Source organism: Kitasatospora sp. NPDC088160 (assembly GCF_044741445.1).
Classification (GTDB): domain Bacteria; phylum Actinomycetota; class Actinomycetes; order Streptomycetales; family Streptomycetaceae; genus Kitasatospora.
On the sequence record NZ_JBIUSS010000018.1, the window covers coordinates 57,672 to 113,994 of the forward strand.

General features: G+C 71.8%; 50 protein-coding genes and 1 pseudogene (2 of these 51 only partly in view). 27 read left to right on the top strand and 24 right to left on the bottom strand.

All coding sequences use genetic code 11. The features are described from left to right. Window positions 1–249 carry the end of a GAP family protein gene (locus ACIOGZ_RS26495; RefSeq protein ID WP_363620737.1) on the top strand. It extends 429 nt beyond the left edge of the window, so only the last 249 of its 678 coding nucleotides appear in the window; its start codon lies beyond the left edge, outside the window; it ends in the stop codon at window positions 247–249. 88 nt (window positions 250–337) lie between these two features. Here ACIOGZ_RS26495 and ACIOGZ_RS26500 read toward each other — a convergent pair whose 3' ends face one another. After that, window positions 338–805: a MarR family winged helix-turn-helix transcriptional regulator gene (locus ACIOGZ_RS26500; RefSeq protein ID WP_400987611.1), complete on the bottom strand. Its 468-nt coding sequence runs from the start codon at window positions 803–805 to the stop codon at window positions 338–340. A 239-nt stretch (window positions 806–1,044) separates the two neighbouring features. Here ACIOGZ_RS26500 and ACIOGZ_RS26505 point away from each other — a divergent pair, with 239 nt between their 5' ends. The 3 genes from ACIOGZ_RS26505 to ACIOGZ_RS26515 all read left to right on the top strand — a co-directional run bounded on the left by ACIOGZ_RS26505 (window position 1,045) and on the right by ACIOGZ_RS26515 (window position 2,572). Further along, a complete protein-coding gene (locus tag ACIOGZ_RS26505) occupies window positions 1,045–1,674 on the top strand; it encodes an isochorismatase family protein (RefSeq protein WP_400987613.1) in 630 nt (209 codons plus the stop codon). A gap of 143 nt (window positions 1,675–1,817) precedes the next feature. After that, window positions 1,818–2,186 carry a hypothetical protein gene (locus ACIOGZ_RS26510; RefSeq protein ID WP_400987615.1) on the top strand — a complete coding sequence of 123 codons (369 nt, stop codon included), beginning with the start codon at window positions 1,818–1,820 and terminating at the stop codon, window positions 2,184–2,186. 23 nt (window positions 2,187–2,209) lie between these two features. Beyond that, window positions 2,210–2,572, top strand: coding sequence for a DUF4240 domain-containing protein (locus tag ACIOGZ_RS26515; RefSeq protein ID WP_400987756.1), 363 nt, complete (start codon window positions 2,210–2,212; stop codon window positions 2,570–2,572). 182 nt (window positions 2,573–2,754) lie between these two features. Here the strand turns inward: ACIOGZ_RS26515 and ACIOGZ_RS26520 are convergent, their stop codons facing one another. After that, window positions 2,755–3,636, bottom strand: coding sequence for an SDR family oxidoreductase (locus tag ACIOGZ_RS26520; protein WP_400987617.1), 882 nt, complete (start codon window positions 3,634–3,636; stop codon window positions 2,755–2,757). A gap of 84 nt (window positions 3,637–3,720) precedes the next feature. On the opposite strand from ACIOGZ_RS26520, the gene ACIOGZ_RS26525 reads away from it, so the two are divergent. Then, on the top strand, window positions 3,721–4,302 hold the full coding sequence (locus tag ACIOGZ_RS26525) for a helix-turn-helix domain-containing protein (RefSeq protein ID WP_363586637.1): 582 nt from the start codon (window positions 3,721–3,723) through the stop codon (window positions 4,300–4,302). A gap of 272 nt (window positions 4,303–4,574) precedes the next feature. After that, entirely contained in the window at window positions 4,575–5,138 is a 564-nt protein-coding gene (locus ACIOGZ_RS26530) for a DoxX family protein (protein WP_400987619.1), read from the top strand. A gap of 145 nt (window positions 5,139–5,283) precedes the next feature. Here ACIOGZ_RS26530 and ACIOGZ_RS26535 read toward each other — a convergent pair whose 3' ends face one another. Next, a complete protein-coding gene (locus ACIOGZ_RS26535; protein ID WP_400987758.1) occupies window positions 5,284–6,510 on the bottom strand; it encodes an FAD-dependent monooxygenase in 1,227 nt (408 codons plus the stop codon). 128 nt (window positions 6,511–6,638) lie between these two features. Between ACIOGZ_RS26535 and ACIOGZ_RS26540 the strand changes: the two genes are divergently transcribed. Together ACIOGZ_RS26540 and ACIOGZ_RS26545 are read left to right on the top strand one after the other, a co-directional pair. After that, window positions 6,639–7,163 (top strand): MarR family transcriptional regulator, encoded by a 525-nt coding sequence (locus ACIOGZ_RS26540; protein WP_363586635.1) that lies wholly within the window; start codon window positions 6,639–6,641, stop codon window positions 7,161–7,163. A 213-nt stretch (window positions 7,164–7,376) separates the two neighbouring features. Further along, a complete protein-coding gene (locus ACIOGZ_RS26545) occupies window positions 7,377–7,823 on the top strand; it encodes a nitroreductase family deazaflavin-dependent oxidoreductase (protein WP_363586634.1) in 447 nt (148 codons plus the stop codon). 395 nt (window positions 7,824–8,218) lie between these two features. Here the strand turns inward: ACIOGZ_RS26545 and ACIOGZ_RS26550 are convergent, their stop codons facing one another. Continuing rightward, on the bottom strand, window positions 8,219–8,446 hold the full coding sequence (locus ACIOGZ_RS26550) for a CU044_2847 family protein (protein WP_363632203.1): 228 nt from the start codon (window positions 8,444–8,446) through the stop codon (window positions 8,219–8,221). 897 nt (window positions 8,447–9,343) lie between these two features. Between ACIOGZ_RS26550 and ACIOGZ_RS26555 the strand changes: the two genes are divergently transcribed. Both ACIOGZ_RS26555 and ACIOGZ_RS26560 read left to right on the top strand, forming a co-directional pair. Beyond that, a complete protein-coding gene (locus ACIOGZ_RS26555) occupies window positions 9,344–10,690 on the top strand; it encodes an FG-GAP repeat domain-containing protein (RefSeq protein WP_400987622.1) in 1,347 nt (448 codons plus the stop codon). 56 nt (window positions 10,691–10,746) lie between these two features. Further along, window positions 10,747–12,087, top strand: a complete 1,341-nt coding sequence (locus ACIOGZ_RS26560) for an FG-GAP-like repeat-containing protein (RefSeq protein WP_400987623.1) — start codon at window positions 10,747–10,749, stop codon at window positions 12,085–12,087. Between the two features lie 77 nt (window positions 12,088–12,164). Here the strand turns inward: ACIOGZ_RS26560 and ACIOGZ_RS26565 are convergent, their stop codons facing one another. From ACIOGZ_RS26565 to ACIOGZ_RS26575, 3 genes are all read right to left on the bottom strand, one after another. Continuing rightward, window positions 12,165–12,776 (bottom strand): hypothetical protein, encoded by a 612-nt coding sequence (locus tag ACIOGZ_RS26565; RefSeq protein WP_363586631.1) that lies wholly within the window; start codon window positions 12,774–12,776, stop codon window positions 12,165–12,167. 315 nt (window positions 12,777–13,091) lie between these two features. Continuing rightward, window positions 13,092–14,522, bottom strand: a complete 1,431-nt coding sequence (locus ACIOGZ_RS26570; protein WP_400987625.1) for an alpha/beta hydrolase — start codon at window positions 14,520–14,522, stop codon at window positions 13,092–13,094. Further along, complete coding sequence (locus ACIOGZ_RS26575) at window positions 14,512–15,147, bottom strand: PadR family transcriptional regulator (protein WP_400987627.1); 636 nt, start codon at window positions 15,145–15,147, stop codon at window positions 14,512–14,514. The genes ACIOGZ_RS26570 and ACIOGZ_RS26575 overlap by 11 nt, the downstream gene beginning before the upstream one ends. A 179-nt stretch (window positions 15,148–15,326) precedes the next feature. Between ACIOGZ_RS26575 and ACIOGZ_RS26580 the strand changes: the two genes are divergently transcribed. From ACIOGZ_RS26580 to ACIOGZ_RS26625, 10 genes are all read left to right on the top strand, one after another. Then, complete coding sequence (locus ACIOGZ_RS26580; protein WP_400987629.1) at window positions 15,327–18,272, top strand: type 2 lanthipeptide synthetase LanM family protein; 2,946 nt, start codon at window positions 15,327–15,329, stop codon at window positions 18,270–18,272. Then, window positions 18,269–18,475 carry a hypothetical protein gene (locus tag ACIOGZ_RS26585; RefSeq protein WP_363586627.1) on the top strand — a complete coding sequence of 69 codons (207 nt, stop codon included), beginning with the start codon at window positions 18,269–18,271 and terminating at the stop codon, window positions 18,473–18,475. The genes ACIOGZ_RS26580 and ACIOGZ_RS26585 overlap by 4 nt, the downstream gene beginning before the upstream one ends. A 120-nt stretch (window positions 18,476–18,595) precedes the next feature. Next, the gene (locus tag ACIOGZ_RS26590; RefSeq protein WP_363586626.1) at window positions 18,596–21,505 is read left to right on the top strand and encodes an AAA family ATPase; all 2,910 of its coding nucleotides are present in this window, start codon (window positions 18,596–18,598) and stop codon (window positions 21,503–21,505) included. Window positions 21,506–21,756: 251 nt separating this feature from the next. Then, window positions 21,757–24,540, top strand: a complete 2,784-nt coding sequence (gene lanL, locus ACIOGZ_RS26595; protein WP_363586625.1) for a class IV lanthionine synthetase LanL — start codon at window positions 21,757–21,759, stop codon at window positions 24,538–24,540. Next, a complete protein-coding gene (locus ACIOGZ_RS26600; RefSeq protein WP_400987632.1) occupies window positions 24,534–26,333 on the top strand; it encodes an alpha/beta hydrolase family protein in 1,800 nt (599 codons plus the stop codon). Before lanL ends, ACIOGZ_RS26600 begins: the two co-directional genes overlap by 7 nt. Before the next feature lie 106 nt (window positions 26,334–26,439). Further along, complete coding sequence (locus ACIOGZ_RS26605; protein WP_363586623.1) at window positions 26,440–26,550, top strand: ALQxL family class IV lanthipeptide; 111 nt, start codon at window positions 26,440–26,442, stop codon at window positions 26,548–26,550. A gap of 50 nt (window positions 26,551–26,600) precedes the next feature. Then, on the top strand, window positions 26,601–26,711 hold the full coding sequence (locus ACIOGZ_RS26610; protein WP_363586623.1) for an ALQxL family class IV lanthipeptide: 111 nt from the start codon (window positions 26,601–26,603) through the stop codon (window positions 26,709–26,711). A 66-nt stretch (window positions 26,712–26,777) separates the two neighbouring features. After that, window positions 26,778–28,511: an ABC transporter ATP-binding protein gene (locus tag ACIOGZ_RS26615; protein WP_363632212.1), complete on the top strand. Its 1,734-nt coding sequence runs from the start codon at window positions 26,778–26,780 to the stop codon at window positions 28,509–28,511. Then, a complete protein-coding gene (locus tag ACIOGZ_RS26620) occupies window positions 28,496–30,295 on the top strand; it encodes an ABC transporter ATP-binding protein (RefSeq protein WP_400987634.1) in 1,800 nt (599 codons plus the stop codon). Before ACIOGZ_RS26615 ends, ACIOGZ_RS26620 begins: the two co-directional genes overlap by 16 nt. A 341-nt stretch (window positions 30,296–30,636) precedes the next feature. Further along, entirely contained in the window at window positions 30,637–33,525 is a 2,889-nt protein-coding gene (locus ACIOGZ_RS26625; RefSeq protein ID WP_400987636.1) for a trypsin-like serine protease, read from the top strand. 99 nt (window positions 33,526–33,624) lie between these two features. Here the strand turns inward: ACIOGZ_RS26625 and ACIOGZ_RS26630 are convergent, their stop codons facing one another. From ACIOGZ_RS26630 to ACIOGZ_RS26640, 3 genes are all read right to left on the bottom strand, one after another. Next, a complete protein-coding gene (locus ACIOGZ_RS26630) occupies window positions 33,625–34,536 on the bottom strand; it encodes an MBL fold metallo-hydrolase (RefSeq protein WP_400987638.1) in 912 nt (303 codons plus the stop codon). A 205-nt stretch (window positions 34,537–34,741) separates the two neighbouring features. Beyond that, on the bottom strand, window positions 34,742–35,668 hold the full coding sequence (locus ACIOGZ_RS26635) for a LysR family transcriptional regulator (RefSeq protein WP_363587900.1): 927 nt from the start codon (window positions 35,666–35,668) through the stop codon (window positions 34,742–34,744). 92 nt (window positions 35,669–35,760) lie between these two features. Next, window positions 35,761–36,492 carry an SDR family oxidoreductase gene (locus ACIOGZ_RS26640; RefSeq protein WP_363587902.1) on the bottom strand — a complete coding sequence of 244 codons (732 nt, stop codon included), beginning with the start codon at window positions 36,490–36,492 and terminating at the stop codon, window positions 35,761–35,763. 181 nt (window positions 36,493–36,673) lie between these two features. Here ACIOGZ_RS26640 and ACIOGZ_RS26645 point away from each other — a divergent pair, with 181 nt between their 5' ends. Continuing rightward, entirely contained in the window at window positions 36,674–37,264 is a 591-nt protein-coding gene (locus tag ACIOGZ_RS26645; RefSeq protein ID WP_400987640.1) for a TetR/AcrR family transcriptional regulator, read from the top strand. A gap of 145 nt (window positions 37,265–37,409) precedes the next feature. Here ACIOGZ_RS26645 and ACIOGZ_RS26650 read toward each other — a convergent pair whose 3' ends face one another. From ACIOGZ_RS26650 to ACIOGZ_RS26660, 3 genes are all read right to left on the bottom strand, one after another. After that, on the bottom strand, window positions 37,410–38,888 hold the full coding sequence (locus tag ACIOGZ_RS26650) for a cytosine permease (protein ID WP_363587906.1): 1,479 nt from the start codon (window positions 38,886–38,888) through the stop codon (window positions 37,410–37,412). A 387-nt stretch (window positions 38,889–39,275) separates the two neighbouring features. Next, window positions 39,276–40,103, bottom strand: coding sequence for a hypothetical protein (locus ACIOGZ_RS26655; RefSeq protein ID WP_363587908.1), 828 nt, complete (start codon window positions 40,101–40,103; stop codon window positions 39,276–39,278). Continuing rightward, window positions 40,100–40,732, bottom strand: coding sequence for an RNA polymerase sigma factor (locus tag ACIOGZ_RS26660; protein ID WP_400987643.1), 633 nt, complete (start codon window positions 40,730–40,732; stop codon window positions 40,100–40,102). The genes ACIOGZ_RS26655 and ACIOGZ_RS26660 overlap by 4 nt, the downstream gene beginning before the upstream one ends. Window positions 40,733–41,328: 596 nt before the next feature. Between ACIOGZ_RS26660 and ACIOGZ_RS26665 the strand changes: the two genes are divergently transcribed. Beyond that, window positions 41,329–41,745, top strand: a complete 417-nt coding sequence (locus ACIOGZ_RS26665; protein ID WP_363587912.1) for an ML domain-containing protein — start codon at window positions 41,329–41,331, stop codon at window positions 41,743–41,745. Window positions 41,746–41,992: 247 nt separating this feature from the next. On the opposite strand, the gene ACIOGZ_RS26670 is transcribed toward ACIOGZ_RS26665, so the two are convergent. Then, complete coding sequence (locus tag ACIOGZ_RS26670) at window positions 41,993–42,247, bottom strand: hypothetical protein (RefSeq protein ID WP_400808602.1); 255 nt, start codon at window positions 42,245–42,247, stop codon at window positions 41,993–41,995. Between the two features lie 70 nt (window positions 42,248–42,317). Continuing rightward, a complete protein-coding gene (locus tag ACIOGZ_RS26675; RefSeq protein WP_363587916.1) occupies window positions 42,318–42,863 on the bottom strand; it encodes an NUDIX hydrolase in 546 nt (181 codons plus the stop codon). Between the two features lie 187 nt (window positions 42,864–43,050). Here ACIOGZ_RS26675 and ACIOGZ_RS26680 point away from each other — a divergent pair, with 187 nt between their 5' ends. Together ACIOGZ_RS26680 and ACIOGZ_RS26685 are read left to right on the top strand one after the other, a co-directional pair. Continuing rightward, the gene (locus ACIOGZ_RS26680; RefSeq protein ID WP_363587918.1) at window positions 43,051–43,317 is read left to right on the top strand and encodes a helix-turn-helix transcriptional regulator; all 267 of its coding nucleotides are present in this window, start codon (window positions 43,051–43,053) and stop codon (window positions 43,315–43,317) included. Between the two features lies 1 nt (window position 43,318). Next, window positions 43,319–43,552: a hypothetical protein gene (locus tag ACIOGZ_RS26685; RefSeq protein ID WP_363587920.1), complete on the top strand. Its 234-nt coding sequence runs from the start codon at window positions 43,319–43,321 to the stop codon at window positions 43,550–43,552. A 461-nt stretch (window positions 43,553–44,013) separates the two neighbouring features. On the opposite strand, the gene ACIOGZ_RS26690 is transcribed toward ACIOGZ_RS26685, so the two are convergent. Next, the gene (locus tag ACIOGZ_RS26690) at window positions 44,014–44,682 is read right to left on the bottom strand and encodes a TetR/AcrR family transcriptional regulator (RefSeq protein ID WP_363587922.1); all 669 of its coding nucleotides are present in this window, start codon (window positions 44,680–44,682) and stop codon (window positions 44,014–44,016) included. 89 nt (window positions 44,683–44,771) lie between these two features. On the opposite strand from ACIOGZ_RS26690, the gene ACIOGZ_RS26695 reads away from it, so the two are divergent. Next, the gene (locus ACIOGZ_RS26695; RefSeq protein WP_400987646.1) at window positions 44,772–47,054 is read left to right on the top strand and encodes a DPP IV N-terminal domain-containing protein; all 2,283 of its coding nucleotides are present in this window, start codon (window positions 44,772–44,774) and stop codon (window positions 47,052–47,054) included. 409 nt (window positions 47,055–47,463) lie between these two features. On the opposite strand, the gene ACIOGZ_RS26700 is transcribed toward ACIOGZ_RS26695, so the two are convergent. Together ACIOGZ_RS26700 and ACIOGZ_RS26705 are read right to left on the bottom strand one after the other, a co-directional pair. Continuing rightward, window positions 47,464–48,114, bottom strand: coding sequence for a response regulator transcription factor (locus ACIOGZ_RS26700; protein ID WP_363633514.1), 651 nt, complete (start codon window positions 48,112–48,114; stop codon window positions 47,464–47,466). Beyond that, window positions 48,102–49,349 (bottom strand): sensor histidine kinase, encoded by a 1,248-nt coding sequence (locus tag ACIOGZ_RS26705; protein ID WP_400987648.1) that lies wholly within the window; start codon window positions 49,347–49,349, stop codon window positions 48,102–48,104. Before ACIOGZ_RS26705 ends, ACIOGZ_RS26700 begins: the two co-directional genes overlap by 13 nt. Before the next feature lie 178 nt (window positions 49,350–49,527). Here ACIOGZ_RS26705 and ACIOGZ_RS26710 point away from each other — a divergent pair, with 178 nt between their 5' ends. Continuing rightward, on the top strand, window positions 49,528–49,680 hold the full coding sequence (locus ACIOGZ_RS26710; RefSeq protein ID WP_363587930.1) for a hypothetical protein: 153 nt from the start codon (window positions 49,528–49,530) through the stop codon (window positions 49,678–49,680). Between the two features lie 28 nt (window positions 49,681–49,708). Here the strand turns inward: ACIOGZ_RS26710 and ACIOGZ_RS26715 are convergent, their stop codons facing one another. The 5 genes and pseudogenes from ACIOGZ_RS26715 to ACIOGZ_RS26735 all read right to left on the bottom strand — a co-directional run bounded on the left by ACIOGZ_RS26715 (window position 49,709) and on the right by ACIOGZ_RS26735 (window position 54,108). Further along, window positions 49,709–50,926 carry an alpha/beta hydrolase gene (locus ACIOGZ_RS26715; RefSeq protein WP_363633516.1) on the bottom strand — a complete coding sequence of 406 codons (1,218 nt, stop codon included), beginning with the start codon at window positions 50,924–50,926 and terminating at the stop codon, window positions 49,709–49,711. Window positions 50,927–51,192: 266 nt separating this feature from the next. Continuing rightward, window positions 51,193–51,861: an ATP-binding protein gene (locus ACIOGZ_RS26720; RefSeq protein ID WP_400987760.1), complete on the bottom strand. Its 669-nt coding sequence runs from the start codon at window positions 51,859–51,861 to the stop codon at window positions 51,193–51,195. Then, window positions 51,747–52,400 (bottom strand): hypothetical protein, encoded by a 654-nt coding sequence (locus ACIOGZ_RS26725; protein ID WP_400987650.1) that lies wholly within the window; start codon window positions 52,398–52,400, stop codon window positions 51,747–51,749. The genes ACIOGZ_RS26720 and ACIOGZ_RS26725 overlap by 115 nt, the downstream gene beginning before the upstream one ends. Window positions 52,401–52,607: 207 nt before the next feature. After that, window positions 52,608–52,880: pseudogene (locus ACIOGZ_RS26730) on the bottom strand (ISL3 family transposase); the annotation flags it as partial. A 46-nt stretch (window positions 52,881–52,926) separates the two neighbouring features. Continuing rightward, window positions 52,927–54,108: an FAD-dependent monooxygenase gene (locus tag ACIOGZ_RS26735; RefSeq protein ID WP_400987652.1), complete on the bottom strand. Its 1,182-nt coding sequence runs from the start codon at window positions 54,106–54,108 to the stop codon at window positions 52,927–52,929. Window positions 54,109–54,246: 138 nt separating this feature from the next. On the opposite strand from ACIOGZ_RS26735, the gene ACIOGZ_RS26740 reads away from it, so the two are divergent. Further along, window positions 54,247–54,858 (top strand): TetR/AcrR family transcriptional regulator, encoded by a 612-nt coding sequence (locus tag ACIOGZ_RS26740; protein ID WP_400987654.1) that lies wholly within the window; start codon window positions 54,247–54,249, stop codon window positions 54,856–54,858. A 273-nt stretch (window positions 54,859–55,131) separates the two neighbouring features. Here the strand turns inward: ACIOGZ_RS26740 and ACIOGZ_RS26745 are convergent, their stop codons facing one another. Then, on the bottom strand, window positions 55,132–56,323 hold the 3' portion of the coding sequence (locus tag ACIOGZ_RS26745) for a cytochrome P450 (RefSeq protein ID WP_400987656.1). The gene runs 116 nt beyond the window's last position; only the last 1,192 of its 1,308 coding nucleotides appear in the window; the start codon falls outside the window, past its right edge; its stop codon occupies window positions 55,132–55,134.

Here is a 56,323-nt window from a genome sequence, read left to right on the forward strand (position 1 = left end):
GCCGCGATCGGCTCGGCCGGACTGCCGGTAGGGCAGCAGATCGCCTCACTGGCGGTCTTCGTCGTGATCGCCACCCTCGGCCTGTTGGCCCCCCTGGGAGTCTTCGTGCTCGGGGGAGAGCGAGCCCAGACCACGCTCGGTAACTGGAAGGACTGGGCAGCCCAGCACAACGTCGCCGTGATGGCGGTCCTGTTCTTCGTCCTCGGATTGAAACTGTTCGGAGACGGGATCTCCGTCCTCACCTCCTGACAGGCCGCTCCGTGAATCCCTTTCCTGGCGCGGAAGTCCGTGACCATAGAGGCGTCAGGTCGCGCCGATCGACAGGGCGCGGCACTGCCTAGTTTTCGCGCCGGGTCTCACGCCGGGTCTCGCGCTGGAGGTCGGCCACGTGGTGGAGGGCGGTCTTGAAGGCGGCGTACTCCCGCGCGCCCAGCGCCTTCGCGTGGCGCTCCTCGATCGAGCGCATGATGGCGGCGGCCGCCTCCATCTGGAGCAGGCCGCGTTCGGTGGGGTGGATCAGTTTGGCGCGGCGGTCCGCGGGGTCGGGTCTGCGTTCGACGTAACCCAGGCGTTCGAGGTCATCGACGAGGGTCCCGATGACCTGCTTGTGCTGTCCGGAGGCGCGGGCGAGTTCGCTGGCGCGGATGCCGTCGGTACGCAGGTAGGCGAGCACGGCGCCGGCGCGGGGCTGGATGTCGTCGAAGCCCTGCTCGGCGAGCACGGTGAACAGCTCGAGCTGGACGGAGAAGAGCACCCGGGCGGCGAGCACGCCGAGGTCCGGTTCCGCCGCCTGGTGTCCGCTCAACGCGTCTCCCGCTTCCGCCGTCTCTGGGCCCGCCCCGCGCTCCGCCCTGTGACCAGCAACTTTAGTCGCCCGCCCGGTGGGCTCGGGCGACACCCCAGGCGTTTCGGCGCCCCGCCCTGACCAGTGCTTGCGCCCCGGGGGACAGGGGTATAGCGTCAAAGTAGTCACTAATCTTGACTATCAATATCGGTGACTACTAGTGGCCAATGGAGCCGTGGCTCAACCCGAAGGAGCGCACGATGAGCGAGCACAGCAAGTTCCTGGAGTCGGTCACCCGGGAGAACGCCGCCGTGGTCCTGGTCGACCACCAGGTGGGCCTGCTGTCCGGCGTCCGGGACATCCCGCTCGGCGAGCTGAAGCACAACGTGGTCGCGCTGGCGCGCGCGGCGACCGTGCTCGGCATCCCGCTGGTCGTCACCACCACCGCGGCCGACAGCATGTGGGGGCCGACCGCCCCGGAACTGGTCCAGGCCCTGCCGGCCGGACAGCGGATCATCGACCGCAGCACGGTCAACGCCTGGCACGACGGCCGGGTCCGCGAGGCCATCGAGGCCACCGGGCGGCAGAAACTGATCTTCGCCGGAGTGTCCCTGGAGGTGTGCGCGGCGCTGCCCGCGATCGCCGCGACGGCCGCCGGGCACCACGCGTACGTCGCCGTGGACGCCTCCGGCACCTTCAGCCAGGCCAAGCGCGAGGCGGGACTGCTGCGCATGCAGCAGGCGGGCGTCACCGTCTCCGACTACGCCACCCTCATGGTCGAGGCCCTGGCCGACAACGCCGCCCCCGAGGCCGGCGACCTCTACGCCGCCCTCGACATGCCCTTCGCCGTCCTGGTCGGCCAGATCTCGGCGGCCGCCCGCCCCGCGTAACGGCCGGCGTACTCAGCTGATCCGGCCGTCACCGACCCACCCCACGGGGGGATGCGCCTCGCCTGTCGCCCGTCGCCTGTCAGTGCCAGCTGGCATGCTGCCGGACGGAAGAGGCCGGCAACGGGTGGCAAGGGCTGTGTGCGATGGGTTTTGAGGGCGGGGTCTGGCGTCTGGTGCGCCGGGAAGAGCCGGTGGGCGAGATCGTGGTCGAGGAGGCGGACTTCCCGTGGCTCCACGGGCGCTTCGTGCCGGGAACGGCGTTCCCCGCCGTCCAGCCGCTCTTCGCCCGTTCGCTCGCGCTGTCCGAGGCGGAGGACTGGGAGGCCTTCGACGACGCGTACGACGAGATCGCGAGCACCGTGTCGATGCTCTCGCCCTCGGGCCCGGTCGCCGAGTTCCTGCTGCACATCCAGGACGACAGGGCTTGGTTCCGGTGGAGTGACGAGCCGTTCGAGGACGCGGACGGGCCGGGCGGAGGGGAGGCGGGCAGTGCCGGACCGTCCGCCGCCTGACCGAAGTTCTCGCACGCGAACCGCTGGGCCGGATCATCGGCTTCGGTGAGCGTCTCGCCGAGGCGCTCCACCGCCTGGACCAGGAGCAGTTCGGGACGCTGCCGATCACCGGGGCGGTGTTGCCCGACGGCTCGCCGTTCCCTCAGTCGAGCGATCACTTCCTGTACGCGCGAGCTGCGGTCGTGGCTGCGGGCCGCGACGTGTACGAGAGCGTGTTCCACGATCCCGAACGGTTCGCTCCGTTCACCGCGCGACAGTGCGAACCGCTGCTCTACGTGCACGAGGAGGCGTTCGAGCTTGTGACCGGGACGGAGTGGGACCGCCTCACCCGCTACGACTACGAGTCCTGCTCGAACGCGGACGGCTGGCCCGAGCTCCGCGGCTGAGCACCAACCGTCGCAGGGCACCGTTCACCGTAGAGCCGGTCTCCGGTCGCGGGCCGGTCCGCGTGGCGGCCGCACAGTGTTCAGCGGGATCGAGGAGCGGGCCCGGGCCCCGCTCGGTGGGCGAGCGGGGCCCGGTCCCCTGGCGGCTGCCGGTCCGGCAGGCAGGCAGACAGGCAGACAGCTCAGGCTTCGATGTTCTCCAGGTCCGCGAGCAGGCCCGGGTGCGTCGGCTTCCAGCGGAGGGCGGTGCGGGTGTGAGCGCTGGAGGCAGGCTGGTCGGCCGCGAAGATCGGGCCGAGGGGACCGAAACTCTCCTGCGGCACCGGCTCGACGGGAAGGTCGAGCCGCCGTCCGATGACCGCGGCAATGTCGCGTACCGCGTCGCCTTCGTCTGCGACGGCGTGCCACGCGCTTCCGGCCGGGGCCTTCTCCAGGGCGAGCCGGAACAGGACGGCGGCGTCGAGCGCGTGGACGGCGGGCCAGCGCTGCGCGCCGTCTCCGGGGTAGCCGGCGACGCCGGTGCCGCGGGCGATGTCGGTGAGCAGCCCGGCGAACCCGCCCTGGCCCCGGTTGTGGACCGTGCGCGGCAGTCGTACCGCCGAGCTGCGCACGCCTCGTGAGGCGAGTGCGAGTGTGCGGTTCACCGACAGGCTGCGTCCGCTGACAGGTCCGTCCAGCGGCAGCGGGTCTTCCTCGGTCGAGGCGCGTCCCACCACGAGGGGCGTGCCGGACGCGGTGACGAGCGGCCTGTTCGTGGCGACGAGGGTGTCGCCGAGGGCCGCGAGTGCGGCGCTCTCCTCGGCGATCCCTCGCGCGAGTGCGTCGGGCGAGCTGAAGTCGTTGCTGAAGGCGAGGTGGATGACGCCGTCCGCCTGTTCCGCGCCGGTCCGCAGCACGTCGAGGTCGGCGAGCCCGCCACGGAGCACGTCGGCGCCGGCGGCTTTCGCGGTGGCCGCGGAGGCGTCGGATCGGGCGAGGGCGGTGACCAGGTGGCCTGCGGTGAGCAGTTCGGCGACGACGGCGGAGCCGATCAGGCCTGTGCCGCCGGTGATGAAGACGCGCATGGTGAGCTCCGAGGAGTGATGCGACTGTTGTCCCATCACTGTACGACGCGATGCGACACTTGTCCCGTCATCTAGACTGGCACTATGCCGCGATGGAAACCCGATGCCCGACAACGCCTGGTCGTGGCTGCGCTCGGCCTGTTCGCCGAGCAGGGCTACGACGAAACGACCGTCGCTCAGATCACCGAGCGGGCAGGGCTCACGCGGAGCACCTTCTTCCGCCACTTCACCGACAAGCGCGAGATCCTCACCATGGGACAGACGGCGCTCAGCCGCCTGCTGGCCGAGGGCATCGACGGCGCCCCTGCGGACGCGACGCCGATGACGGCCGTCGCGGCCGGACTCGAACGCGCATCGGGCGAGATGACGTCGTTCAACCGCGAGCTCAGCCCGCTGCTGCACGCGGCGATCGAGGCGAACGCGGAGTTGCAGGCGCGCAACGTGCTGAAGTGCATCGGCATGGCCACGGCGATGGTCGACGCGCTGAAGCGACGGAACGTCGCGGAACCCACGGCGCAGGTGGCCGCCGAACTCGGCGTCCTCGCGTTCAGGCTCGGCTACGCCCGGTGGGCCGACCCCAGCCGCGACGAGGACCCCGGCGAGCTGGCGCCCCACACGCGAGCCGCATTCGACCAACTCCGCGCGGCAGCCGCTGAGCTCCGCTGAGCTCAGCATCAGCCGCCACGAGGAGTCCTGCCGCCGGTTGCCGCCGCGTAGAGTGGACACAGAGAGTGCTGGATCACGGCTTCCCTTCTCGGAGGGTTATCGGTGAGACGCACGGATGCCTCCGGCGAGGCGGTGCCGGTCCGGCGGTTCCTGGACTTGGTCGACGGCGGCGCGAGTCGCGCCCGGCCGATCTGATCTGCGCGTCGGCGCCTCGTCTCGGGAGAGGCGATCCTGCTCGCGGAGGTTGCGGCGCGCGGGAGGAGACCTTCGCCATGAAACTGACCGCCGAGCGGCTGCGGACCTCCGTCCGCCGTGCCGCTCCGACCTCCACGCATCCGCCACCGGTGTCCGCCGCCGACGTCGGCCTGCTGGTACTCCGGCTCGCCGGCCTGCTGCTGGCCGGCCACGGTGCCCAGAAACTCTTCGGACTGTTCGGTGGCGCCGGCCTGAGCGCGACCGGTAAGGGCTTCGAGGCCCTGGGCTACCGGCCCGGTGTGCTCTTCGCCGCGCTGGGCGGCGCCTCGGAGCTGGCCGGCGGCCTGGGCCTCGCCCTCGGGCTGTTCACCCCGCTGGCCGCCGCCGCCGTGATCGGGGTGATGATCAACGCGATGTCCGTCAGCTCGGGCGGCGGCCTGTGGGCCGACAAGGGCGGCATGGAGTACCCGCTGTGCCTGGCGCTGATCGCGATCGCGGTCTCCGCCATCGGACCCGGACGCCTGGCGCTGGACCGTTCGTTCCGGTGGGGCCAGGGCGGGTGGTGGAGTGCGGCCGTCGCCCTGGGGATGGGCGGCATCGGCGCGGCCATCGTGCTGTCCCTGCAAGGGGTGACCCTCTAGCGCCACCAGCAACCAGGCGCACCCCTCACCCGGGACGTGCTCGGCATCGACCTGGACGGCGACCTGGTCGGCACCGTCGAAGCAGGGTGTGGCCGCCGGGCGGCAGAACCGCGTTCAACTCGCTGAGCCCGGCACGCGGGCGCGCTCATCCGGCGTGGTCGTAGTCCGGCAGGATCACGCCGTTGTGGGCGGCGCGTCCCTCGGCGCCCGCCGGGTTGGTGGGGTTGCGCAGGGTCGCGTTGCGGGTGTCGAGCAGGTCCTGGGTGCCGGGGACGAGGGTGGTGCCGCCGGAGGCGGCCAGCGCCTGGTTCCGCTCCACGAAGGGGCGTGCCTTGCGCTCGTAGGCCGCGAAGGCGGCCGCGTGGTCGGTGTGGCCGGCCAGTTCTCCGGCCAGGAGGTAGGCGCCGACGAGCGAGACGCTGGAGCCCTGGCCGGACAGGAACGAGGTCGCGTGGGCCGCGTCACCGGCGAGGGCGACGCGGCCGCGGGACCAGGTGGGCATGTGGATCTGGCTGACGACGTCGAAGAACAGGTCGTCGGCCTCGCGCATCGCGTTCACCAGGCGCGGGATGTGCCAGCCGCGCTCGGGGAAGGCGGCGGCGACGAGTTCGCGCTGCGCCTGCGGGTCCCGGAAGGCGTCGACGGGGGCGTCCTCCCGCTTGAGGACGAGGAACCCGTGTACGCGGTCGGCGGGTTCGTGGGCGTAGAGGACGGCCGCCCGGCCTGGCGTGTTCCAGACGATCCCTTCGTGGGCGAGGCCCAGGTCGTTCGCGAGGGTGAAACCGGCGAAGACGTGGCCGAGGTAGTGGTGGAACGCGTCCTCGGGGCCGAAGACCAGCCCGCGGGTGTTGGAGTGCAGCCCGTCCGTACCGATCACCAGGTCGAAGGTGCGGTGGGCGCCGCTGTCGAAGGTGACGTCGACGCGGTCCGCCCGGTCGTCCAGGGTGGCGATGGAGTCGCCGAAGAGGAATTCGACCCGGTGGCGGAGCGGAGCGTAGAGGGCGCTCGCCAGGTCGCCGCGCCGTACTTCCAGGTCCAGGCCTGCGGCGCCTCCGTTGACGGTTTCGGGGGCGACGGAGCCGATGGGCGCCCCGTCGGCGTCCACGAACGAGAGCTTGCGCGTGTCCACGTGGGCCTCGCGCAGTTGCGGGAGCAGCCCCATGCGGTCGACGACCTCGCGGGCGGCGCCGCGGATGTCGATGGCGTACCCGCCGCCCCGTACGGCTGACGCGCGCTCGACGACGGTGACGTCGAAGCCGTAGCGGTCGAGCCAGTAGGCGAGGGCCGGGCCGGCGATGCTCGCGCCCGAGATGAGGACCTTGCGGTTCGCGGAGTGGTTGTTCACGGTGTGCTCTCCTCCTGGCTGTCGCATCCTGGCGGTCACACCGAAGATGCGTACCTTAGGTATCTTTATGGACGGCACGGCGCACCCGCGGAGAGCGGGCGCAACCCCAGGATATAGATACCTAAGTTAGGTATTCAAGTGGAGGTGGTGGTCCGATGACCGCGGACTCGCGGGACAACCCCGGCGCGGACGAGCAGGCGGCAGCCGTCTGGGCGGCCCTGCCCCGGCTGGCCCAGCTGAGCAACGCCATGACCCGCGGCCGCCTGGCCGAACGGGCGGCCGAGGCGGCGGGACTCGCCCTGGACCGCCCCGCACTGAGCGCGCTCATGACCCTGCACATGGCGGACCGGCCGCTGCGCATCGGGGAGATCGCCGAACGGATGCAGGTGGTCGGCCCGCACGTCACGCGACAGGTCCAGGCGCTGGAGCGGCGCGGCCTCGTCCATCGCGTCGGCGACCCGCACGACCGGCGTGCCAGCCTCATCGAGGCGACCGCTGAAGGGACGAGGGCCGCGAACGCCTACGCGACGTCCATGATCGGCTGGTTCACGGACGCGACGGCGCACTGGTCGGACCAGGACCGCGGGGACCTGGGCCGATTGCTCGCGAGGCTGGCCGACGACGTCATCGCCCGCTTGGCCCTCCTCGACGACGACGACAGGCCATCGCCCGCCACCTGACCGCACACGGCCGCAGCCGCGCCGTTGACCGTCGATCACCACCCGGCCGGTCCGCGGCGGCGCGCCCCGCCGTTGCGCCCCGCCGTTGTGCCGCCTCCTATCGGGCGGCGGCCTCGTGGTGAATCATGGAGGCGGCCGAACGGAGCGAGGGCCTCGGGGCGGACGGCATCAGGTCGGCCGTCGAGGGTCCTCATCGAGTGGGATGGGAACAGCATGCCTCTTAGCGGCGAATACGAGCCGAGCCCGGAGAAGTGGGTCAGCGACCAGGTCGCGTTGTACGAGGGCTCCGGGGGCGCCGAGGGCACGACGCTCCGGGGCGTGCCGGTGGTCGTCCTCACCAGCCTGGGGGCCAAGAGCGGGAAGATCCGCAAGAACCCGCTGATGCGGGTGGAACACGAGGGGACGTACGCCCTGGTGGCCTCGCAGGGCGGCGCGCCCAAGAATCCGACCTGGTACCACAACCTGGTCGCGCATCCGCGGGTCGAGCTCCAGGACGGCGGCGTGCGCCAGGACATGACGGCCCGCGAGGTCGAGGGCGCGGAGCGGGAGCTGTGGTGGTCCCGCGCGGTCGAGGTCTGGCCGGACTACGCCGAATACCAGACGAAGACGGACCGGGTGATCCCTGTCTTCGTGTTGGAGCCGGAGACCGCCGGCCGTTGACCCCGAACGGCTCGGGCGGGGCCCGGACGGTCAGAAACCGCCCACCCGCCCGAGCCCTTCGGCCGGGACGGCAGCTCCAGTGCGCGACATGACACGACGCGACATGGCACGAACGGAGAACCCGGCCGAAGCGGGCGAACCACTCGGACGAGGTCCTGCCGCCGCTCAAGCGTGCCGTCGGTGGGGTGGCGGCCGTCGACGTCAGCGGGGCCGTCGGGGCCTGGAGCCCCTCGTACCTCAGGAAGGCAGTCGAGCGGTACACCGACGGGTCGGCCCCCGAGCCGACGGGTGACGCGAAGGGGATCGGTGACGTCGTGGCCGAGCTCCCGGGCGACCGCCACGGGCCGGCCCGGCCCGGATCCGACCCCGTAGGCGGTGCGTTCGGCGTCCACGGGTCAGTCCGCCGACGCCCGACAGCCGCAGGGCCGTTGTCGCCCCCGGCACCACACCATCCTCACCGTCAGATGGCGGTCGGCCGCGGCCCTGGAGATCACGACCCCGGCCTCGGTCGCGAGATCGATGCCGAACCCGACCTCCACCTCGGCCGGCCCCGCCTCGCGCAACCGGGCCAGTACGGTGCTCGCCGTCGCGGTGACCGGGCCCAGCACCGTGGACAGCCCCACCGGTAGATCGCGTCACCGGCCCGGCCCGCCTTCACCGGCCCGGCCGCACCGTCCACAGCCTCGACGAGGATGGATCCACCGCCGTCGAGCGGGACCCGGACAAGCTGCTGACCCATGTCTGCACGGCCCAGCCTTCGCCGCGCAGCGCGGGTGTCAACGCCCTGGCCGCGAGCACCCGCCATGGAGCTGATGGACAGTCAGATTTCCTGCCGAGCCTGCCGAGCCTGACGATCGCACGTTCAAGGCCACATTCCGAACCGTCACCGGCCGCATTCCGGAACGTCGATCGCCCTGCCGCCGTATGCGCCGGCCCGAGGCACTGGGCGTCCGCATCCGACCACGGTGGACGGCTTGGGCCAATGCCGGTTCAGGCCAGCACGGACCCCTAGTTGGGCCACTGGTCAGAGGGCAGGATCGTACCCAACGGCAGCGACAAGCAGCCGAAAGGAACCGGGGCAGCGTCATCGCGGGACGCACCGGATCCGGACCACCTCCCGTCGCGCGTGTGTTCCGAAGGAGCCCTGCCATGATCCGCACCCGCATCGCGAAGGCCGCCGCGGTCGCCGCCCTCGTCACCCCGCTCGTCACCGCCACCCCGCTTCCGACGCCGCCCCTTGTGAGCATCGACACCATGGGCCGGCAGTAGCAGCCCACTTCGGGCCCACCCGCACGTCACCGGCCCGGGCGCCGCGTCCGTCGCCGTGACGGCGCCGCGCGGCCGGGGCGGTCGCCGGACCGGGGCGTTCTCACTCTGCTCTCACGTGTTGCACACCGGGCTCGTCCATGCCCTGTCCGGCGCACGGTCGAGGCGAATTCCCTCAGTGCCCTCGAGACCTGTCGTGGCCCGGATCTCTGGCGACGACACATCCGACCCGCGAACGAAGGAAACGTTTCACGATGAAGAAGGCTGTGCGCAATGCCCTGCAACTCCTCGTGGTGAGTGCGGTGCTGGCCGGCGGGGCGATGGCCGCGACGAGCCCCGCGCACGCGACCCTGCCCGATGTGTCCTGCGGCACGATCACCTCCGCCGACACCACCGCCGCCGCCGCCCAACTGAACCAACAGCTCACCGGCAGCCTGCGGAACGCGATGAACGCGTACCGGATGTCCTGCGCCCGGGCCATCGTCAACACCGTGCGGGCCAACGGACTACCGCAGCAGGCCGAGGTCATCGCGATCACCACGGCGATCGTGGAATCCACCCTGCGGAACAACCCGAACATGGAGGACCACGACAGTGTCGGCCTGTTCCAGCAGCGGGCCTCCTGGGGCACCACCGCGCAGCGGCTCGATCCGGCGACGACGACCCGCAAGTTCATCAGCGCGATGCTCTCGACGTATCCGAACAACACTTGGCAGAGCAAGCCGATCGGCGAGGTCTGCCAAGGCGTCCAGCAGTCGGCCTATCCCGACCTCTACCAGGTTCAGGCGGCCGACGCGCAGAAGATCGTCAACGCCATCGGCCAGAGCCCCGCAACTCCGGTGGGGATGACGGGTTTTGCGTCGGCTGACTTCAATGGTGACGGGAAGACCGACCTGGCGGCGGTGGACGCGGCGACGGGGAAGATGTATCTGTACCCGGGCACCGGTGTCGGTACGTTCGGTGAGCGGAGTCTGATCGGTACCGGTTGGGACACGGTCAGCAATGTGACACCGGGTGACTTCAACGGTGACGGGAAGATCGACCTCGCCGCGGTGAACACCGCCAACGGGAATCTGTACGTCTATCCGGGCAATGGCGCCGGCGCGTTCGGCGCGCCGTGGTCGGCAGGTACCGGCTGGAACAACCTGGACCACCTCATCGGAGGTGACTTCAATGGTGACGGTAAGTCGGATATCGCCGCGGTCGGCACTGGCGACGGGAATCTGTACGTCTATCCGGGCAACGGCGCCGGTTCCTTCGCGGCGCCGATCAACGCCGGTACCGGCTGGAACACCCTGGGCAAGTTCGCCGGCGGTGACTTCAATGGTGACGGTAAGTCAGACATCGCGGCAGTCGGTACTGCTGACGGGAATCTGTACGTCTATCCGGGCAACGGCGCCGGTTCCTTCGCGGCGCCGATCAACGCCGGTACCGGCTGGAACATCATGCGCGACCTCATCGGCGGTGACTTCAACGCCGATGGCAGGACCGACCTCGCCGCCGTCCAGGCCCCCCAGGGATCGACGGGTGACATGTACTTCTACCCCGGCACCGGTCAGAGCACCTTCGGCAACCGCACCAACATCGGCACCGGCTGGTAGCCGCCCCCCAACCCAGTCGCCTGCACACACCATTCACCAGATCGAGGTAGACAGCCATGCCCAAGAACAGCCGCTTCCGCCGCGTGTCCGTTCTCGTTCCGTTAATCGCCGCCGTGGCCGCCGCGGGCCTGACCGCGCCGCCCGCCCAGGCCGGCTCCTCCCTCGGAGGCCCCGTCAACCGATCCGAGATCTTGCAGCGCGCCCAGTACTGGGACGCCCAGAACGTCCAGTACAACCAGGGCGCGACGTACGGGGACGGCGACGGCCATACCTACCGCACCGACTGTTCAGGATTCATCTCGATGGCTTGGCACCTGTCGGCCACCGGGCTCGGTTCGCCGACCACCAATACCCTCGACAGCCGATCGCTGAGCACGCGCATCAACAAGAGTGAACTCCGCCCCGGCGACGCGCTGGACAACATCAGCGACCACGTCGTGCTCTTCGTGAGGTGGAACAACCAGGCGACCGGGGACTTCACCTACATCCACCAGTCGAACCCGAGGACCGACGTGACCTATGGGAACGGGAACGTCTACAGCGGAAACATCTCAAGCTACCCGGCAAGCAGCTACGTGGCCCTCCGTCTCAACAAGGTCGTTGAAGACAACACCACGCCTCCGCCGGCTACTCCGGTGGGGATGACGGGTTTTGCGTCGGCTGACTTCAATGGTGACGGGAAGACCGATCTGGCGGCGGTGGACGCGGCGACGGGGAAGATGTATCTGTACCCGGGGACCGGTGTCGGTACGTTCGGTGAGCGGAGTCTGATCGGTACCGGTTGGGACACGGTCAGCAATGTGACACCGGGTGACTTCAACGGTGACGGGAAGATCGACCTCGCCGCGGTGAACACCGCCAACGGGAATCTGTACGTCTATCCGGGCAATGGCGCCGGCGCGTTCGGCGCGCCGTGGTCGGCAGGTACCGGCTGGAACAACCTGGACCACCTCATCGGAGGTGACTTCAATGGTGACGGTAAGTCGGACATCGCCGCGGTCGGCACTGGCGACGGGAATCTGTACATCTATCCGGGCAACGGCGCCGGTTCCTTCGCGGCGCCGATCAACGCCGGTACCGGCTGGAACACCCTGGGCAAGTTCGCCAGCGGTGACTTCAATGGTGACGGTAAGTCGGACATCGCGGCAGTCGGTACTGCTGACGGGAATCTGTACGTCTATCCGGGCAACGGCGCCGGTTCCTTCGCGGCGCCGATCAACGCCGGTACCGGCTGGAACATCATGCGCGACCTCATCGGCGGTGACTTCAACGCCGATGGCAGGACCGACCTCGCCGCCGTCCAGGCCCCCCAGGGATCGACGGGTGACATGTACTTCTACCCCGGCACCGGTCAGAGCACCTTCGGCAACCGCACCAACATCGGCACCGACTGGTAGACCCTGAGTTCCGCTCCCGCTCTGAGCTTGGCGTTCATCGTCGCAGGTCACTCGACCTGCGACGACGAACGCCAAGCTCAGAGCTCGGGGAGCGGGCAGCCCCGGCCGCTGCCGATCAGCTTGTTGACGATGCTCAGCGCGTCCTCGTGGCGGAACAGCACGGCGTACGGCAGTGCCGCCGCCGAGTGCCGTCGGACCAGTGTGGTCTGGTCCTCGGGAAGTTCCGGGTCCGCGACCAGCTCTGCCTGTGCGAGAAGTTCGGGTTGGTCGGTGCGGACCAGCTCCGCAGCGCAGAACCGTTCGAGTTGGTCCGGCCACGCCACGGCGACGCTCGGGCGCGGCCCGGGGGCAGCCGCCGGGGTCGCCAGCCAGGCCCGCACCGGGTCGTCGGAGGGGACGCGGCCGGGTTCGAAGAACGACCAGAACGTTCCCGGCCACATGGCGGAGGCGCGGTAGGCGGTGATCGACACATGGCTGCCCGTGGTCAGGTCGACTGCCAGGTGCACCGGTACGCCTTCCTCGTACCAGTGCGCTCCGTACTCACAGACGGCGAAGCGACGTCCGTCGTGGTCGAGGAGTACGAACGAGGTGTTACGGCGGCGCTCGGTGGCCAGGTCATGCCGTGTCACCAGGACGTCCAGCAACTCCTGGTGCCGTTCCGGTAGTTCCTCGCGGGAGAGGTCGAGCACGGGAGCCTCCAGGTCGACTGTTCGGCAGATCGGGTTCCCACTCTGCCCGTCCGGGGGCGATGAGGTGTGCGAATTCGATGTTTCCGGGACGTCCCGTCTCGGCTGATCCGGTCCGAGCGCCCGGCGGTGGCCAGGTGGCGAACCGGCCGGTGGGGCGGCCGCTGTTCGGGCGGTGTCGGCGCCCGAGGCCGTGGGTTGTCCTGAGGTCCCCGGTGACCGGCGCGACGACTGACGGCGGGTCATCGCAACTCCCGGGCAGCGAGGCGGAGTTCCTCTGCTGCCGGTCTGCCGAGGCCCTGACCCGCCGTCGAGGGATCACCGCTGGCGGAGGCCAGCCTGATGGTCGATCCACGGGCCGATCGAGGCGGCGCCGTCCGTCAGGATGCCGAGGTGGTTGTCATGTGCCACGGTCTGGAAGGTGTCGTCGGCCGGGCGGCCGGCTTGTGCCGCGTAGGCGATCACCCGGGCCGGGTTGAACACCTCGTCCTGGGCGCCGATCCACACGCCGAGCGGCTTGGTCAGGCCGCGCAGCACGGCGGCGCTGTCGTCGGCGTTCTGCGCCAGTGCCATGTTCACCGTGTAGCGCGGGACCAGCTTCGCTGACTGGACCTCCCGGGACGTGTACGCGAACCCGAGCGCCGGGGTGTGTCCGTCGAGCACGTGGTTGCTGACCGCGTTGACCACGAAGGCGCGCTGGCAGACGGTGGCGAAGTTCGAGCCGCCGCTCACCTGTTCGGTGTCGGAGTGCAGGCCGAAGTCCGGGGCGAGGAGGACGTAGCCGGCTACCTGGTCGTCGATCCGGTCGAGGCTGTTGAGTACCAGGCCGGCGCCGGCCGAGTGGCCGCCGACGAAGAGCGGCAGTTTCGGCTGCTGCCGGTGCACGAAGTCGACCATGGTCCGGGTGTCCTGCCAGACCTGTTCCGGCGTCGGCGCGTCACCGCGCGGGCCGCCGGAGGCGCCGTGGCCCCGAATGTCCACCAGGTACGTCGCGATGTGGTGGTCGTCGGCCAGTTCGCGGCCGAGCGGGAGGTACCCGGCCGCGCTGTTGGCGCCCGAGCCGTGGTAGAACACCAGGCTCGCGACCGGGTCGGCGGGGAGGTACGCGTGGTACGCGAGCGGCACCCCGTCGGTCGCGGCGACCCGCCCGGTCGGGTCGGCATTCGTGGCTGCGGTGGTCTGGTCCTGCTGCAATCCGCCCACCGCGGGCGTGGGGAAGGCGCAGGGCATCAGCGCGGCGGCGGCGCCCGCACCGGTCAGCACGCCCAGCGCGGCGACGGTGACACCCAGCACGCCCAGCGCCCCCACCCATCGGCGCAGCAGCGGCGCCCGACCGGCTGCTGTGCGCTGTGACGCGGGCCCGTCCGCGGCGCCCTGCTCCAGCCAGCGGCGGACCGCCGGTTTGCGCAGCCGCCCGTAGGCCAGCAGCGGCAGGACGAGTCCGGCCGCCGGCAGCGCGCTGCCGAACCGGAGGGCCTGGTAGACCCGGATCGCCGCGAGCAGCCCGAGCAGCACCAGTAACCGGCCGAACAGCCGTGTTCCGGGCCGGCGCAGCCGCCAGACCGTCCACCAGCAGCCGAGGCCGAAGACGGCCAGCAACACGCCGAAACCCCGGGTGGTGGCCGGGTAGGTCGGGTTCTGTTCCAGTAGGCCGTTGAGTACGGTGGCGACGCCCGTGAAGAGCAGCAGCATCCGGATCACGGTCACGTCGCGTGGTCGCCGCCCGGGCCGGTCGCGGTCAGCGGACATCGTCGGACTCGCTGGAGGCGCCGAGTTGTTCGGCGATCAGGGCCTGGGCCTGGTCGCACCAGGCGAGTTCCGCGTCGGCCAGGGCGATCGTGTGGGCACGGACCAGCCAGGTGGCCGGGACACTGTCGGCGCTGCGCTCGGTCTGTTCGGGCCATTGGGCGCCGGGCACGGTCGCCGTGGCCTGATCGCGGCGCCCGCGTGCCTCGTCGCGGCGCTGCTCGATCAGCCGCAACATCGCCCGTGGACCGGCGTGGTCGCTGAACAACAGCTTGACCATGCCCTCGTCGCGCCGCTGCGCCGGCTGGGCCGGGAGGCTGAGCCAGCCGTCCAGGGCTGTCGCGCCCTGCTCGGTCAGCTGCCAGACGGTCTGCCTGCCCCGCTCGGCGGCCGGCTCGTCCGCGGCGATCAGGCCGTTCGCCTCCAGGTGCTTCAGTTGCGGGTAGAGCTGGCCGTAGCTCACACCCCAGAAGTGTCCGACGGAGCGCTGCACGGCCTGCCGCAGCTGGTAGCCGTTGCGGGAGCTGAGCGACAGGAAGCCGAGCACCGTCCATCCCGTGGGCGTGAGCTTCGGCAGTCCGATGTCGGCGGCGTGAGGATCCTCGCTATATCTTCCAGATAGGGTCATGGGGCGAACGTACCATTCCCGCGGACCCTCGGGGCGGCGGCCGATCCCGGCCACCCGGAGTCAGCAGTTGAGGCAGGAACAGGGGCGGCGGACACGAGAGCAGGTGCTCGATCCTGATGGTCCGGTGGGCAACGGAATCGGCTTGTGTGGGCCTGCCATCGGCTGGGAGGCTCAGAATCATGATCGACAAGCACGTCGGAGCAGCGGAGACCACGGACGGCGCCTGGTGGCTGCGGGGCGTACCCGCGGCCGAACTGCCCTGCGGCCAGCGGCCGGAGTGGGCCGAGTTCGCCGAATCGGCCCTCTCCCGCGCCGAGTCGGCGCCGCGCGTGCCGACCGGGGAGCTGCCGGGCATCACCGGCTTCGCGGCCGTGCTGGCGCCCTTCGCCGAGCTGGCCGGAGTGCGACTCCCGACCGTCCTGCCGGACGCCGTGGCCGACCTCCGGGCCATCCGGGCGGACTTCGTCCGACAGCTCGCCGGTGCGCTGGCCCGACTGGCCGCCCGCACCCTCGTGCTGGAGCTCAACGTCGCGAGGGTGACGGGCCGCCTCGACGGCGCGGCACCATCAGACCGGTTCCGGAGCTTCCTGCTTCTGGCCGGACGTCAGGACGGGCTGTCCGCGCTGCTGGGCGAGTACCCGGTGCTCGCCCGCCTCCTGGCGCAGGCCTGCCGCCACGGCGGTTCGGCGTTGGCGGAACTGCTCGACCGGTTCGCCGCCGACCGGGCCGACATCGTCGCCACCCTGCTGGCCGGCGCCGACCCCGGGCGGTTGGTCGCGGTCGAACGGACCACGGGCGACGGGCACCGCCGTGGGCGCAGCGTCGCGGTGCTGCGGTTCGCCGACGGTACCCGGGTGGTGTACAAGCCGAGATCGCTGCGCGTGCACGGGCGCTTCAACGAGCTGGTCGGCTGGTTCAACGCGCGGCCCGGTACACCGGGGCTGCGGGTCCTCGCTCTGCTGGAGCGTGACGGGTACGGCTGGGTGGAGTTCGTCGCGCCCGGCTCCTGCACGGCGGAGCGGCAGTTGGAGCGGTTCTACCTCCGGCAGGGGGCGTGGCTGGCGCTGCTGTACGCACTGGACGGCACCGACCTGCACTTCGAGAACCTGATCGCCTGCGAGGACGAACCCGTCCTGGTCGACGTCGAGACCCTCTTCCATCCGTGCGTCCCGGCCGACTCGCAGGAGGATCCGGCGGCTCGCGCGCTGGAGTCCTCGGTGTACCGCAGCGGCCTGCTGCCGCGTCTGTTGCTCGGCGACGAGACGGCGGTCGACGTCTCGGGCCTGGGCGGTGACGCGGGGCGCCGCTCACCGGTGGAGGGTGTGGACTGGGCGGCCGGCGGTACGGACGAGATGAGACTGGTCCGCCGGGCCGGAGAGATCGCCGGCGCCGGGAACCGCCCCCTGCTCGACGGAGCCGAAGCGGACCCGGCCGGGTACACCGAGGCCCTCGTCGCCGGCTTCCGCGCCGGATACCGCGTGATCGAGGCCGGCCGGGACGAACTCGTGGGACCACAGGGCCTGTTGCGCGGGTTCGCGGAGGACGAGGTGCGCGTGGTGGCCCGGGCCAGCCTCGTCTACGCGACGCTGCTCGACGAGTCGACCCACCCCGACGTCCTGCGGGACGCGGCGGACCGGGACGAGATCCTGAGCCTCCTGGGGACGGACGCGCTCGAAGCCTCCGGTTGGCCCGGGCTGCTCGATGAGGAGATCGCCGAACTGTGGGACGGCGACATCCCGTTGTTCACCACCCGGCCGGGTTCGTCGGACCTCTGGAGCGGCACGGGCCGCCGGCTGACCGGCGTACTCGACCGGCCGGGTCTGGACCGGGTGTCGGACAAGATCCGGGCGATGGGCCGCACGGACCGCGACGAGCAGGAGTGGATAGTCCGGGCGGCGATGGCCGGCAGGTCCACCGCCTCCGCCCACGGCGTCGGCGCCCCGCCCGGGCTTCCTCCCCGGCCCGCCCGCGGATCCGCCCTGGATCCGGCACGGCTGCTTGCCGCCGCCCGGGGCATCGGCGACCAGCTGGTGGACAGGGCGAAGCAAAGCGGGACGCGCATCAACTGGCTCGGGCTCGAACTCCTCGCGGACCGGTACTGGCGGGTCGGACCGTCCGGTGCCGACCTGGGCGCCGGTTACCCGGGGGTGGCGCTCTTCCTGGCGCAACTCGCCGGCCTCACCGGCGAGGCGCGCTACGCGGAGGTGGCCCGCCGTGCTCTGAGGCCGCTGCCCCGCCTGCTGGAGCGGCTTGCGGAGCACCCGGAGGAACTCGGTGTCGTCGGGTCCGGGGCCTTCACCGGTCTGGGCGGTATCGCCTACGGCCTCATCCAGGTGTCCACCACCCTGGACGACGCCGAGATCCGCGGCTGGATCGGACCGGCCGTGGACCTCACCACCGCTGCGGCCCGGGCCGAGGACGCGTCCGGTGTCTTCGACGGCACCGCGGGTGGCCTGGCGGCCCTGCTCTCGGTGCACGCGGCCACCGGCTCCGCCGAAGCCTGGCAGGGTGCGCAGCTGTGCGCGGCCCGCCTCGCCGATCGCCCCCTCCCCGCCGCCCCCGGCTTCGGTACCGGATCGGCGGGCATCGGCTGGGCTCTGCTCAGGTTCGCGGCGGAAGGCGGCGGCGCCAGGTACGAGCAGGCGGGGCTGGCCGCCCTGCGGGCGGCGGTCGGGCAGGACCTGGACCACTCCTGGTGCACGGGCCTGCCGGGCATCGCGTTGGCGGCCTCCGACAGCGCAGCCGGGCCGACTGAGCTCGTCGACAGCGCGGTCAGGGTGCTCGCGCTGGGTGACCCACTGCCCAACCACAGTCTCTGCCACGGTGAACTCGGCGCCCTCGAACTGCTCACCGGTACGGCCGAGCACTCCGTTGGGCACACCGTGCGGAACCGGCGCGCGGGCGCGCTGCTGGAGACGCTCGACCGGAGCGGACCGCGCTGCGGCACCCCTGGAGGGCTCGGCACACCCGGCCTGCTGACCGGGCTCGCCGGTATCGGACACGGTCTGCTGCGGCTCGCCGCCCCCGAACGAACAGCTTCGGCGCTGCTGCTGCAGCCGCCGATCACGCCCCGGTCGTCATCGTGGACGCCGTGGCCTCAGGAAAGGAACGGCCGAACACCATGAACACCCCCGATCTGGTCCGCCAGTGGAAGCAGCCCGGCATGCGGCAGGGCGAAGCCGTGGATCACCCCGCCGGGGAGATCAGGCTCCGGGCGGCCGGCGGGCTTGCCCGTCGCACCGCTCTGCTCGCCGCGCACGACGGCGTGCGGTTCTCCCACCAGTTCCCGACGATGACCTTCACCGGCGGCCCCGAGGTGAGCCGGTAGCCGGCATCCGCCGACCGGCAGCCGGTGCCTCCGACAGGGTCGCACCGGCTGCCGGGTGTGAGAAACCCCCCTTGATCCACTCCTGTCGGACCGTCACAACCCTCCAGTAACCTGCGCGGTATGCGTACAACCTCGTCGGTCACCATCGGCCGGGAAGCCGAACTTTCCCAGCTCAGCGGCGCCTTGACGGCGCTCCGAGAGAGGGCGGGTCGTGCCGTGTTCCTGCTGGGAGATGCCGGGATCGGCAAGTCCCGGCTGCTCGGCGACTGCTGCGGCCAGGCCGCCGACCTGGGCCTGCCGGTCCTGCGCGGCCGGGGCAGCCCGACGAGCGCGGGAACCCCCTTCCGCCCGCTCGTCGAGGCGCTGTCGTCCCGTTTCCGGACCAGCGGGCCGCCCGAGGACGCGGAGCTCGAACCCTACCGTCCGGCCCTGGCCCGGGTCGTTCCGGAATGGCGGCACACCACCGTCCCCGGCTACCCCGAGAGCGTGGTCGAACTCGCCGAGGCGCTGCTGCGCCTGCTCGCCGTCCTCGGGCGGGGGACGGGCATGGTGCTGGCGCTGGAGGACCTGCACGACGCGGACACCGAGACGATCGCCGTCGTCGAGTACCTCGTCGACAACATCGCCGGACTGCCGGTGCTGCTGCTGGCCACGCTGCGCCCCGAACCCGGGGCCGCCTTCGACCTGGCCCGCGCGGCCGAACGGCGCCGGACGGCTTCCCTTCTCCCACTGCGCCCACTGGCCGCGCCGGACGTCCGCGCGATCGCCGGCGGCTGCCTCGCCGTTCCCGTCGACGAGGTACCGGTGGCCGTGGCCGACCGGTTGGCCGAGGGCGGCGACGGGAACCCGTACCTGATCGAGGAACTGTTGAAGGAGATGGTCGGCTCCGGGGCGCTCCGCCTGGAGGCCGACGGCTGGCACGTGGTCCGCGACCTCTCCGCGACCGTTCCGGAGAGCGTCGTCCAGAGCTACGGGCACCGGATCGATCTGCTGGACCCCGCGCTGCGGGAACTCCTGCTGATCGGGGCCACCCTGGGCGCCCGCTTCTCGGTCGGCACGCTCCGGCTCATCACCGGGCACGACGAACAGACCCTCTTCGCCCATCTCAGGTCCGGCGTCGAGGCAGGCCTGCTCGTCCCCGACTGGGCCGGTACGGACCAGTACGCGTTCCGGCACGCGCTCACCGCCGAGGCGCTGCTGGCGAACCTCCCCCGGGCGGAGCGCGCGGCCATCGCCCGCCAGGCCGCCACGTCGCTGCTGGAGGCCGATCCCGAGCTGACCGACGGCCGGTGTCAGGTGGTCGCGGGGCTCCGTCTCGCCGCCGGGGACGAGGCCGCGGCGGCGCTGGCGTACGCGGAGGCGGGCCGACGGGCGCTGGCCGACGGCACGTCGGGGTCGGCGGTCCGGTTGCTGGAGCGCGCTCACGACCTCGCCGACCAGGCGGACCGGACCGACATCACGGAGGCGCTGCTGTCCGCCCTCGCCGAAGCCGGTCAACTCGACCGCGCCTTCGCCTCGGCGGACACCCTGCCGTCCGTCGGGGCGGGGTCTCTCGGCACCGACCGCAGGATAGCGCTGCACACCCGGCTCGCCTGGGCCGCCGTGATCGCGGAACGGAGCGCCGACACCATCGCGCACGTGGCGGCGGCCAGGGCGCTCCTCGACAGCTGCGCCGGCCCCGAGCAGACCGCCGCGCTGGCCGTGGTCGAGGGGCACCTCGCCCTGCTCCCGGGCCAGGGCGAGCGGATGGTCGACGCCGAGCGGTCGGCCCTGGAGGCGGCGGCGGTGGCGCAGCGCGAGGGGCTTCCGGTGGTCGCCTGCCAGGCCTGGCAGTTGCTCGCGCTGCTGGCCCGGGAGCGGGGCTTCGACGACGCGGACGAGTGCCTGCGGCGGATGCTGGCCGTCGCCGAGACCCACAGCCTGCCGGTCTGGCGCATCGAGGCCGCGCTGCGGCTCGGCGCCAACAGCTTCATGCGGACCGGTGACACCCGCACGCTCGAACAGGCGCGGGACGCCGCGCGAGGGCTGGGTGCCATCATGCTGACCCAGCGCGTGGAGGCACTGCTCGCGATGAACGCGGTGCTCACCGGGAACGGCGCGAAGGCGCGCGAGACCATCGACCGCTGCCTGGACGCCAGCGCGCGGATGAGCGACCTCGGGACCCACCGCTACCTGCTGCTCACCTCGGCGACGCTCGCCGCGCACGCGGGACGCCGCCGCGAGATGGAGCACGAGCTGCTGCTCTTCCGGCAGTCCGGTGGTGGTGAGTCCTTCCTGACCCCGGTGATGCTCGGCCTCTGTCGCACGATCTGCGCGCTGTTGGAGGAGGACCGGATCCAGGCGGTCACCGAACTCGCCGCCGCGGCGGCATGGGAGGAGCGGCACCCGAACGTCTTCTACCTCTCCGGACGGTACGGGCTGGGCCCCCTGCTGGACGTTCTCGCGGGCACCGCAGGCCGGGCCGAGTACGAAGCCGTGGCCGCCGCCCCGGCGGCGGGGCTGGTCTGGAACCGGCAGTTCCTGCTGCTGGCCCACGCGGTCCTGCTGGGCCGGGAGGGGCGGGCCGAGGAGGCCGCCCTGGCCGTCCGTAGGGCCGAGCAGAGTGCCGGGCTCTTCCCGATGGCCCATCACCTCGGACTGCGGCTGGTCGCCGAGGCGGCGATCGCCGACGGCTGGGGCGAGCCGGTGGCATGGCTGCGCACCTCCGAGGAGTACTTCCACGACCACGACATCCCCTCGGTGGCGGGCGCCTGTCGGGCCCTGTTGCGTCGCAGCGGCGCGACGGTCGCCCAGCGCCGCAGCGGGTGGGACCGGATCCCGGCCCAGCTGCGCGCGCAGGGCCTCACCGCTCGCGAGTACGAGATCCTCGCCCTGCTCGTGGAGCGGCCCGGCAACCAGGACATCGCCCGGCGGCTGTCCATCTCGCCGCGCACGGTGGAGAAGCACATGGCCACGCTGATCAGCAAGACCGGCAGTCCCGACCGTGCGGCGCTCTGCCGGTTGGCCATCGAGGTCTCCCCCCGTGCCTGACCCCGTGCCTGACCCCGTGCCTGACCCCGTGCCTGACCCCGCGACCGGCCTGCGGGTACCGGGCGATGAACGTCCCGGTCCGGGAACCTACGTGCCTGCCGGCCGGATTCGCCCGGTCGCCGACCGGAACCTACGTGGGCCGCCCCGATGCCGGGCCGGCGGATCGCCGGAAGGATCGGTGATGCAAACGGAGCAGAGCGGTCCGCCGCCGCCCCGCACCGCCGCTCCCCACCGCCGCAGGAGGCCCGCTGATGACAGGTACGAGAGCGACGCCGAGCGCGGTCCGCGACGAGGACTCCGACCTGCTCCCGGACCTCGTGGCGTCGGTCCTGCACCGGCGGGGTGCGCGCGGCTGGACGGTCGGTTCGCGGGAGTTCTGGTGCCACGTCGCTCCGGAGGGCCGCACCATCCCGGCGCAGGGGTGGAAGCTGCACCTCTCGGCGACCCCGCTGTCCGCGCCCATCGTCCTCCTCAAGGCCGCAGAGGTCCTGGTCGCCGGGCGGGCCTCGTTCAAGTTCGCCGGCACTCTCGACCGGGTGACCGAACTGGTCTCCGCGAGCTACGACCGGGGTGGCGGTGGCAAGTTCATCACCGTCTATCCGGATGACGACGACCACTTCCGCGCACTCGCCGAGGAGCTCCACCACGCCACCCGCGGGCTGCCCGGCCCGGGCATCCTCTCCGACCGGCCGTACCGCCCCGGCAGCCTGGTGCACTACCGCTACGGCGTCTTCACCGGCACGACGCAGCTCGGCAACGACGGCACCGTCGAGTCCCTGCTGCGCACCCCCGACGGCGCTCTGGTCAGGGACCTCCGCCTGGCGCGGTTCAAGCCACCGGCCTGGGCGCGGTCGCCGTGGCCGCAGCAGCGGCCGGAGCCCGGTCCGCAGCCGCAGCCGCAGTCGCAGCCCGGTTCGCAGCCGCAGGCGGCGAGCCGTCCGGCCGCCGTCCTTCTCGACGGCCGCTACGTGGTGCGCTCGGCCGTCCGGCACACCTACAAGGGCGGGGTGTACTACGGCACGGACCGGGAGACCGATCGGCAGGTCGTCATCAAGGAGGCCCGACGCCACGTCGGGTCGACCGTCGCCGGCACGGACGCCGGCGACCTGTTGCAGCACGAGGCGCGGATGCACGCGGCGCTGGCACCCCTGGGCGTGTGCCCGCAGGCGTTCGGCGTGTTCACCCAGGGGGGCAATCTCTACCTCGTCCAGGAACGCGTGGACGGAGAGAACCTGCGGGACTGGGTGGTGGCGAATCCCGCGCCGGTCAGCGCCGTCCTGCTGGACCTGGTCGAGCAGCTGGTGACGATCGTCGAGCGTGTGCACGCCGCCGGCCATGTGCTGCGGGACCTGAACCCGAACAACCTCATGCTCACCCGAGACGGGGCGCTGCGGCTGATCGATCTGGAGATGATCGTTCGACCGGGCGACCAGGTCCAGCGCGCCTACACCCCGGGGTATGCCGCGCCCGAGGTGGTGGCCGCGGAACACAGCGGCCCGGCGCCGGACTTCACCTCGGACCTGTTCAGTCTCGGCGCGGTCCTGTTCCACCTGGCGAGTGGCGCCGAGACGGTGCTCGCCGCGGACCGCCCGACAACCCGCACGAACGGCGAGCGTCTGGCCCTTCTGGTGTCCCGGGCCCTTGCCGACAACCCGGTCGCGCGGCCGTTCGCCCCCGCGATCCTCGGGCTGATGGCGGAGTCCGTCGATCAGCGGTGGAGCCTGGAGCGGCTGCGCGAGCTCCTGGCCGAACTGCGGTCCGGCCGGCCGGAGCTTCCCGGGGAACCGGCACGCCCGGTCCTTGCGGCGGACGTCGAGGAGCGGGTCCTGGCCGACGGGCTGACCCACCTGCTGGACACCATGACCCCGGCCGGGCAGCCGCGGCTGTGGCCCGCCGACGGGTTCGCCGCCCTCAACGACCCGCTCAACGTGCAGCACGGCGCCGCCGGGGTCCTGGCGGTGCTCACCGCGGCCGACGTCGCGCGGACGGACCCCCGGCTCAGGTCCGGGGTCGCCGAGGCGGCCGACTGGACGGCGGGCCGTCTGCGGCTGGACGAACCACAGCTCCCCGGCCTGTACTTCGGCCGCTCCGGCACCGCCTGGGCACTGCTGGACGCAGCCCGGCTGCTGGACGACGACAAGCTGGCCGACACCGCGGCACGCTTGGCCCGGGCGGTGCCGGTGCGCTGGCCGAACCCCGACGTCTGCCACGGCGCGGCCGGCGCGGGTCTGACACAGCTGCACTTCTGGCAGGCCACCGGCGAGCCGGACTTCCTGGCCCGGGCGGTCGAGGCCGCCGAGGGGCTGGTGGCCGCCGCCGAACCGGGCCGGTCCGGAACGCTCTGGCCCGTTCCGAAGGACTTCGACTCCGCGATGGCGGGAGCCAAGCACCTGGGATTCGCCCATGGCGTCGCCGGAATCGGCACCTTTCTCCTGCTGGCCGGCCAGGCCACCGGACGGGACGACTTCCTGGCACTCGCACAAAGTGCCGGTGACACCCTGGTGGCGGCAGCGCGGACCGGCGACGGTGCGGCCTGGTGGCCCGAGGGCGACCACGACGAGAACGCCCCCTTCCGTCCGCCCTACTGGTGCAGCGGATCCTCGGGAGTGGGGACCTTCCTGGTGAGGCTCTGGACCGCCACCGCCGACCAGCGCTACCGGAACCTGGCCGAACAGGCCGCAGCAGAGGTGTACCGCAGGAGGTGGCAGCTCTCTCCGGCGGCCTGCCACGGACTGGCGGGCAACGCGGAGTTCCTGCTGGACCTGGCCGCCGCCCTGGACGACCCGGACTACCGCCAGCGGGCGGCGGAACTCGTCGCCTGTGCCCACGCGCGCCACACGCTGCGCGACGGTCTCCTGCTCCTGCCCGACGAGTCGAACACCGAGGTGACGGCCGGTTACAGCGGTGGGACGGCCGGCATGCTGGCCGCACTGGTCCGGCTACGGCACGGCGGCACCCGGCTCTGGCTGCCCGACTCCCTCGCACTCTCCGTGCCGACGGACGAGCCGGTCGGGATCGAGGCCGGCGCATGGTGACCTGGACCCCGGCTCCGAGCCGCGCGCCCGAGTTGCCCGTGGTGCCCGCGCTGCCGGCCACCCGGACGAGTTTCGCCTTCTCCGCGACGGCCGAGCATGCCGCGTGCCTGACGACAGGCTCGCAGGGCGGCCTGGTGCCCGAGCACCGGTCGTTCGACGGGCCGTCGTCCCGGCGCCGGACGCTCGCGCTGGAGGAGTCCCTGCGGACCCAGCCGCTGCCGACCGAGGACGGGAGACTCCTGCTACTGCGTGGTGCGGCCGGCCGGCACGAACTCGTCCTGGCCGACCCGGAGACGGGGCGGGCCGGTGAGCGCCTCACCGTCGAGTGCCGCGCGCTGCGTCTGGTCGCCTCCGCCGAACCGGGCACCCTGGCGCTGGCGGTCCGCTCCGACAGCCCGGGCCGGTCGACGCTGTACCGGGTGCTCGACAGTCCGTTGCGGTGGGAGCCGGTCGCGGCCCTGCCCGGCACGGTCGGCCGCATCTGCGGGTTGGAGCACAGCGGACGGCTGCTCGGCGTGGCCCTGCGACACGAGAGCCGCTCCCGGACCGTACTCGTCGATCTCACCGACGGCAGCCACCACGACCTGCCCTGCGCGCCCGGCCGGGAAAGCGACGCCCTCCTGCTGGCAAGCCCGTCCTCCGGTCTGCTGCTGATGGCGACCGACACGCCACAGGGACGCCGGCTGGCGTGGAGATCCCTGGCCGATCCGGCCGGACTGCGCGCCCCCGAGCGGCTCAACACCATCGACGGCGCCGTCCTGCCACTGGCCTTCGACCCGGCCGGTGAGCGGGTGGCCCTGCGAGTGCTCCGCGGAGCCCGGGCCCGGCTGCTGGTCCACGACCTGCGCCAGGACCGGCTCACGGAGGTGCCGCTGGCGGCGGGGGCGGTCCAGCAGGTGGCCGGCTGGGGGCGCAGTGGCCTGCTGGTGCCGGTCTCCACGGCGGACCGCCCGGCCGAGATCGCGGTGCTCTCGCCCGAGGCCACGACGGAGTGGGCCCCAGCCGGAAGCCAGGCGGCGGGACGCTCGCGAGTCGAGCGGTTCTCCGGCCCCGCAGGGCAGTTCGAGGCCGTCTGCCAAGGCGACTGGCGCAGCGCCGACGCCGTACTGGTCGCCCTGCACGGCGGGCCCGAGGCGGCCTGGGACCTCGGATACGAGCCGGTGCTGCACCGGCTCGCCACCGCCGGCATCGCCGTCGTCGCCCCGAACCAGCGCGGCAGCACCGGCTACGGGGCCGCGCACGCCGAGGCCCTGCACGGCGCCTGGGGCGGACCCGACCTCGCCGACATCCGCGCCCTGGTCAGAGCCCTCGCCGCAGGGCGCCCCGGATCGGCGCCACCGCCCATGCTGTACGGGGTCAGCTACGGTGCCCATCTCGCCCTGCTGGCGGCTGCCGCGGACCCGCAGCTGTGGTCCCGCTGCGCCGTCGTCGCCCCCTTCCTGTCCGCCGCCCGGCTGCACGCTCAGGCGTCGCCCGCGGTCCGTGCGCTCATCGACCGGCTCGGCGGCCGGACCGAGGTCGAGGACGGACTGGGCCCCCGCGACCTGTGGACCCTCGCCGACCGGATCCGCACCCCACTGATGATCGTCCACGGCACGGACGACCGGACGATCCCGGTCGACCAGTCCCGGCAGCTGCGGCAACGGCTGCTCGACACCGGCCACAGCGAGGGCACCCACTTCCGCTACGCCGAAGTACCCGGCGGCGGACACTCCCCGCTGGAGAACCTCGCGGGCGCGCACCTGCGGGAGCAGCTGGTGGAGTTCCTCTCCCAGCGCCCCGGGAACGCGTGAGGACCGCTCGGGACCGCGGGACCAGAGACTCACGGCCATTCGGGCCGTGCGACGCCGGTACGGCCGGCGTCATCTGCGACGACCTTCAGGAAAGGGGGTGAACACGATGACCGTTGATGTCGATGCGCTGCAGGCGCTGGACGGGGAGGAGGAGGCCGCTGGTCTGCGGCCCTGCCAGAACACCTGTAGCTGGACCTGCACCTACACCGGCCAGTGATGTCGGGTCGGTCGGACGGTGAGTTTTCTGCCTGAAGGGAGGTGAACACGATGACCGTTGACGTCGATGCGCTGCAGGCGCTGGACGGGGAGGAGGAGGCCGCTGGTCTGCGGCCCTGCCAGAACACCTGTAGCTGGACCTGCACTTACACCGGCCAGTGACCAATGTGTGGCCGGGGCCCTGATCGGCCCCGGCCACCGGTCCCGATTGCCCTCCTGGAGGAGAGGATGACGACGTCGACAAGATCGGTCCCCCGCCTGCTGGCGGCGGCAGCCCTGGAGGCCCGGGGCTGGTTCGCCCTCGCCGTACTGGCGTCGATCACGGATGCGGCGGTGACGCTGGCGACCCCCGCCCTGCTGGCCCGGGCACTCGACGACGCCCTGGCCCACCGTCCGCTGACCGGGCCGGTATCGGCCCTGGCGGCGGCGTTCGCGGTGGCGACGGGGGTCGCGGTGGTGCACGTGGTGGCCGCGGGAACGAGTGGGGCGGCGGCCACCGGCTGGTTGCGCCGCGGCCTCGTCCACCGGGTGCTGGGCGCGGGACTCGCCGGGCAGCGCCGGCACGCTGCGGGGGATGTCACCGGCCGGCTGGTCGGGAGCTGCGCCGAGTCCGGGCACGCCGGTCTCACCGTGCTCGACACGGTCATGTCGGTGGCCACCTCGATCGTGGGCGTGGTGTCCCTGTGGCTGATCGACTGGCGACCCGCGGTGACCTTCCTGCTCGGCCTGCCGCCGGTGTACGTCGTCCTGCGGTTGTTCTTCCGCCGGAGTTCGTCGGCGCTCACGCGCTATCAGGAGTTGCAGGGACAGATCGCGGACCGGTTGATCGAGGCCTTGGGCGGCGTCCGGACGATCCGGGCGAGCGGCACCGTGGCAGCGGAGACGACCCGCGTGCTGGAGCCGCTGCCCGAGCTGTCGAAGACCGGCCTGCTGACGTGGCATCTGCAACGCGCCACCGCCTGGCAGATGGGCCTGTTGCTGCCGGCGATCGAGATCCTCGTCCTCGCCGTGAGCGGATACGGGGTGGTCGCCGGGCGGATCTCCTCGGGGGAGCTCGTCGCCGTCACGGGGTACGTCGCGATCGCCCTCGGACTTCTCCAACAGGTCGACGCGGTGGGTGAGTTGGCCCACTCGGTCGCGGCGGGCCGCCGGGTCGCCGAGGCCGTGGGCCAGCCCGTGACCCTGGCGGGGGAGCGGGGATCGGACGGATCCACCGCCGGATGTGCGGTCTCCTTCCGCGGGGTCCGCGTGCTCGCCGGGGACCGGGTGGTGCTCGACGGAATCGACCTGGAGATCCCGGCCGGAACGGCGCTGGCCGTGGTCGGGGCGTCGGGCGGGGGAAAGAGCAGCCTCGCCGCGCTGGTCGGGCGGCTCCACGACCCGGACCAGGGCGCGGTGCTGCTCGATGGCGTACCCGTGACGGAGTTCACGGCGGATGAACTCTCCCGCCGCGTGGCGTACGCCTTCGAACGGCCCGCGCTGTTCGACGACACCATCCGCGCCACGATCGCGCTCGCTCGTCCGGAGGCGACGCAGTCCGTGATCGAGGCCGCCGCGCGGGCCGCCGGCGCCGATGACTTCATCCGACGGCTTCCCGACGGATACGACACCCGCCTGGCGGTTGCTCCGCTGTCCGGCGGTGAGGCACAACGGCTCGGACTGGCGAGGGCGTTCGCCCAGGACAGCCGGGTGGTCGTGCTCGACGACGCGACGTCCAGCCTGGACACGGTGACCGAGGCGAGGGTGACGCAGGCGTTGCACAGCGCCTTCACCGGGCGGACCAGGATCATGGTCGCGCACCGCGCTTCCACGGCGGCCCGCGCGGATCTGGTGGCCTGGCTGGCGGACGGCCGGATCAGAGCCGTGGCGACCCATGCGGAGCTGTGGAGCGACCAGGAGTACCGGGCGCAGTTCGCCGCGGCTTCGGAGAGTGTGGAGGAGGAGACGTGTCCGATCCCGTGACCACGCGCCCCGGCTGGCGGATGCTGGGGCGCCATCTGCGCGGCCGCAGCGGCGTCGTCGCCGCGGTGCTGGCGCTGTCCGTGCTGGAGGCGTTGCCGGTTCTGCTGTCCGGGCTCCTGATAGCGCGGGCCCTGGACCGGGGATTCCTGGCCGGGCGCCCGCTGGTGGGCCTGGCCTGGCTGGCAGTGCTGGGCGTCGCCATGGTGCTCCGGGCTGCTGTGACCCGCCAACTCCTGCCCAGGCTGGGCGTGCTGGTCGAGCCGTTGCGGGACGCACTGGTGAGCTCGGTGGTCTCCGCCACGCTCCGGCGCGGGGTCGCCGGCACGGCCCGCTCCGACGGGGCGAGCGTGGCCCGGCTCACCGGACAGGTGGAGACCGTACGGGCACTGGTCTCCGCGCTGCTGCGCTCGGTCCGGCAGGTCGGCGTGTCACTGGTGATGGCCCTGGTGGGGTTGGCGGCCCTCGCTCTGCCGGTGGCGGCCATCGCCGGGGTGTCGGTGGTCCTCACGCTGGCGGCGTACATGCCGCTGCTGCGCGTCCTGAGCCGGCGTCGACGGGCCTTGCTGATCGCGGACGAGCGACTGGCCGCCGAGGCCGGTCAGACCCTGGCGGGCCTGCGTGATCTGGTGGCCGCCGGCGCGCGCGGTCGGGCTCGGGAGCGGCTGGACGTCCTGATCGGCGAGTGGGAAGCGGCGTCGCGGGCCGTCGCGCGGACCGGCGCGGTCAGTGCGCTGCTCGTCTCGGCGGGCGGAAAACTGCCGGTGCTGGCCGTGTTCGTGATGAGCCCGTGGCTGCTGGCCGGAGACGGACTGACGGTCGGCGCGCTGGTCGGCGCAGTCGGCTACCTGCTGACCACCATCGAGCCCACGCTGCGCTCGATGGTCGATGTCATCGGCTCCTGGGGAATCCAACTCCACACGGTGCTACAGCGGTTGGGCGAGGCCGATGTCCCGTCCGAACCGGCCGCGCGCCACCCCGCCCACCCGCCCGCCGAAGCCGGCCCGGCCGAGGCCGCCTCGGCCGGCGCCGACCTGGTCATCGACCGCCTGACCTTCGGTTACGGCCCGCACGCCGAGCCGGTCATCCGCGACCTCACGCTCGCCGTGCCCGCCGGCGCCGTGCTGGTCGTGGTGGGCCCCAGCGGCATCGGCAAGTCGACCCTGGCCAACCTGCTCGCCGGGTTGGCGACGCCCGGCGCCGGGCAGGTCCGGATCGGCGGCTTCCCCGTGGACCGGCTCGGCGAGGACTGGCTGCGCCGCCACGTCGTACTGATCCCCCAGGAGGCGTACATCTTCACCGGGACGCTCCGGGAGAACCTCTGCTACCTGCGCCCCGAGGCCGCGGACACCGAGCTCGCCCGGGCCGCGACCGCCGTCGGTGCCGACCGCCTGATCGGCCGGCTCGGCGGCCTGGACACCCGGCTCGGGGTGGGCGGGGCCGTTCTGTCGGCCGGCGAGCGGCAACTGCTGGCGCTGGTCCGGGCCTACGTCTCGGACGCTCGCGTGGTGCTGCTCGACGAGGCGACCTGCCACCTCGACCCGGGTGCGGAGGCGCGGGCGGAGCTGGCCTTCGCGCGGCGCTGCGGCACCGTGGTCGTCATCGCGCACCGGATGAGCTCGGCCCTGCGCGCCGACCGCATCCTGCTGATGGACGGCGACCGGACGCTGAGCGGCACCCATCCGCACCTGCTCGCCGCCTCACCGCGCTACGCGGACCTCGTCGGCTACTGGACCGGCTCGCACGCGGACACGAGGGACCAGCACACCACGGCCTCGCCGGCGTGAGCGCTCGCCTCGCGTGCATCCGTGCGTCCGTGCGTCCGGGCGTCCGAACCACGGACCGGCAAGCGTTCTTGGCCGGCCCGCACCCGCTCTGAACTGCGCGTTCACCCCCACCCGTAGGCACGGGTGAGGGGGCGCCGAGGCGCCCCGCAGTTTCGAGCTCCGGGGAGTTCCCGTTGGTCCACCACATCGAAGATCCGGCCCGCCGCAGGGGCAGGTGGCGAAGGCCGCTCGTGGCCTTCGCCACCGCGACCGCCGTCGTGGGAGTGCTCGCGGCTCCCGGCATCGCGCCCGTGGCGAACTCCTTCGGGAGCCCTTCACCCTTCTTGTCCTGGCATCAACTGATGGCCATCCAGGGCCAGATGAACGAGACGGCTTCGGCCGTGGAACAGGTGTCGGGTCGGATCGGCAGCCAGGCCCTCGCCGGCGTGGTCGCCGCCCCCGAGACGAAGCACCTCACGATCTACTGGCACGGCGAGCTGACGCCCGAGGTCCGGGCGGTCGTCGCGCACAGCCCGGTGCGTGTCGACGTGAAGTCGGCGCCGCACAGTGCGCAGGACCTGAAGGACGCCTCGCACGAGGTGACGCGCATCGCCGATTCCGCCGGAGTACGGATCACCGACGTGGCGATGCCGCAGGACGGGAGCGGCCTCACCGCGACCGTGGTGGGCGGTGAGGCCGACGCACAGCGGCTGCGGCGGGCGGTGGCGTCCGTGAGCGTTCCGGTGACGGTCGAATCGAACGGCACGGAGTCGATCAGCCTCGGCGAACCCTCGCGCCGGAGCGATCCGGGCGCCGGCGGCGCGCAGATCATCTCACCGTTCTGCAGCACGGCGTTCGCGATCAACTACCGCGGCGAGAACGCCATGCTCACCGCGGACCACTGCTTCATGCCGAACAACGAGACCAACGTCCGGTACGGCGTGGACGACACGGGCGGACAGGGGCCGGCGATCGGCACCCGGATCTCGCCCCACATCGTCCGCCAGGACGAGAGGGGGCCCGTCTACCTCGACGCGGCCGTCATCAAGCCGTCCTCGGGCATCACGATGGACCAGCAGATCTGGACGGGCGGCGCGGCCGACCAGTCCAGCATCTCGCAGACCAAGAAGTGGGTGAGCGCCGCGCAGGTGGCGCACGAGGGGAACTGGATCTGCAACGAGGGCGCCCGATCGGGCGAGATCTGCAACATCCAGGTCACCACCAAGGTGACGGACTACTACGCCAAGGGCCCCGACAACCTGGGCGGCGACATCGAGCACCACTACATGTACGGGTGGAAGGCCCTCAAGCAGTTCACCGCCGCCGACAACTCGTCCATCGCGGCCCGCAGGGGTGACAGCGGCGGCCCCGTCGTGCTGGGCGGCGGCCCGGACCTGCCGGGGGCGCCGCCCAACATCACGGCCCTGGGCATCGTCTCGGCCACCACGGGTGGAACCTGGAGCTGCAAGACGCCGGGGAAGACGATGGCGACCACCTGCGCGGGCGGCATCATGTTCGTCGGCCTGGAGGACGCCCTCCCCATGCTGGGCGCCAAGATCGGCGTTCGCGACTGGAGCACCGGGCACCTGAGCTGGGAGGACTTCGGCGGGGGCGGCGGGGGCGTGGCGATGGGCTCCGACCCCAAGCCGCACGACCACACCGAACTGGTCGACGGCAACGGCGCGGCGATGGCCTACGACCTGCCGAGCGGGCGGCTCGTCGGCACCCAGCCCGGTGACCCGCGGGCCGACTGGGAACTCCTCCAGACGACGGACGGCGGCTGGATGTTCCGGAACCTGGCCGCACCCAACGAGTACCTCGGTCAGTCCGCCGACGTCGGACTCCAGATGTCGGACTGGGAGGGCGGCCACTGGTACTTCCACCTCCAGATCAAGGGCGGGAACTGTCTCGCGCTGTGGCCCGGTACGAGCGTGCCGAACAGCATCGCGACACCCGGCAACGCCCCGTGCGACCACAACGACGAGAACCAGCTCTTCAAACTGGTGCCGGTCGGCGACGAGGGCGCCGACCTGCCGAGCACGCCCGGCCCCCCGCCCGCGGACAGCCTGCACCTGCCGTCCCAGCAGCCGCCGGTGAAGCCCTCCGGGCCTTCCGTGGACGCGGCCTACTCCTTCCTCGCCCAGCGCCTCGACGCCCACGGCACCGGCAGCACGCTGCGTGTGCCCCGCAGCTACCAGGGCGGGCACTTCGAGGACCCGAAGCTGTTCGGCCCGGACGGCTTCCAGGCCTCCTTCACGTACGACAACGCGCTCGTCATCACCGCGTTCCTGCAACGCGGCGGAACCGACGACGTCGCCCGCGCCACGGCGCTCGGCGACAGCCTGCTGTACGCCCAGGCCCACGACATCACCCCGGACGGCCGCATCCGCGCCTCCTACGAGCCGGACCCCTTCGTCAAGACCCCCTCCGGCGAGCCGTACGTCGGCGGGTTCTCCGTCTACACCGGGAACATGGCCTGGGCCGGCATGGCACTTACCCGGCTCTACCGGGTGACCGGCCAACAGCGCTTCCTGGACGGGGCGTTGAAGGCCGCCAACTGGATCCAGAACAACACCGCGGACACCCGCGGCGCCGGTGGCTACACCGGCGGCCTGCGCAACGACGACGGCACCGGCCAGACGATGGTCCCGCTCACCTGGAAGGCCACGGAGCACAACATCGACACCGGCGCCTTCTTCGCCATGCTCGCCGGCGTCACCGGCGACGCGGGCTGGGCGCAGCGCTCCACCAACGCGTTCCGGTTCGTGAAGTCCGTGCAGGCCGCCAACGGCCACCTGTGGACGGGCACCGGCCTGGACGGGGTGACCACCAACGACGACGTCGAGCCGGAGGACGTGCAGACCTGGAGCTACCTGGCCACCCTCGACCCGTCCTACGCGCCCGCCGTCGACTGGGCGGCCGGGCGGATGGCGGCCACCGACGGCCCGTACAGCGGGGTGGGCTTCAGCGGTAAGGACACCAGCGGCGTCTGGTTCGAGGGCACCGCCCACCTGCTGGCCGCCTACCAGGTCCGCCGCGCGGACGGCGACGCCGCGAAGGCGGCGGTCCTGATGGCGACCTTGCAGAAGGCCCAGAGCGGCGCGGCCAACACGGACGGCAAGGGCATCGTCGCCGCCTCGCACGACGGCCTGGACACCGGGGAGGGCGACTTCTACTACTCCTCCCTCCACACCGGGGCGACCGCCTGGTACGTGATCGCCGCGCAGGGCGGGAACCCCTTCCGCCTGTGACCGGGAGTCGCGGCCGCCGCGCCGACGGCGGCCGCGACTCGCGGGACCGGAGCGCCGGCTCCACACCGACCCTGCGAAGCCGGGGGCCGTCGGGGGCGGTCAGTCGGCGACGGCTCGCCAGGCGGGGCCGTCCCCGTCGAGGTGGACCCGGCCGAACACCACGTCCGCGAAATGGACGCCGAAGCCGATCGTGCCCGGTCGGGCCAACTCGGCGACCAGGCGACGGCGTTCCCGCGCGGCCCGGTCGGGGTCGAGGTCGGCGGCGGCCGACCATTCGGGGTGGTCCACCTGGACCGGCGAGTGCATGGCGTCGCCGAAGGCGATCAGCCGCTCGCCGCCCCCGGTGATGACGTAGGACGCGTGCCCGGCGGTGTGACCGGGGGTGAGCAGCACGTGCACGCCGGGGAAGATCTCGTCGCCGTCGAGGACGGTGCGCACCTGTGGTGCCATGGCCTGGAGAATCTCGTCGGTGATGCCGCGCGCCGCCAGGAGGTGGCGGTGTGCCCATTCGGGTGCGGCGACCAGGAGGTCGCGGCCGGCGAACGCGGGCAGGTCGCGGTCCGGGGCGGGGTTCCAGGCCCAGCCGATGTGGTCGAGGTGCAGGTGGGTGATGGCGACGGCCTCGATCGTGGCCGGCGGACGGCCCAGTGCGGCCAGGTTGTCGAGCAGCGCACCGCCGTGGATGGCCCCGCGCGGATTGCCCGGCTGAGCCGGAATCGACTGCGGGCCGAAGCCCGTGTCGATCAGCAGCGCACGGTCGCCGTGCTCCACCAGCAGCGCGCCGATGCCCGCCGCCAGGTTGCCGGAGTCGTCGAGGTACTCGGGGTGGGCGGCCCAGTCCTCGTCCGTGCTGCGGGGGAACCAGCCGCGCGCGCTGAGTTCCACCGCCCCGTCCGGCACGTAGGTCACTTTCGTGTCGCCGAGTCGCAGTGATCGTGTCAGCGCCGGTCGCCGCAGTCGCTCGGCCAACGGCGTCCGGTCCGTGCCCTGTTCCGTCGTGGTGTCCGTCATGGTCGCTCCTTAAGAACTGTTGGCGGTCCGGGAGGACCGGGTGCGGCGCCGGCCCGGTGGCGGGTGTGCCGGGCAGGGCACGGCCCGCGGATCGAGTGGGCAACCGTGGTCGGCGGTACCGGCCGCGTCGGCGGCGGTGACCCGCGGGTGTCCAGTTCACTCCGGTTGGAGCTCGCGATCCAGCAGCACTTCGAGTTCGCGACGATCACGAATCGCGATCGTCGCGCGCCGCCTCCCGACAGGCCTCCAGCAGGAAGCGCACGCGCTCGGGGGCGGCGGCTCGGTGCACCGCCAACACGGTGGGCAGGGAGAGCGCCGCCTCTGCGCTCCGCGCCCCGGCCGGGGAGCGCACCGGCAGGAAGGCCACCTGGCCGGCGCGCAGTTGGTGGGCGTGCGCCGCGTACACCACCGTCCAGCCGGCGACACCCGCGCCCAGCGCCGCAAGGGTGTCCTGGAGCGAGCTGTGCGGTGGTCCGGGCGCGGGCTCGAACCCGGCGTCCCGGCAGGCAGCCGTGACCAGATCGACCAGCGGCGGGTTGCTCCGGCGTTCCGTCAGGTGAAGCGGTAGCTCCGAGAGCCGGGCGAGGTCGACCGCGTCCGCCCCGGCCAGCGGGTGGCGGGCCGGCAGGGCGACCACGAGTTCCTCCCGCCACACCGGGATCAGCCGCACGCCCTGCGGCGCCGCCACCTCCCCGCGTACGAAGGCCGCGTCCCACTCCCGGTCGGCGACCCGCCGCAGGCGTTCCTCCGGCGCCGCCGAGGCCAACTCCACCCGGGTGCCGGGCGCGATTCGCTCCAGCGCCTCCAGCACCCGTTCCAACCGCACGCCCATTCCCCGGCTCGTCCCGACGCGCAGCACGCTCTCCCGCTCGGCGACGAAGCCGCCGACCAGGTCCAGGGCCCGCTGTCCGGCCGCCAACACCTCACGGGCGCCGGGCAGGAACGCCGCCCCCGCGGCACTCAGCCGCACGCGGCGCCCCGAGCGGTCGAACAACTCGACGCCCAGCTCGCGCTCCAGCCGGCCGATCTGCTGGCTGACGGCCGACTGCACGATCATCAACCGCTCGGCTGCGCGACCGAAGTGCAACTCCTCCGCCACCGCCACGAAGTACCGCAACTGACGAAATTCCATGACCTCGACCGAACCGGGAGCAGGGCACCGCCAGGCTACGGCAAGCACCAGCGCCCCGGTCCGACCGCTCACCCCACCCGGTCCCGGGGGGCCTATCCCTGGGCGGTGGGGCGAACGACGATGTCGCCGACGTCGACACCGTCCGGCTGCTCGATGGCGAAGGCGATGGCGCGGGCCACTGCGGCCGGCGGGAGGGCGATCTCCATCAGCTTGTCGATCTGGGCCTTCGCAGCCGGGTCCATGTGCTCCGCGAAGTCGGTGCGGACAGCGCCGGGTGAGACGACGGTCACGCGCAGGTTGGCGCCCGCCTCCTGGCGCAGGCCCTCGGAGACGGTGCGCACGGCGTTCTTGGTGGCGGCGTACACCGACTGGAGCGGGACGATGCGCAGTCCGGCGGTGGACACGGTGTTGACGAAGTGCCCGAATCCCTGCTCCCGGAAGAGGGGAAGGGCCGCGGCGATTCCGTACAGGACCCCTTTGAGGTTGACGTCGATCATCTGCTCCCAGTCCTCGACGCGCAGGTCGTCGAGGGGGGAGATCAGGCCGATCCCGGCGTTGCTGACGAGGACGTCGAGCTTGCCGTAGCGCTCGCATGCCAGCTTGACGAGGCCGGGGAGGTCCTCGCGCCGCGTCACGTCCGTGCGGATCCAGGCAGCCTCGCCACCGGCCTGTTCGATGCGGGCGGCCAGGGCCGCGAGACGCTCCGGACGGCGTGCCCCGAGGACGACCTTCGCGCCTCGCTCGGCCAGCAGAAGCGCGGTCGCCTCGCCGATGCCGCTGCTGGCGCCCGTGATCGCCACGACCTTGCCTTCGATTCCCGGCATGCTCGCCTGTCCTTCCAGAGTGCGGATTGCGGATTGCGGTGTGTGGAGTGTGGAGTGCGGAGCAGAGGGGGCGTCCGGGCAGGTCGGACCATGCCCTAGAGTGAAAGTGGAGGCTCCGCCACTTCGCCCAGGTTAAGTGGCGGAGCCTCCACTTAGCAACGGAGAAGGGAACGAGCCGCCGATGACCCGAGAGGCATGGCGCCCGCTGAGGGCCGACGCGCAGCGGAACCGGGACAAGATCCTGGCCGCCGCGGTGCGCGTGTTCAGCGAGGAGGGGCTCGACGCCCACTTCGAGCGCATCGCCAGGGAAGCGGGCGTGGGAACGGGCACGCTCTACCGCAACTTCCCGACCCGAGAGGCGCTGATCGAGGCGGCGTACCGCAACGAAGTGGCCCGGCTGTGCGAGGCCGCCTCCGACCTCCTGGCGACGATGCCGCCCGCCGAGGCCCTGCGGGTGTGGACTCGCCGCTTCATCGACTACGCCACCGCCAAATACGGCATGGCCGACGCCCTGCGAGCCGTCGTCGCCTCGGGCAGCAACCCCTACGCCGACAGCCACGAGATGATTCAGGGCGCCCTCAACTCCCTGATGGAGGCCGGTGCCGCCGCCGGCACGATCCGCTCCGACATCCGTGCGACCGACATGTTCGCCGCCCTCGCCGGAATCGCCCTCACCTCGGCCAAGCCCGAGCAGCGCGAGCAGGCCGAACGCCTCCTCGACCTCACCCTGGACGGGCTGAAATCCGCGCCGACTCAGCCGCCCGGTAACTGACGACAGGACCCGGACGTCACCTCGGCCGGTGCCCGGGTGTGGCGGCGGAACGGGACCGCCCGGTCGCCGGCTCGGGTGAGGCGGCGACCGGGCGGTCGGGGTGTGTCGGGGTGGGTCGGGGTGGGTGGTGGGCCGCGCCTCGGGGTCAGGCAGCGGCCCGTTCGGGCTGCTCCGCCTGGCGGTCGGCGGGCTGTCCGGTGGCGGCGGGGGTGTTCTCCCGGGGGGCGGGGAGTGCTGCCATGATCGCGGCGGAGATCACGATGGTCGCTGCCCAGGCGAGCCCGTACCTGCCGACCGGGGTGTCGGAGAGCGGGCCGGCGAACCAGTCGCACTTGGTGAAGGCGAGCCCCAGCAGCAGGGCGAGCACCCAGGACACCATGGCCTGCCAGCAGAAGCCGCCCGTGTACCAGTAGCGGCTGTTCCTGCTGGTGTCCATGAGCCCGGCGGCGTCGTAGCGCACCGCGCGTGAGCGGCGCCGGAACATGTCCACCGCGTAGACGCCGATCCAGGCCGAGAAGGAGACGGCGAGCAGGATGAGGAAGGTGATGAAGGAGCCCAGGAAGCTCTTGGCGACCAGCATCAGCAGCAGGCCGCCGACCAGTGAGATCACGGCGTTGATGCTGACGGCCGTGGCGCGCGGCAGCTTGACGCCCATGGTCTGTGCGGTGAAGCCGGCCGAGTACATGGAGAGGCTGTTGATCAGCAGCATGCCCACGATCGCGGTCAGCAGGTAGGGCACGGCCAGCCAGGTCGGCAGCAGGTCGCCGAGGAAGGAGACCGGGTCGGCGGCCTGGGCCAGGCCGGGCGAGGCCACCGCCATCACGGCGCCCATGAGCACCATGGGCACCATCACCAGGCCGGCGCCGGAGACCGTCACGCCGACGATCTTCCTGCCGGAGGCGGCGTGCGGGAGGTAGCGGGCGAAGTCCGGGCCGGTGGGGACCCAGCTGATGCCGCCGGCGGCGATGGTCCCGATGCCGGCGATCATCATCGCGGTGGTGCCCGCGGGCTTGGCGAAGACCTCGCTCCAGTGCATGGTGGCGACCAGGTAGCCCAGTACCAGCACGCTGAAGACACCGAAGAGGTACGTCGACCAGGTGTTGCAGACGTTCAGCGCCTTACGTCCCATGCCGGAGACCAGGAAGGTGCAGGCGACGAAGGCGAAGAGCGTGATGACGATCAGCGCGGTGTTGGTCTTGACGCCGAAGAGCAGGTCGAGGACGGTCAGCACGGCGTAGGCGCCGGTGACGGCGTTGATCGTCTCCCAGCCGAACCGGGCGATCCAGAGCACGGCGCCGGGGAAGAGGTTGCCGCGCACCCCGAAGGTGGCCCGCGAGAGGGTCGCGCCCGGCGCCCCGCCCCACTTGCCGGAGACCGACAGCACGCCGACCAGGCCGAACGAGATGAGCGCGGCGCTCGCCGCGACGATCAGGACCTGCCAGAAGTTCAACTGGTTGAACACCACCAGGGCGGCGCCCATGGTGAGCAGCAGAACGCTGATGTTCGCGGCGACCCAGGTCGGGAAGAGCTCGCGGACTCTGCCCCCGCGCTCGTGGTCGGGGACGGGTTCGATGCCGCGGGTTTCTATCGCGCCGCCGGTCTCGGCGTTCGACGGGTTGTCCATGAGGGTGGCTCCGTGCGTGTGAAGCGGAGATAAATCGAACAAATGGGGCATTTATGGAACTCTTCGCGCGTAGCGCGGGAGTTGAGCCATCCTACTTTGTCCGCTTCGGTTCCAGGTCGGCCCGGTATCGGAGGGGAGGGCGCCACCCCCGCCCGCGCCCCCTCCGCAAACGCCGCAGACGCCGTGAACGCCTTGACCGCCTTGAACACCGGAAATGCCGCGAACGCCTCGAACGCCGCGAACGGCGGGCCCGGCCCACGGCCAGGCCCGACGCGCTCGCGGCGCCGCCGAGGAGGAGATCGCGGCCGGGATGCGCCGCCGGCCCGGGAGCGCGCAGGCCCGACCAGGCGCCGCCTGATCCAGGCGCTCAGCGCGCACCCGGGGGTCTCACCTGGCGAACAGCGAACTGCCGCTGACGACGCGGGTGGTGCCGTCGGCGAGGGTGACGGTGACCGTGTCGGGGACGGCGCGGTGTGACATGGTCCCGGGCCACCAGGCGGTCCAGCGGCCGTCCGCCACGGTGACCTGGAAGGTGCGTCCGGCGACCTGCATGGTGATCGCCTTCACACCGGCCCCCACGGAGCCCTGCGCGTAGTTGAACATGGCGTCCCCGTCACCGTGGGAGCCGCCCGTGTCGTACGTGACCGCATCGGCCGCCACGTTCTTCACCGGGTCGATCGCCTCCCACAGGCCGCTGGTCTCCGAGGCGACGTAGCAGAGCATGGTCTTGCCGCCGCGGTTGACGACCATGGAGGCGACCTTGCCCCGCAGGTCCGCGTTGGTGATCTTGACGGGTGCCCCGGCGCCCGGGCCGCCGGCCATCCGGTCCAGGCACCACTTCTCGGCGGTGGCGCCCGGGCCGGTCGAAGCGGCCAGCGGTGTCGGGACGCCGGTCCAGCTGGCCAGTTCCGCAGAGCTCAGCGGCCCGCTGACGCCGCCCCGCGAGGACTGCGCCACGGCCACGGCCACGGCCGTACCCACGACGAGCGCACCGGCGAGGGTGACGGTCAGCCGCCGCCGAAAGCGCGGCCTGGCGGGGGCCGGGGCCGGGGTGGGGGCCGTGGTGGGGGTGGAGGTGTCGAGGTCGATCTGGCGCATCAGGCGCTCCCGGTGTAGGGCATGGCGTCCTGCGGGGAGGTCGCGCTCGGCCGGCACGGGCACCTGCCCGAGCAGTTCCGCGCGCTCGACCGGCTCCGGCCGCTGTCCGGCGTTCACTGGTGTACCTCCTTCGGGGACGGGGCCGCGCTCGCGGACCCACCCTGGATCTGGTTCCGGCCACGGCCGGGTTCCACTTTTTTCCGCTGCGCCCGGCGCTGGGCCGTCTCGGCGAGACGGTGCAGCCGGGTCCGGGCCCGGGACAGGCGTGAGCGTACGGTGCCCACCGGTACGCCCAGGGCCTCGGCGGCCTCCTGGTAGTCCAGGCCCGCCCACACGCACAGGGCCAGCACCTCGCGGTCCGGGCGGCGCAACCGCGCCAGCGACTGCTGCAGGGCCGCGATCCGCGCCGCGTCGTCGATCCGCCCGGCCACCTCCTGCGCGAAGTCGGGAACGTCCTCGCGGGCCGGCGGGAGCTGCGCCAGTACCTGCCAGTGCCGCCGGGCGGCCCGGCGCTGGTTGCTGACCAGCTTCGTGGCGATGCCCAGCAGCCAGGGCCGCAGCGACCCGCCCTCCGCCTCGACCCGGTCGTGCCGGCGCCAGGCCTCCAGGAACGTCAACGACATCACGTCCTCCGCCGTCGACCAGTCCCCGGTGAGCCGGAACACGTGGTTGTACACCGCGCGCGCATACGTGTCGAAGAGCCGGCCGAACGCGTCCCGGTCACCGGCCCGCACCCTCGCGCGCACTTCTCGATCTGAAGAGTCCACGCCCCCTATCTGGTGCCCCGCCCGCCCGGGTTCCTATGACCTGCGTCACGGCTCCGAGCTCGCACAGCTACGGCGAAGTGACAAGTAGCCCAGAATGACGATCGCAACTCTCTGCAATCGCCTTTCGGGGCCAATAGCGTGACGTAGAGGTGTCATACCGTCGGTAGCGCAACGGCTTCACGTCACGCTGCGAGCCTCGCCCGGCGAGCGGCGCGCAGACGGTACGCCCGGGACCGGCACCGCCCCGAGCAGAACCGCATGTCAATCCGATAGGTCGCCCCGGCGAAGGTGATCACCCCGTGCGCCGGGCAGGTCAGCAGCCGGATCATGCGCCTGTGTCCGCGATGCTCGGCCTCGGCAAGCATCTTCCCGAGCGTCCGGATCCGATCCGCAGCATTGTGAGCATCGGTTCGAGCGAGGCGGCCTGGTGGAGAAGGGGTCCCGGTGGGAACGGAAAGTCCGGGTTGCTGTCAGAACTTTTGACGCCCGGCGCTTCGGTCCTGGCCGGGGCCTCCGACTGTGTCTGATCATCGAATACCGGATGCGGAGAGTAGTTGCGTGAGTACGCTTGGTCCATGCTTACCGATCTGATCGAAGACCGCAGTGACGACTCCTACGTCCTCGAAATCCAGGACATCACCCTGACGCCCTCCTCTCCCGAACCGGGGAAGGAACTGCGGTGGGAGATGGCCGGCCGACTCAAGGAGCAGGTCGATCTGACCCAGGTGCAGTGCCAGGTCCAGGTGAAGCTGGGACTCGTGACGCTGCTGCGGAAAACGGCCACGCTGCCCGAGGTGCTGAAGATGCTGGGGGCGGAGTTGGAGGGGGCCACCCGGCCGCCCGCCGGGAAGTGGAAGCAGACCTGGACCTTCACGCTTCCCCGGGAGATCCCGATGGGGGACGTCCGGATCTACCTCCAGTCGTACACCGGGGGCGGGGAGGAGAAGGACTTCATGGACCTCAACCTGCGCATCGACTTCCGCCGCCGGTAGCCCGTACGCCCGCCGAACCGGTCCCGAACACCGCCCGCCACACGCCCCGTGTGGCGGGCGGCCACGCGCCAAGGTCGCACCGCCGCCAGCACCGCAGCTCGTCTTCGGACCGGTCGGCCGACCCGTCGTCGTGCTCCTGGTCGCGCTCGTCGGTCCAGGTGCCGAACGGGCCGGGCTCGCCGTGGGCCTCGGCGCCGAGCAGCGGCGCGCCGCCCTTGAGCCGGTGCTCGTCGGTGCTCGCCGGGGATCACCGGGTGCTCGCTTCGAGCTGGGCAGGGATGCCGGTGCGGCCGGCGCGCAGTTCGCGCAGGTCGAGGATGTGGTTGTAGAGGGTGCCGGGGCTGACGCCGAGCATCTTGGCGATCGAGGTGATGGAGTGCTCGAGGTGGGGCAGCAGGTCCCGGGCCACCTTCAGGACCAGGGCGACGGCGTGGGCGGGCAGCGAGACGAGCGTGCTGCTGTAGTACGGGGCGGTGGTGTCGGTGGTGCTCCGTTCGGTCACGGGTGTCCTCCCGGGGGTGGGCGGGTGAGCGCGAGGTCGCCGACCTGCCCGCCCCGCCGTGTCCCCCGGGTTACAGGAGCCGGAGGTGGTCCAGGGCGAGGTAGGCCGCGGCGGTGTCGGTCATCTCGCCCGTGCGGAGCACGCGGGTGCGGAACTCGGCCAAGGCGAGGGTGGCGACGTCGATGAACTCGGTGCGTTCTGGGGTCGGTTCGGCGACCTTGGTGCAGCCGGTGGCGACGAAGACGAAGCGGCGGGTGTCGGAGTAGGCGTCGTGCCAGTACGGCCCGACCACCTGGACCTCGCCCTGGTAGCCGGTCTCCTCCAGCAGTTCCCGGGCGACGGCGTCGGCCGCTTGCTCCCCGGGTTCGATGAAGCCGCCGGGCAGTTCGAACAGCACGCGGCCGGGGCCGGGCCGGTACTGACGGGCGAGGATGACGCGCTGGTCGGGGGTGAGGGCGAGCACCGCGCCGGCCGGGCGCTCGCTCTTGAGGTAGAACTCCTCTTTCCTGCCGTCGGGCAGTTCGAAGTCGACACGGTCGACGGATCGGCCGAACTTGCTGAAGACGGTGGTGCGTTCGATCTCGCGCCACGACGCGGTGGTGATGTCGGTCGTCATGGCCAGGACTGTACGGCTCTGGCCGGGTGCGGGTTGCCGTTTCCGCCGCCGGTTCCTGACGGCGGGTGGGGCATGTCCAGGAGACCACCGGATCGGGTGACAGTGCGAGGGCATTTCAGTGGGCAGTCCATGGCCTGGCCGATACGCTGAATCGTCTCCCTGAACCGAGAGTTGGGGGTGGAGCGTCATGGTGAACGCGCTGTTCAGGCGCGCGCGGCTCTCCCGGAATCTGACACAGCGCCAGGTCGCCGAGCGGGTGCGAGGGCTGGTCGAAGAGGCGACCGAGCGGGAATCGTCGTTTGACGCCGGCTACGTCTCGCGCATAGAACGCGGCCTCATCACCTGGCCGCACGAGCACTACCGGCAAGCCCTCTGCCTGGTCCTGGGAGCGGGGACAGCGGCCGAGCTGGGCCTGGGTCGCCAAGCAGGTCCACCACCACGATCACCACGATGAGGTGAGTTCCTCGAACCGCCGAGACGTTCTCGCGGTCGCACTGGCCGCCATGCTGCCACCCGCCCGGCCACTCTCCCGCCTGCGCAGGGGCGATGTCACCGCGATCACCGAGCGCACCAGCGTGCTGGAGCACTGGGACCGGACAGCAGGCGGCCGGGCGGTGCGCGACTTCGCACTGCGCGAGCTGCACGCCGCCTCCGCCCTCACCGACATGCGCCACGCCGCCGTACGGTGACCGCCCCAGGAGCCCGGCAACCGGTTCCGCACCAGTAAGACGCGGCCGGGGTGGGCGCCCCCTCTACCCCGGGACCGACGGTGTCCACCCTCCAGCCTGAGCTAACTGGAGGTCGCCTGGTGCCTTGCAGCACCGGGTCCTTCAGCCGCCGCTTTCCTGCCATCGCGCGACTTCAGCTTGACGGGGCATCATCAGGGGTTCACTTTCGTTCGCCCGTCCGGCCTTCCCCCCCCGCTTGTAGCGTCCCGATGGCCAGCACCCTTGAGCTTGAACGCTCCGCTTCACACCCCGCCGTTACCAGCGACGCATGGGAGCGCGGGGACGGGCCTTGGACACTGGCCTGAAGCCCAGCCGATCGACACCTCCCTCACGTGGCTGGCCTTCGTTACACGGTGCGACTCGTGTCGCACGCTACAGAGAGCTACTTGTCACTTAGCCGTAGCTGTGCGAGCGCAGGGCCGTCAGGGCGATCGTGGGAGCGAGGCGAGGATGGCGTCGAGGCCGAACTCGAAGACGTCCCGCTGGGTGAAGGTCGGGAAGTCGACGGTGGTGGCGTGCATCGCCGGGTACACCTCGGCCGGGAGGCGGGCCCACTGTTGGCGGACCCGTTCCCAGTGCTGCGGGTCCTCGTCCCAGGCCCGGCGGACGGGGTAGAGCGTGGCGCAGCCGAGGACGAAGCGGATCAGCGTGGCCAGCAGGCCGATCGCCGTCCGGTGGTCGACCCGCAGTCGCTCCAGGCGGGCGTAGATCTGCTCGGACATGCGGGCCTCGATCTCGCCGACTCCGTCGGAGGGGGTGTTGATCTGCAGGAGGACAGGGTGCGTGATGAACAGTTCGAAGTAGGCGTGCATCACCTGCCGGAGCCATTCGACGTCGTCGAGGCCGGGGTCGGGCCACCGGAATCGGCTCAGCAGCTCCGCGGTGACGGCGAGGAGGATCGCGTCCTTGTCGCGGAAGTGCGTGTAGAGCGACATCGGGCGGACGCCCAGTTGGTCGGCGAGCCGACGGATGGTCACCGCGTCCAGTCCGTCGCGGTCGATCAGTTCGATCGCCGCGTGGACGATGGCCTCGGGGCTGAGGGTGCCGCGGGGTGCGCGAGCGGGCGTTGTCTTGCGCCTGGGCGATGGCATCGGGGTTCCTGATTCGTTCGGGACCGCAGTTCCATTACTGTACCGTACGCTGTACTGTTCCTGGATCGAGACTGATTCCAGGAGGTCGGATGTCCACACATGCACTCCCCGCCACTGCCTACGACCGAGCTGAGCGGATGCTGCTGCACAACCGGTCCCGGCTCGCCCTGCGGGCCAAGGCGAAGCCCGTCTGGATCGGCGGCGGCGAGAGGTTCTGGTACCGGGTCGAGACCGAGCGGGGCGGCGAGTTCGTGCTGGTCGACCCCGCCGCCGGGACCCGGGGGCCGGCGTTCGACCCCGAACGGCTCGCCGCCGCGCTGGCGTCCGCCGCCGGCCAGCCGGTCCAGCCGTACGCGCTGCCGTTCCGGGCGATCGAGTTGGCGGACGGGACGGTCGCGTTCGACGCGTTCGACGCGCGCTGGACCTGCCGGCTGGCCGACTACCGGTGCGCGCGGGACGAGAAGCACGTCCAACCCTCACCGCTGGAAGTCGTCTCGCCGGACAAGAAGTGGGCGGCGTTCCTCCGCGACCACGACCTGTGGGTGCGTTCGGTCGAGACGGGCGAGGAGTTCGCGCTCACCGCCGACGGCACCGCGGATCGCAGCTACGCGGCCCAACCCGACGCGGCGGTCCCCACGCACCTGCTCGGCAAGCTCGGTCTTGCGGACATGCCGCCGGCGCTGCTGTGGTCGCCGGACTCGGCGCGCGTCCTCACCCACCGCACCGACCAGAGCGATGTCGCCCTGATGCACCTGGTCGAAGCCGTCCCGCCGGACGGCGGCCGGCCGCGCCTGCGCAGCTACCACTACCCGGTCCCCGGCGAGCCGATGGCCCGCGGCGAGTGGATCGTCTTCGACATCGCGTCCCGGACCGCGACACCCGCCAGGACCGACCCGTTCCTGCTGCCCTACCTGTCACCTGTCACGCTGAAGAAGGCGTGGTGGGCCAAGGACAGCGCGGCCGTCTACTACCTGGATCAGCCCCGTGACCTCCGGACGCTGCGGCTGCACGCACTCGACCCGGCGACCGGCGAGGTGCGCACCCTGGTCGAGGAGCACGGCGACACGCGGGTGGAGGCCGCGCAGGAGGTCGCCCAGAAGCCGATCGTGCACGTGCTCGCCGGCGGCCGCGAGACGCTGTGGTACTCCCAGCGCGACGGCTGGGGGCACCTGTACCGCTACGAGGACGGCGCGCTGGTCGAACAGCTCACCCGAGGGCCGTTCGCGGTGCAGGAGATCGTGCACGTCGACGAGGCGGAACGGGCCGCGTACGTCGTCGTCTCAGGACTGGTCCAGGCCGACCCGTACCGACGGTCGCTGCTCCGGGTCGGCCTGGACGGCGGCGGGACCGCCAAGCTCACCGACGACGATCTGGACCACGTGATCACCGCGCCGGAACACGGCCGCTGGTTCGTCGACTCCGCGTCGACCGTCGACACCCCACCGAGGATCACCGTGCGTGACCGGGGCGGAGCCGTGCTGGTCGAGCTGGAACAGGCCGACATCACACCGCTGCTGGCCGCCGGCTGGACGCCGCCGGAGCGGGTCAGGACCCTGGCCGCCGACGGCGTCACCGAGATCTACGGCGTCCTCTACAAGCCCCACGGCTTCGACGCCGCGCAGCGCTACCCGGTGATCGACCACCCCTACCCGGGCCCGCAGACCCACCGGGTGGCGGCCTCCTTCGACCCGGGCGCCTACGGCTACGACGCCGAGGCGGTGGCGGCGCTGGGCTTCGCGGTGCTGGCCGTCGACGGCCGCGGAACGCCCGGCCGGGACAAGGCCTTCCACGATCACGCCCACCGCAACATGGGCAGCGCGGGCGCACTCGAAGACCATGTCGCGGCGCTGCGCCAACTCGCGGAAACGCGTCCGTGGCTGGACCTGGACCGGGTCGGTGTCTTCGGCCTCTCCGGCGGGGGGTTCACCACCGCCCGCGCCCTCCTGGCGTTCCCCGACTTCTACAAGGTCGGCGTGGCCGAGGCCGGCAACCACGACAACCGCCACTACCACGCGCTGTGGGCCGAGACCTACGACGGACCGTTCGACCCGGACGCCGGGGCCCGGCTGTCCAACACCGAGCTGGCCGGGAACCTGGTCGGCAAACTACTGCTCGTCCACGGCGACATGGACGACAACGTGACACCGCATCTGACGATGCGGCTGGTCGACGCGCTGATCGACGCGAACAAGGACTTCGATCTGCTGATAGTCCCCGGCGTCGAGCACAGCTTCCTCGGCCGCAACGGCTACGTCGCCCGCCGCCGCTGGGACTACCTGGTGCGCCACCTCATGCACCGCGAGCCGCCGGCCGGCTACCGGCTGGCGGACGTCCCGCTCTCCCTGGAACGGCTCGAAGTCCTCTTCAGCTGACGTGGAAAGGACCTTCCCCATGCCCACCTTGATTTTGTCGGGTCATATGGGAGCCACTGCTCCGGTGTGAACGGGAGCCAGGTGTAGGCCATTCGTGGCGGTGATGTACTCGACCCCGGTGGGTGTTCTTCGGCGAATTCGGGAGCCGTTCCGGCGAGATTGGGAGCCACTGATCGGGTGACCTGTTGGGCCCGGCTGGAGTGTCCATGGGGGGTGGTGGCGTCGGTAGGGTGTGATTGCGGGCCCAGGCCGCCTCCCTGACAAGTCGCGGCCGGGGCCTCACCCTGGATATGCGGAAGGGCTGGACCCGTGGGGTCCAGCCCTTCCGGCTGTGGCAGCAAATTGGACAGTGAGATTCGTTCTTCTGGGTTAGTACTCCAGCCGTAGATCGTGATCACGGATGGGAAGGTCAGGCCCGGGACGCTCCGAGGAATCGCAGCACGGCCAGGACGCGGCGGTGGTCCGCGTCGACCACGGGCAGGTCGAGCTTGGCGAAGATGTTGTTGATGTGCTTCGCCACGGCGCTCTCGCTGACCACCAGCGCCTGCGCGATGCCGGCATTGGAGCGCCCCTCGGCCATCAGGCCGAGCACCTCCCGTTCGCGGGGGGTCAGCCGCGCGAGCGGGTCGCTGTCGCGCCGCAGCAGCAACTGGGCGACGACCTGCGGGTCCAGGGCCGTGCCCCCGTCCGCCACTCGCCGGACCGCCGCCACGAAGTCGGCGACATCGGCAACCCGCTGCTTGAGCAGGTAGCCCACACCGCTGGTGTTCGCAGACAGCAGGTCAGCCGCGTACCGCTCCTCCACGTACTGCGAAAGCAGCACCACCGCCGTCCCCGGCCAGCGCCGACGGATCTCCATCGCCGCCCGCACCCCCTCGTCGGTGAAGCCGGGCGGCATCCGGACGTCGACCAGGGCGAGTTCGGGCCGGTGCTCCGCCACCGCCGCCAACAGCCCCTCCGCGTCGCCGGCTTCGGCGGCGACCTGGAACCCGCCCATCTCCAGCACCTTGATCAGGCCGACCCGCAACAACACCGAATCCTCGGCGATCACCGCGCGCACGGCAGCTCCGCGGTGACGGTGGTGGGCCCGCCAACGGGGCTGCTGACGTGGAAGGCCCCGTCGAGGGAGCCGACCCGCTTGGCCAGCCCGGTCAGCCCCGTGCCGGCGGCGGCGTCGGCACCGCCCAGCCCGTCGTCGGTAACGCGCACTCGCAGCACCTCGCCGACCTGACGGACTATCACCTCCGCGTGCATCGCGTTGGCGTGCTTCGTCGCATTGGTCAGCGCCTCAGAGATCACGAAGTACGCGACCGACTCCACGCTGGGCGCCACCCGCTCCTCCAGATTGACCCGCAGCCGCACCGGCAGGGGCGTGCGGGCAGCCAGCCCGGACAACGCCGCGTCCAGACCTCGGTCTTCGAGCACGGCCGGGTGCAGCCCCCGCACCAGATCATTGAGTTCGGTGATCGCCTCCTTCGCCTCCAGGTGCGCTCTCGCGATCACCTCGCGGTCATCACTCGGCAGGTCCGGGCGGGTGGCAAGGGCCAGACCCAGGTTGACCGCGAGAGACACCAACCGCTGCTGGGTGCCGTCGTGCAGGTCGCGCTCGATCCGGCGGCGCTCCGCGTCGACGGCCTCGATCAAGTCGGTCCGGCTCACGGCCAGCTGATCGACCCGCTCCTGGAGCCGCTGCGCCCGGCTGGGCCCGAGCAGGCCCAACGCCAGCCGCGCCTCGGCCCGGGCTACTGCCCGCGCGGTCCAGGGCAGGGCGCACAGGAGGAGGAGTCCAGCCGCTGTGTAGGCCGGCAGCTGGGTCAGGTAGCCGAACCAGTCCTGGCGGATTCCGGTTGGCAGCGCCCATGACCAGGCGTAGGCGATGACGCCCGCCAGGCACGCTGCTGCCACCGCGAGCACCAGCAGCTCCAGCAGCGCGAGCAGCGGGCCCAGCAGGAGGTGGTAGCCGATCTTGCGCCAAGGCCGCGTCGCCGCGAGCCACCGGGCGGTCGAGGCCCACGTCCATTGTTCCGGCGCGGTGGGGGTGAGCCGGGGGACGTCCACACCGATGAGCACCCGGTAGCGAGCCCGCTGAACGGCCGTCAGCACCGGGGTTCCGAGCAGGACCAGGGCGGCCGACATGGAAACCGTAAGGAGCCAGTTCCCCGTCCTGGCGGTAGTCGCCGCCGCCCAGGCCCACACGGGCACCAGCGCCAGGTGCGGCAGCACACCAGCGGCAAGAAAGCAGGTGTCCCGCCGCGCCCGGAGGACCGTGCGTCTCAGTCGAGCTGGAATCGTCATGGCACGACGCTAGGGCACCGCACGAGGACGGGGCCATGAAACCTGTACCCGATCTCATGGTGAACCTAGTACCAGCTGTAGATCTTGATCTCGGCCTGTGGGCGGACAGCATCTCGGGTCGGCAGGTCGGCTTCTGCTGGCCGCCGGCAGGTAGACCGGGCCCGGTGGAACAGGTACTATGCCCCGGTGCGAACGCGCTGGTGATCAGCGCCAGTTCGCCTCCCGCGACGAACTGGCCGAGGCCATCGACACCTTCGTCTTGGCCTACGACGAACACGACGCCAAGCCCTACCGCCGGACCTACGACGGCAGCCCGCTCAAAGCCGCATGAACCCCCGAAGGATCAACGCGGCGCTGGACTAGGACTGGAAGGCTACTTCCGGATTGTTCGGCGAGGGGCCGTCCAGCAGCGGACTGTGGATCCCCTTCAGCGTCTGGTCGAAGAACGCCGTCACGTACTCGCGGGTGATCGCCACCCCGCGTTCCGGGGAGAGGGGCCCCGTCGGGAGCCCGGCCTGCTCCTGAAGCACGTCCAGGTCGGAGAAGCTGAAGTGGTCGGCGCCGACGACCGTCAGCCACTTCTTGTAGCCGCCGAGGGCGGCCCAGGCCCGCCCCGCGATGCCGTCGCCGCTGCCGGGCGTGTGGCCGTCGCTACCCAGCATGAGGAAGGGCCGGTTGATCTGGCCGGGCATCGGGACCGGGTGGAAGGCGCCGTCCATGTCCACTCCGGCCCGTACTCGCGGGTCGGCGATCATCGTGGCGGCCGCCGCCGCTCCGCCGAGGGAGTGTCCGGCCATGCCGATCTCGTGCTTGTCGATGAGGTGTGCCAGGCGCCACGCGGTGTTGCCGTGCGTCAACTGGTCGATCACGAAGGACACGTCCCGCCCGCGGCTGACAGCTTCGGCGTCGAAGTCGATCGTTTCCGGGTGATCGCAGATCGCGCACGGCGGCGTCTGGCCGTTCGCCAGCGTCTCGCCGCTGTCCTCGTAGGTGTGGCCGATGAGCGCGACGACGTAGCCGTGACTGGCCAGGTCGGTCGCGAGCGAGGTGAGCATCATGCGCGGGTTCTCGGCCGCGGCTGAGAGGACCACCAGCGGATGCTTGCCGCGTTGCGGCCGCGCGCCGTCGAAGGCGTGAGTGGTGACGCTGGAAAGGGTCTGCGGGGTGACGCCGTAGCTCGCCGGTATCTTCCGGCGCTCGGTGATTCCGGCTGCCTCGGCGAGGGTCATGTAAGGGGCCGGAGTCCCGGTCCCGGGGACGGCCGGGTAGACCATCGTGACGGTCAGTTGGCGGGGGCCGGACGACGGCACCCACGGGTCGAGGCGGCTCGTGTCGGTGAGGTGGATGATGTCCTCGCCGGCGGCGTAGGGGCCGGTCGGCGCGGGGAGCGTGCCGTGGAAGGACGGCGTGGACGCGGTGGCCGTGGCCGTGGCCGTGGCCGGTGCGGTGTCGAACGCGTGCGTGGCCACCGGTGTGGCCGACGGTGTGGTCGTGGCGGCGAACCCGGCGCCGGTTCCGGTGATGAGGGCGGCGAGCGTCAGCACCGCGACAGCGCTGATACGGCGATTGCGTTTCATGGGATCGACGCTAGGACACCTCGACGGGGGTCTGCCATGAGCCTGGCACCCGAATCCATGGTGGCACCAGTGCCACGGTTGCTGATTCTGTAGTCGGACAAGAGAGGCGCGTCGACGATGCCGTTCTCCTGGGTGAAGGCGGCGATGAGGGACTGTCAGGCGATGTTGTCGACCGCTGCCCACCCAGCCCCTGCCCACCCTCATGTCCACCCCCGGTGACGCCGACCCCGCCTACGTGCTCACGCAGAGATTCGTCCAACAGTGCGTCAGTTCTTGGCTGGGAAGAGGGATTCCTGGGTGGCCTGGTAGCGGTAGGACTCGGTGCCGGTCCGGATCAGGGTGCAGCGGAAGGTGATCCGGTCGGCGATGGCCGCGCAGAGGCGGGCGTCGCCGAAGGTCTTGTCCCATCCGGTGAAGGGTGAGTTCGTGGCGACCGCGGTGGCCTTGCGCTCCTCACGCTCGGTGAAGATCTGGAACAGCAGTTTGGCTCCCTTGCGGTCAAGGTTGAGGTAGCCGAACTTGTCCAGGCACAAAAGGTCGATCTTGCTGTAGCGGGCGATGACAGAGGACAGGCGGCGGCTGGCGTCGGCTTCGGCGAGCTCGTTCACCAGCGCGCTGGTGGTGGTGTAGTGCACCGACAGGCCGGTCTCGGCGATGGCGGTGCCGATGCCGATCAGCAGGTGGGACTTGCCGGTGCCGGAGTCGCCGATCAACACCAGAGGCCGGCCTTCGCGGACCCAGGTCGGGGACTTCAGGTCCGCGACGACCTCGGGGGTGATGTTCGGGTTCTTGGAGAAGTCGATCGCGGCTAGACGCTCGTTCAGCTCCGCCTGCGGTTCGACCGCAGGAGGCGGGACCAGGTGTTTGCGGCGGAACCGCCCGCCCTCGTGCTCCCCCCGCCCTTCTCGTGGGCACCGTCCTCGCCGGGCGCACAGTAGAACGCGGAGAACTGGTACCAGGACTTGAACGACGCCCACCGCGCCGACTCCAGCCTGGCGCGGCCGAACAGCACCTGCTTGACCGCCGGCTTCAAGTTGTCGTAGCGGATGTGCACCGACGGCACCCCGCCCAGCACGGTGAACGCCTCGACGTGGCCTTCCAGGAACGCCTCCTGGGACGCTGTCGCGTAGACCCGGTGCACCGCCTTGCCCGAGTAGGAAAGCCGCAGCGTGAACAGCACGCACTTGCGCCGCTGCCCGGCCAGGTCCAGCCAGAAGTCCGCGAAGGCGACCTCCGCCTCCTCGCCCGGCCTCTTCGCCTGCGGCACCATGCCATCGAGATGCCGCCGGCCCTCCAGAGCCTCCGCGCGGATCTGCGGGCGTCGCTTGGACACGTAGTCCCAGACCGTGGTCGAACGGGCCAACTCGAAGTCGTGCTCCGCAGCCAGACGCTCCATGATCCGCGGGATCGTGTGCTTCTGCTTCGCCGGAGCGTCCAGGTCCTCGCGCAGCATCGCGTCGATAAAGCCCTTCACCGGCTCCAGCGCAGCGTGACGGCCAGACGGCGCAAGCCTCCACGATTACTCCGAAAGCGGCATGCTCCACACCATCACATCGGTTGGCTCCCGATCTCACCGGAGAACCCCTGGCTCCCATTCACCCCGAAGCCGTGGCTCTATTTCACCCCGGTAAAAACACCCACCTTCTCTGCCCGGGCCCGGCCCTTCTTCTCGAACCGCGGGTAGCCGACGGCCCGGCCGGCGCGACGGCCGGCCGGCGAGTCGAAGTTGGTCGGCGAGACGGCGCGTGCGCCGCTGATAGCGCTCGATCAGGCCGGGAAGCTGCTCGCGGAACGTCTGCCGCGGGCAGCCCCGGCCCGGGCAGACCGTGCGTCGGACCCGCACGGCTGCGACGGCCCGCCGCCCGTCCACCGGCACGTCCGCGACCACCCGCCCGTGGAAGGCGTGCACCTGCCCCGTCGGCCGTCCGTACATCGGGCACGGCACCGGATCGTCCCCCGGTGCGGACGGCCGACCCCGGGCAGTGGAGGGTGATCCGTGCTCAGGCGGTCGCGTCGAGGGCCGGGGGCTGCCAGTTGTACGTCCGGGCGGAGCGGTTGAGCAGGGTGCGGGCCGGGAGGAGGCCGGCGAGGGTGAGGGCGGCGTCGCGCAGGCGGGTGGCGGCGGGGGTGCGGAGGGCGACGAGGCCGCCGATGCGGCGGGAGCCGGTGACGATGGCGGTGGTGCGCGGGAGGCGTGCGGCGGTGTAGGCGGGGAGGCTGGTGGCCGGGTCCGCGGCGGGGGTCAGGGCGGAGGCGAGGACGACGGCGTCCTCGACGGCCTGGCAGGCGCCCTGGCCCTGGAAGGGGCACATGGCGTGGGCGGCGTCGCCGAGGAGGGCGACCCGGCCCTGGTGGTAGGCGGGCAGGGGGTCGGAGAGGTCCCAGACGTCGTGGCGCAGGACGCGCCCGGGTTCCGCGAGCGCGAGGAGTTGGGGCACGGGCGCGCACCAGGTGCCGTACCTGCGCAGGAGCTCGGCCTTCTCGTCGCCGTCGGCGGCGCGGGCGCCGGCCGGGGCGAGGGCGGCGCCGTACACGTAGACCCGGCCGTCGGCGAGCGGGACGACGCCGGCGAGCTGTCCGCGTCCCCAGACCTCGCCCACGGCATCCGGCCGGCGGGTGGGGGACACGATGGTGCGCCAGGTGGTGAAGCCGCTGTAGCGGGGGCCGGGGTGCTGCGGGAAGAGCTGCGCGCGGGTGGCGGAGCGGAGGCCGTCGGCGGCGACCACCAGGGCGGCGGGCCGGTTCCCGTCGGGGGTCGAGACGACGGCTGGTTCGGTGGTGCCTCCGGGGGTGACGAGGGCGGCGGGCGAGTTGGTGCGGACGGTGCCGTCCGGAAGGGCGTCGACCAGGGCGGCGATGACGTCGGCGCGGGCGACGGCGGTGATCGTCTCGCCGAAGCGGGCCTCGAAGGTGGCGGTGTCGGTGCGGGCGAGCCAGCGTCCGGAGGGGTGGCGCAGGCCGATGGCGGGATGTGCGGTGGCGAGGGCGCGCAGGCGTTCGCCGACGCCGAGCCGGTCGAGGGCGCGTAGGGCGTTGGGGGCGAGGGCGAGTCCGGCGCCGACGGGTTCGAGCGAGGCGGCGCGCTCGTGGACGGTCACGGGGATGCCCTGGCGGTGGAGGGCGAGGGCGGCGGAGAGTCCGCCGATGCCGCCGCCGATGACGATCGCCTGATACGCGTCCATGAGTGAACCCCTCTCCCGACACTACGGCTGTAGTGACCACTTCCCGCACCGTACTACACCTGTAGTTGGGATGGGCTAGTGTTGACGTGAATGGGGTTCGGGCCCGCCCCGGGTCGAGACCCCCTGAGGAGAGAGGCCGTGATCGGATCCATGACACCGCCGCGCCCGACGCTGATCGCCGACGCCGCCATCGCCCTGATCGCCGAGCGCGGCCTGCGCGGGCTGACCCACCGCGCAGTGGACGAGGAGGCCGGACTGCCCGCCGGCTCGACCTCGAACCTCGCCCGGACCAGGGCCGCCCTGCTCGACCTCGCCCTCACCCGCATCGTCGAACGCGAGGCCGGAGGCCACCCGCTCATGGCCGGCGGGCCCCCGCCGGACGCCTGCCCGCGCAACCTGCTCGCCCAGGGAGTGGCCGAGTTGCTGCACGAGGCGCTCACCACCGGGCGCAGCCTCACGCTGGCCCGCCTCGAACTCGCCCTGGAAGCCACCCGCCGGCCCGAACTGCGCGCCGGCTACGACCGGCTGGGTGCGCGCTTCACCGACACCGCTGCCGCCCTGCTGGCGCGGAGCGGCTCGGCCGACCCCGTGGCCGACGCCCAACGGCTGATCCGCTGGTGCGACGGGCTGCTGTTCAACGGCGCAGCGGGCAGCGGGCACTGGCACGTGCCGACACCGGAGGAACTGCGCGGCGAGGTCGCACGCTACCTCGCCGCACTGCTCGACCGGGGACTGCTCGACCGGGCCTGACCGGCCGGGACCGATCGACCGTCGCGGACGCAAGATCCCTGAACCACGGCAGCGGCCCAAAGGCTAGCGTGAGGCGAGGATCTTCGATCGAGTCCCATGAGCTGAATGAACGGCAGAGGGGTGCGGGGGTGCGAATGGCACTGGAGATGATCCCGGACCGGCCCGGTCGGGAGGTCGCCTTCGAGCCCAAGCTCGATGGGCTCCTTGCGATCTTCTGCCCTGACTGGGTGATGCCGCAGACCACGGCGGTGAGGGCAACGCTCGGCGGTGTCGTCACGGCGGTGGGGGCCGGTGGCTTCGCGGTCGTTCCGGTGGATCGCCGACCCCTTGAGCGGCAGCGGTGGTGACGTGCCAGCTGACGGGGAGGGTGAGTGGTGACTTGCTCGGGGATTCGTCGTCCCAGGCGGGTTCCTGTCCTTCGGCGAGGCGCAGTCGCGGGAAGCGGTCGAGCAGGGCTTCCAGTCCCACGGCCATCTGGGCCCGGGCCAGGTGCGCGCCGATGCAGTTGTGTGCACCCCGGCCGAAGGCGAGGTGCGGGTTCTCCGCCCGGCACAGGTCGAGCCGGTCGGCGTCGGTGAACACCCGCTCGTCGCGGTTGGCCGAGGCGAGGACGGGCAGAACGGCGTCGCCCGCGCGGATCCTGCGGCCGTGCAACTCGATGTCCTCGACGGCCTGGAGGACCACGACGCCGTTCATGACCGGTACGTACCGCAGGAGTTCCTCCACCGCGCCGGGTATGAGGCCGCGGTCGTCGCGGAGCCGGGCGTACCGGTCGGGCGCGGCCAGCAGGGCCACCACGGCGTCGGCCAGGAACATGGTGCTCGTGCGGTAGCCGGCGACCAGCATCGAGAGCCCGAAGGTCACCGCGCTCTCCCCGTCCAGGGTGCCGGGCCCGCACGTGTGGACCAGCCCGGTGAGGACGTCGTCGGCGGGCTCGCGCCGCTTGCGGTCGAGCAGTGACGCGATGTACTCGCGCAGTTCGGAGGTGACCTCGCGGCCCTCGTCCAGGGTGACCATCGCCCCGAGGGCGGCGTCCGCCCTGGGCAGGAAGTACTCGCGGTCCTCGTAGGGGATGCCCACCAGCTCGCACATGGCCAGCAGCGGGAAGGGCTCCAGGAAGCCGCCGACCAGGTCGCCGGGCTGCCCGGCGGCCGTGAAGTCGTCCAGCAGCCCATCGGCCGACCGGCGCAGCCGCGGCAGCCGGCGCCGGACGGAGCGGACGCTGAACGGCTCGGCCAGAGCGCGGCGCAGGGCCCCGTGGCGGGGGCCGTTCAGTTCCATCATCGTGATCAGGCCCGGCTCGTCGTCGTCGGCGGCCCGGTCAGGTCGGGGCGGCCAGTCGTTGATGGTCGGCCGGATCAGCCGGGGGTCCGCGATCAGGTTCCGGACGTCCTCGTAGCGGGTGGCGTACCAGGCGGTGGCGCCGATCGGCAGCCGGACCTCCGTGAGCGGGCACTCCCGGCGC

Bases quoted from the DNA above. Each gene is read 5' to 3' on its own strand.
- ACIOGZ_RS26580 (WP_400987629.1), top strand. From the start codon at position 15,327: ATGATCGACAAGCACGTCGGAGCAGCGGAGACCACGGACGGCGCCTGG.
- ACIOGZ_RS26590 (WP_363586626.1), top strand. From the start codon at position 18,596: ATGCGTACAACCTCGTCGGTCACCATCGGCCGGGAAGCCGAACTTTCC.
- ACIOGZ_RS26630 (WP_400987638.1), bottom strand. From the start codon at position 34,536: ATGACGGACACCACGACGGAACAGGGCACGGACCGGACGCCGTTGGCC.
- ACIOGZ_RS26735 (WP_400987652.1), bottom strand. From the start codon at position 54,108: ATGGACGCGTATCAGGCGATCGTCATCGGCGGCGGCATCGGCGGACTC.
- ACIOGZ_RS26705 (WP_400987648.1), bottom strand. From the start codon at position 49,349: ATGACGATTCCAGCTCGACTGAGACGCACGGTCCTCCGGGCGCGGCGG.
- ACIOGZ_RS26570 (WP_400987625.1), bottom strand. From the start codon at position 14,522: ATGTCCGCTGACCGCGACCGGCCCGGGCGGCGACCACGCGACGTGACC.
- ACIOGZ_RS26675 (WP_363587916.1), bottom strand. From the start codon at position 42,863: ATGACGACCGACATCACCACCGCGTCGTGGCGCGAGATCGAACGCACC.
- ACIOGZ_RS26715 (WP_363633516.1), bottom strand. From the start codon at position 50,926: ATGAAACGCAATCGCCGTATCAGCGCTGTCGCGGTGCTGACGCTCGCC.
- ACIOGZ_RS26690 (WP_363587922.1), bottom strand. From the start codon at position 44,682: ATGCCATCGCCCAGGCGCAAGACAACGCCCGCTCGCGCACCCCGCGGC.
- ACIOGZ_RS26610 (WP_363586623.1), top strand. From the start codon at position 26,601: ATGACCGTTGACGTCGATGCGCTGCAGGCGCTGGACGGGGAGGAGGAG.
- ACIOGZ_RS26625 (WP_400987636.1), top strand. From the start codon at position 30,637: ATGGCCATCCAGGGCCAGATGAACGAGACGGCTTCGGCCGTGGAACAG.
- ACIOGZ_RS26575 (WP_400987627.1), bottom strand. From the start codon at position 15,147: ATGACCCTATCTGGAAGATATAGCGAGGATCCTCACGCCGCCGACATC.
- ACIOGZ_RS26505 (WP_400987613.1), top strand. From the start codon at position 1,045: ATGAGCGAGCACAGCAAGTTCCTGGAGTCGGTCACCCGGGAGAACGCC.
- ACIOGZ_RS26585 (WP_363586627.1), top strand. From the start codon at position 18,269: ATGAACACCCCCGATCTGGTCCGCCAGTGGAAGCAGCCCGGCATGCGG.
- ACIOGZ_RS26640 (WP_363587902.1), bottom strand. From the start codon at position 36,492: ATGCCGGGAATCGAAGGCAAGGTCGTGGCGATCACGGGCGCCAGCAGC.
- ACIOGZ_RS26665 (WP_363587912.1), top strand. From the start codon at position 41,329: ATGCTTACCGATCTGATCGAAGACCGCAGTGACGACTCCTACGTCCTC.
- ACIOGZ_RS26510 (WP_400987615.1), top strand. From the start codon at position 1,818: ATGGGTTTTGAGGGCGGGGTCTGGCGTCTGGTGCGCCGGGAAGAGCCG.
- ACIOGZ_RS26520 (WP_400987617.1), bottom strand. From the start codon at position 3,636: ATGCGCGTCTTCATCACCGGCGGCACAGGCCTGATCGGCTCCGCCGTC.
- ACIOGZ_RS26635 (WP_363587900.1), bottom strand. From the start codon at position 35,668: ATGGAATTTCGTCAGTTGCGGTACTTCGTGGCGGTGGCGGAGGAGTTG.
- ACIOGZ_RS26650 (WP_363587906.1), bottom strand. From the start codon at position 38,888: ATGGACAACCCGTCGAACGCCGAGACCGGCGGCGCGATAGAAACCCGC.
- lanL (WP_363586625.1), top strand. From the start codon at position 21,757: ATGACAGGTACGAGAGCGACGCCGAGCGCGGTCCGCGACGAGGACTCC.
- ACIOGZ_RS26680 (WP_363587918.1), top strand. From the start codon at position 43,051: ATGGTGAACGCGCTGTTCAGGCGCGCGCGGCTCTCCCGGAATCTGACA.
- ACIOGZ_RS26530 (WP_400987619.1), top strand. From the start codon at position 4,575: ATGAAACTGACCGCCGAGCGGCTGCGGACCTCCGTCCGCCGTGCCGCT.
- ACIOGZ_RS26525 (WP_363586637.1), top strand. From the start codon at position 3,721: ATGCCGCGATGGAAACCCGATGCCCGACAACGCCTGGTCGTGGCTGCG.
- ACIOGZ_RS26605 (WP_363586623.1), top strand. From the start codon at position 26,440: ATGACCGTTGATGTCGATGCGCTGCAGGCGCTGGACGGGGAGGAGGAG.
- ACIOGZ_RS26545 (WP_363586634.1), top strand. From the start codon at position 7,377: ATGCCTCTTAGCGGCGAATACGAGCCGAGCCCGGAGAAGTGGGTCAGC.
- ACIOGZ_RS26645 (WP_400987640.1), top strand. From the start codon at position 36,674: ATGACCCGAGAGGCATGGCGCCCGCTGAGGGCCGACGCGCAGCGGAAC.
- ACIOGZ_RS26615 (WP_363632212.1), top strand. From the start codon at position 26,778: ATGACGACGTCGACAAGATCGGTCCCCCGCCTGCTGGCGGCGGCAGCC.
- ACIOGZ_RS26535 (WP_400987758.1), bottom strand. From the start codon at position 6,510: ATGCGACAGCCAGGAGGAGAGCACACCGTGAACAACCACTCCGCGAAC.
- ACIOGZ_RS26555 (WP_400987622.1), top strand. From the start codon at position 9,344: ATGAAGAAGGCTGTGCGCAATGCCCTGCAACTCCTCGTGGTGAGTGCG.
- ACIOGZ_RS26600 (WP_400987632.1), top strand. From the start codon at position 24,534: ATGGTGACCTGGACCCCGGCTCCGAGCCGCGCGCCCGAGTTGCCCGTG.
- ACIOGZ_RS26540 (WP_363586635.1), top strand. From the start codon at position 6,639: ATGACCGCGGACTCGCGGGACAACCCCGGCGCGGACGAGCAGGCGGCA.
- ACIOGZ_RS26560 (WP_400987623.1), top strand. From the start codon at position 10,747: ATGCCCAAGAACAGCCGCTTCCGCCGCGTGTCCGTTCTCGTTCCGTTA.
- ACIOGZ_RS26710 (WP_363587930.1), top strand. From the start codon at position 49,528: ATGCCCCGGTGCGAACGCGCTGGTGATCAGCGCCAGTTCGCCTCCCGC.
- ACIOGZ_RS26695 (WP_400987646.1), top strand. From the start codon at position 44,772: ATGTCCACACATGCACTCCCCGCCACTGCCTACGACCGAGCTGAGCGG.